General features: G+C 55.4%; 52 protein-coding genes and 1 other RNA gene (1 of these 53 running past the window's edge). 26 read left to right on the top strand and 27 right to left on the bottom strand.

The window, feature by feature from the left end; genetic code table 11:
- Nucleotides 1-137: 137 nt before the first annotated feature.
- The 5 genes from ACXAIA_RS17600 to ACXAIA_RS17620 form a co-directional block, all read right to left on the bottom strand.
- Nucleotides 138-2,153 (bottom strand): TRAP transporter permease, encoded by a 2,016-nt coding sequence (locus ACXAIA_RS17600; RefSeq protein ID WP_475350493.1) that lies wholly within the window; start codon nt 2,151-2,153, stop codon nt 138-140.
- Nucleotides 2,154-2,158: 5 nt separating this feature from the next.
- On the bottom strand, nt 2,159-2,665 hold the full coding sequence (locus tag ACXAIA_RS17605; RefSeq protein ID WP_475350494.1) for a DUF1850 domain-containing protein: 507 nt from the start codon (nt 2,663-2,665) through the stop codon (nt 2,159-2,161).
- Nucleotides 2,662-3,627 (bottom strand): TAXI family TRAP transporter solute-binding subunit, encoded by a 966-nt coding sequence (locus tag ACXAIA_RS17610; RefSeq protein WP_475350495.1) that lies wholly within the window; start codon nt 3,625-3,627, stop codon nt 2,662-2,664. The genes ACXAIA_RS17605 and ACXAIA_RS17610 overlap by 4 nt, the downstream gene beginning before the upstream one ends.
- A 458-nt stretch (nt 3,628-4,085) precedes the next feature.
- Entirely contained in the window at nt 4,086-5,495 is a 1,410-nt protein-coding gene (locus tag ACXAIA_RS17615) for a sigma-54-dependent transcriptional regulator (RefSeq protein ID WP_475350496.1), read from the bottom strand.
- Entirely contained in the window at nt 5,492-7,192 is a 1,701-nt protein-coding gene (locus ACXAIA_RS17620; RefSeq protein WP_475350497.1) for a sensor histidine kinase, read from the bottom strand. Before ACXAIA_RS17620 ends, ACXAIA_RS17615 begins: the two co-directional genes overlap by 4 nt.
- Before the next feature lie 316 nt (nt 7,193-7,508).
- On the opposite strand from ACXAIA_RS17620, the gene ACXAIA_RS17625 reads away from it, so the two are divergent.
- The 9 genes from ACXAIA_RS17625 (at nt 7,509) to ACXAIA_RS17665 (ending at nt 16,244) form a co-directional block, all read left to right on the top strand.
- The gene (locus tag ACXAIA_RS17625; RefSeq protein ID WP_475350498.1) at nt 7,509-8,225 is read left to right on the top strand and encodes a response regulator transcription factor; all 717 of its coding nucleotides are present in this window, start codon (nt 7,509-7,511) and stop codon (nt 8,223-8,225) included.
- Between the two features lie 91 nt (nt 8,226-8,316).
- Nucleotides 8,317-9,966: a stimulus-sensing domain-containing protein gene (locus tag ACXAIA_RS17630; protein WP_475350499.1), complete on the top strand. Its 1,650-nt coding sequence runs from the start codon at nt 8,317-8,319 to the stop codon at nt 9,964-9,966.
- A gap of 110 nt (nt 9,967-10,076) precedes the next feature.
- The gene (locus ACXAIA_RS17635; RefSeq protein ID WP_475350500.1) at nt 10,077-10,517 is read left to right on the top strand and encodes an HPr kinase/phosphorylase; all 441 of its coding nucleotides are present in this window, start codon (nt 10,077-10,079) and stop codon (nt 10,515-10,517) included.
- Between the two features lie 16 nt (nt 10,518-10,533).
- Complete coding sequence (gene rapZ, locus ACXAIA_RS17640) at nt 10,534-11,466, top strand: RNase adapter RapZ (RefSeq protein ID WP_475350501.1); 933 nt, start codon at nt 10,534-10,536, stop codon at nt 11,464-11,466.
- Nucleotides 11,467-11,484: 18 nt separating this feature from the next.
- A complete protein-coding gene (locus ACXAIA_RS17645; RefSeq protein ID WP_101246919.1) occupies nt 11,485-11,889 on the top strand; it encodes a PTS sugar transporter subunit IIA in 405 nt (134 codons plus the stop codon).
- Nucleotides 11,890-11,953: 64 nt separating this feature from the next.
- A complete protein-coding gene (locus ACXAIA_RS17650; protein WP_062953640.1) occupies nt 11,954-12,229 on the top strand; it encodes an HPr family phosphocarrier protein in 276 nt (91 codons plus the stop codon).
- A 109-nt stretch (nt 12,230-12,338) separates the two neighbouring features.
- Nucleotides 12,339-14,135: a phosphoenolpyruvate--protein phosphotransferase gene (gene ptsP, locus ACXAIA_RS17655; RefSeq protein WP_475350502.1), complete on the top strand. Its 1,797-nt coding sequence runs from the start codon at nt 12,339-12,341 to the stop codon at nt 14,133-14,135.
- A gap of 316 nt (nt 14,136-14,451) precedes the next feature.
- Nucleotides 14,452-15,747, top strand: coding sequence for an adenosylhomocysteinase (ahcY, locus tag ACXAIA_RS17660; RefSeq protein ID WP_475350503.1), 1,296 nt, complete (start codon nt 14,452-14,454; stop codon nt 15,745-15,747).
- Between the two features lie 116 nt (nt 15,748-15,863).
- Nucleotides 15,864-16,244, top strand: a complete 381-nt coding sequence (locus ACXAIA_RS17665; RefSeq protein ID WP_475350504.1) for a 5-carboxymethyl-2-hydroxymuconate Delta-isomerase — start codon at nt 15,864-15,866, stop codon at nt 16,242-16,244.
- Nucleotides 16,245-16,273: 29 nt separating this feature from the next.
- Here ACXAIA_RS17665 and ACXAIA_RS17670 read toward each other — a convergent pair whose 3' ends face one another.
- Nucleotides 16,274-17,209, bottom strand: coding sequence for a DUF294 nucleotidyltransferase-like domain-containing protein (locus ACXAIA_RS17670; RefSeq protein ID WP_475350505.1), 936 nt, complete (start codon nt 17,207-17,209; stop codon nt 16,274-16,276).
- A gap of 169 nt (nt 17,210-17,378) precedes the next feature.
- Entirely contained in the window at nt 17,379-18,824 is a 1,446-nt protein-coding gene (locus ACXAIA_RS17675; protein WP_475350506.1) for an HD domain-containing protein, read from the bottom strand.
- Nucleotides 18,825-18,966: 142 nt separating this feature from the next.
- Between ACXAIA_RS17675 and ACXAIA_RS17680 the strand changes: the two genes are divergently transcribed.
- Nucleotides 18,967-21,465, top strand: coding sequence for a sensor histidine kinase (locus ACXAIA_RS17680; RefSeq protein ID WP_475350507.1), 2,499 nt, complete (start codon nt 18,967-18,969; stop codon nt 21,463-21,465).
- Between the two features lie 75 nt (nt 21,466-21,540).
- On the opposite strand, the gene ACXAIA_RS17685 is transcribed toward ACXAIA_RS17680, so the two are convergent.
- Nucleotides 21,541-22,497 (bottom strand): 2-hydroxyacid dehydrogenase, encoded by a 957-nt coding sequence (locus ACXAIA_RS17685; protein WP_475350508.1) that lies wholly within the window; start codon nt 22,495-22,497, stop codon nt 21,541-21,543.
- Between the two features lie 310 nt (nt 22,498-22,807).
- On the bottom strand, nt 22,808-23,383 hold the full coding sequence (locus ACXAIA_RS17690) for a hypothetical protein (RefSeq protein ID WP_475350509.1): 576 nt from the start codon (nt 23,381-23,383) through the stop codon (nt 22,808-22,810).
- 444 nt (nt 23,384-23,827) lie between these two features.
- Between ACXAIA_RS17690 and ACXAIA_RS17695 the strand changes: the two genes are divergently transcribed.
- On the top strand, nt 23,828-24,439 hold the full coding sequence (locus ACXAIA_RS17695) for a hypothetical protein (RefSeq protein WP_475350510.1): 612 nt from the start codon (nt 23,828-23,830) through the stop codon (nt 24,437-24,439).
- A 79-nt stretch (nt 24,440-24,518) separates the two neighbouring features.
- Here the strand turns inward: ACXAIA_RS17695 and ACXAIA_RS17700 are convergent, their stop codons facing one another.
- The 4 genes from ACXAIA_RS17700 to ACXAIA_RS17715 form a co-directional block, all read right to left on the bottom strand.
- Nucleotides 24,519-25,976 carry a DUF4139 domain-containing protein gene (locus tag ACXAIA_RS17700; RefSeq protein ID WP_475350511.1) on the bottom strand — a complete coding sequence of 486 codons (1,458 nt, stop codon included), beginning with the start codon at nt 25,974-25,976 and terminating at the stop codon, nt 24,519-24,521.
- A gap of 198 nt (nt 25,977-26,174) precedes the next feature.
- On the bottom strand, nt 26,175-26,660 hold the full coding sequence (fliW, locus tag ACXAIA_RS17705) for a flagellar assembly protein FliW (RefSeq protein ID WP_475350512.1): 486 nt from the start codon (nt 26,658-26,660) through the stop codon (nt 26,175-26,177).
- 117 nt (nt 26,661-26,777) lie between these two features.
- Nucleotides 26,778-28,142: an adenylate/guanylate cyclase domain-containing protein gene (locus ACXAIA_RS17710; protein ID WP_475350513.1), complete on the bottom strand. Its 1,365-nt coding sequence runs from the start codon at nt 28,140-28,142 to the stop codon at nt 26,778-26,780.
- On the bottom strand, nt 28,126-28,860 hold the full coding sequence (locus ACXAIA_RS17715) for a Crp/Fnr family transcriptional regulator (RefSeq protein WP_475350514.1): 735 nt from the start codon (nt 28,858-28,860) through the stop codon (nt 28,126-28,128). Before ACXAIA_RS17715 ends, ACXAIA_RS17710 begins: the two co-directional genes overlap by 17 nt.
- Nucleotides 28,861-28,870: 10 nt before the next feature.
- Between ACXAIA_RS17715 and ACXAIA_RS17720 the strand changes: the two genes are divergently transcribed.
- The 8 genes from ACXAIA_RS17720 to aroQ all read left to right on the top strand — a co-directional run bounded on the left by ACXAIA_RS17720 (nt 28,871) and on the right by aroQ (nt 36,174).
- Nucleotides 28,871-29,182 carry a hypothetical protein gene (locus ACXAIA_RS17720; RefSeq protein WP_475350515.1) on the top strand — a complete coding sequence of 104 codons (312 nt, stop codon included), beginning with the start codon at nt 28,871-28,873 and terminating at the stop codon, nt 29,180-29,182.
- A 128-nt stretch (nt 29,183-29,310) separates the two neighbouring features.
- Complete coding sequence (locus ACXAIA_RS17725; protein ID WP_475350516.1) at nt 29,311-30,336, top strand: DctP family TRAP transporter solute-binding subunit; 1,026 nt, start codon at nt 29,311-29,313, stop codon at nt 30,334-30,336.
- Nucleotides 30,337-30,460: 124 nt separating this feature from the next.
- Nucleotides 30,461-30,943, top strand: coding sequence for a TRAP transporter small permease (locus ACXAIA_RS17730; RefSeq protein WP_475350517.1), 483 nt, complete (start codon nt 30,461-30,463; stop codon nt 30,941-30,943).
- On the top strand, nt 30,940-32,208 hold the full coding sequence (locus ACXAIA_RS17735; protein ID WP_475350518.1) for a TRAP transporter large permease: 1,269 nt from the start codon (nt 30,940-30,942) through the stop codon (nt 32,206-32,208). Before ACXAIA_RS17730 ends, ACXAIA_RS17735 begins: the two co-directional genes overlap by 4 nt.
- A gap of 11 nt (nt 32,209-32,219) precedes the next feature.
- The gene (locus tag ACXAIA_RS17740; RefSeq protein WP_475350519.1) at nt 32,220-33,068 is read left to right on the top strand and encodes a shikimate dehydrogenase family protein; all 849 of its coding nucleotides are present in this window, start codon (nt 32,220-32,222) and stop codon (nt 33,066-33,068) included.
- A gap of 10 nt (nt 33,069-33,078) precedes the next feature.
- A complete protein-coding gene (locus ACXAIA_RS17745; protein WP_475350520.1) occupies nt 33,079-33,732 on the top strand; it encodes a GntR family transcriptional regulator in 654 nt (217 codons plus the stop codon).
- A 78-nt stretch (nt 33,733-33,810) separates the two neighbouring features.
- Complete coding sequence (locus tag ACXAIA_RS17750; protein ID WP_475350521.1) at nt 33,811-35,676, top strand: bifunctional sugar phosphate isomerase/epimerase/4-hydroxyphenylpyruvate dioxygenase family protein; 1,866 nt, start codon at nt 33,811-33,813, stop codon at nt 35,674-35,676.
- 51 nt (nt 35,677-35,727) lie between these two features.
- On the top strand, nt 35,728-36,174 hold the full coding sequence (gene aroQ, locus ACXAIA_RS17755; RefSeq protein WP_475350522.1) for a type II 3-dehydroquinate dehydratase: 447 nt from the start codon (nt 35,728-35,730) through the stop codon (nt 36,172-36,174).
- Nucleotides 36,175-36,319: 145 nt separating this feature from the next.
- Here aroQ and recR read toward each other — a convergent pair whose 3' ends face one another.
- The 5 genes from recR to ffs form a co-directional block, all read right to left on the bottom strand.
- Nucleotides 36,320-36,913, bottom strand: coding sequence for a recombination mediator RecR (recR, locus tag ACXAIA_RS17760; protein WP_475350523.1), 594 nt, complete (start codon nt 36,911-36,913; stop codon nt 36,320-36,322).
- A 32-nt stretch (nt 36,914-36,945) separates the two neighbouring features.
- Complete coding sequence (locus ACXAIA_RS17765) at nt 36,946-37,581, bottom strand: DUF4760 domain-containing protein (RefSeq protein ID WP_475350524.1); 636 nt, start codon at nt 37,579-37,581, stop codon at nt 36,946-36,948.
- Between the two features lie 107 nt (nt 37,582-37,688).
- Nucleotides 37,689-38,012 (bottom strand): YbaB/EbfC family nucleoid-associated protein, encoded by a 324-nt coding sequence (locus tag ACXAIA_RS17770; RefSeq protein ID WP_475350525.1) that lies wholly within the window; start codon nt 38,010-38,012, stop codon nt 37,689-37,691.
- Nucleotides 38,009-39,910, bottom strand: a complete 1,902-nt coding sequence (locus tag ACXAIA_RS17775; RefSeq protein ID WP_475350526.1) for a DNA polymerase III subunit gamma/tau — start codon at nt 39,908-39,910, stop codon at nt 38,009-38,011. Before ACXAIA_RS17775 ends, ACXAIA_RS17770 begins: the two co-directional genes overlap by 4 nt.
- 157 nt (nt 39,911-40,067) lie before the next feature.
- An RNA gene (gene ffs / locus ACXAIA_RS17780) (signal recognition particle sRNA small type) lies at nt 40,068-40,162 on the bottom strand.
- Nucleotides 40,163-40,351: 189 nt separating this feature from the next.
- Here ffs and nudC point away from each other — a divergent pair.
- Together nudC and ACXAIA_RS17790 are read left to right on the top strand one after the other, a co-directional pair.
- Nucleotides 40,352-41,278, top strand: a complete 927-nt coding sequence (gene nudC, locus ACXAIA_RS17785) for an NAD(+) diphosphatase (RefSeq protein ID WP_475350527.1) — start codon at nt 40,352-40,354, stop codon at nt 41,276-41,278.
- Between the two features lie 60 nt (nt 41,279-41,338).
- Nucleotides 41,339-42,154, top strand: a complete 816-nt coding sequence (locus ACXAIA_RS17790) for a hypothetical protein (protein WP_475350528.1) — start codon at nt 41,339-41,341, stop codon at nt 42,152-42,154.
- A gap of 18 nt (nt 42,155-42,172) precedes the next feature.
- Here the strand turns inward: ACXAIA_RS17790 and ACXAIA_RS17795 are convergent, their stop codons facing one another.
- Nucleotides 42,173-42,541, bottom strand: coding sequence for a DUF1636 family protein (locus ACXAIA_RS17795; RefSeq protein ID WP_475350529.1), 369 nt, complete (start codon nt 42,539-42,541; stop codon nt 42,173-42,175).
- A gap of 57 nt (nt 42,542-42,598) precedes the next feature.
- The gene (locus tag ACXAIA_RS17800; RefSeq protein ID WP_475350530.1) at nt 42,599-43,477 is read right to left on the bottom strand and encodes a LysR family transcriptional regulator; all 879 of its coding nucleotides are present in this window, start codon (nt 43,475-43,477) and stop codon (nt 42,599-42,601) included.
- Between the two features lie 156 nt (nt 43,478-43,633).
- Here ACXAIA_RS17800 and ACXAIA_RS17805 point away from each other — a divergent pair, with 156 nt between their 5' ends.
- Nucleotides 43,634-44,242, top strand: coding sequence for a glutathione S-transferase family protein (locus ACXAIA_RS17805; protein ID WP_475350531.1), 609 nt, complete (start codon nt 43,634-43,636; stop codon nt 44,240-44,242).
- A 131-nt stretch (nt 44,243-44,373) separates the two neighbouring features.
- Here ACXAIA_RS17805 and ACXAIA_RS17810 read toward each other — a convergent pair whose 3' ends face one another.
- Nucleotides 44,374-45,042, bottom strand: a complete 669-nt coding sequence (locus ACXAIA_RS17810) for a glutathione S-transferase family protein (RefSeq protein WP_475350532.1) — start codon at nt 45,040-45,042, stop codon at nt 44,374-44,376.
- Nucleotides 45,043-45,128: 86 nt separating this feature from the next.
- Between ACXAIA_RS17810 and ACXAIA_RS17815 the strand changes: the two genes are divergently transcribed.
- A complete protein-coding gene (locus ACXAIA_RS17815) occupies nt 45,129-45,854 on the top strand; it encodes a TetR/AcrR family transcriptional regulator (RefSeq protein ID WP_475350533.1) in 726 nt (241 codons plus the stop codon).
- On the opposite strand, the gene dapE is transcribed toward ACXAIA_RS17815, so the two are convergent.
- From dapE to ACXAIA_RS17830, 3 genes are all read right to left on the bottom strand, one after another.
- Complete coding sequence (gene dapE / locus ACXAIA_RS17820; RefSeq protein ID WP_475350534.1) at nt 45,855-46,994, bottom strand: succinyl-diaminopimelate desuccinylase; 1,140 nt, start codon at nt 46,992-46,994, stop codon at nt 45,855-45,857.
- A gap of 101 nt (nt 46,995-47,095) precedes the next feature.
- A complete protein-coding gene (gene dapD / locus ACXAIA_RS17825) occupies nt 47,096-47,941 on the bottom strand; it encodes a 2,3,4,5-tetrahydropyridine-2,6-dicarboxylate N-succinyltransferase (protein ID WP_475350535.1) in 846 nt (281 codons plus the stop codon).
- 228 nt (nt 47,942-48,169) lie between these two features.
- Nucleotides 48,170-48,865 (bottom strand): pyrimidine 5'-nucleotidase, encoded by a 696-nt coding sequence (locus tag ACXAIA_RS17830; RefSeq protein ID WP_475350536.1) that lies wholly within the window; start codon nt 48,863-48,865, stop codon nt 48,170-48,172.
- A gap of 404 nt (nt 48,866-49,269) precedes the next feature.
- Here ACXAIA_RS17830 and ACXAIA_RS17835 point away from each other — a divergent pair, with 404 nt between their 5' ends.
- Nucleotides 49,270-50,880 (top strand): EAL domain-containing protein, encoded by a 1,611-nt coding sequence (locus tag ACXAIA_RS17835; RefSeq protein ID WP_475350537.1) that lies wholly within the window; start codon nt 49,270-49,272, stop codon nt 50,878-50,880.
- 72 nt (nt 50,881-50,952) lie between these two features.
- On the opposite strand, the gene ACXAIA_RS17840 is transcribed toward ACXAIA_RS17835, so the two are convergent.
- The 3 genes from ACXAIA_RS17840 to ACXAIA_RS17850 form a co-directional block, all read right to left on the bottom strand.
- Nucleotides 50,953-51,834 (bottom strand): substrate-binding periplasmic protein, encoded by an 882-nt coding sequence (locus ACXAIA_RS17840; RefSeq protein ID WP_475350538.1) that lies wholly within the window; start codon nt 51,832-51,834, stop codon nt 50,953-50,955.
- A 176-nt stretch (nt 51,835-52,010) separates the two neighbouring features.
- Entirely contained in the window at nt 52,011-53,636 is a 1,626-nt protein-coding gene (locus tag ACXAIA_RS17845) for a phosphoenolpyruvate carboxykinase (RefSeq protein WP_475350539.1), read from the bottom strand.
- 221 nt (nt 53,637-53,857) lie between these two features.
- On the bottom strand, nt 53,858-54,628 hold the full coding sequence (locus ACXAIA_RS17850) for a HugZ family pyridoxamine 5'-phosphate oxidase (protein ID WP_475350540.1): 771 nt from the start codon (nt 54,626-54,628) through the stop codon (nt 53,858-53,860).
- A 399-nt stretch (nt 54,629-55,027) separates the two neighbouring features.
- Between ACXAIA_RS17850 and ACXAIA_RS17855 the strand changes: the two genes are divergently transcribed.
- Together ACXAIA_RS17855 and ACXAIA_RS17860 are read left to right on the top strand one after the other, a co-directional pair.
- Entirely contained in the window at nt 55,028-57,280 is a 2,253-nt protein-coding gene (locus ACXAIA_RS17855; RefSeq protein ID WP_475350541.1) for an EAL domain-containing protein, read from the top strand.
- On the top strand, nt 57,267-57,671 hold the beginning of the coding sequence (locus ACXAIA_RS17860; RefSeq protein ID WP_475350542.1) for a sensor histidine kinase. 1,557 nt of this gene lie beyond the right edge of the window; the window shows 405 of its 1,962 coding nt (coding positions 1-405); its start codon is at nt 57,267-57,269; the stop codon falls past the right edge of the window. The genes ACXAIA_RS17855 and ACXAIA_RS17860 overlap by 14 nt, the downstream gene beginning before the upstream one ends.

The raw sequence follows: 57,671 nt of genomic DNA on the forward strand, positions 1-57,671 counted from the left end.
CACCGTGAACGGGTGGTGGCCACCACCCGTTCAAACAAAAGAGGCAGAAGGATCATAACAAATCCTTCTGCCTCTCAAAGTATAAGCCCGCAAGCATGAAGCTTGCGGGCCAGTAGTTTCCTTGAGGTAGGAATGATTTAGCTTGCGGCGACCGCCGGGGTCGGGCCGTTCTTTTTGCCTTGCCACCAGTTAAAGGCGAGAACCGCAAGAAGGACGACGGTGCCTGCGACTTCCGCGCGGAAGTCCGGATAGAAGACACCGATGGTCGCCGGCACGACGATGATCCGCGAGAACAGATCCATCGGCGCAAACAGATAGCCTTCAAGGGCGGAGGCAAAGGAAGCCAGACACAGGATGGCGGTAAAGCCGGTCCACAGAACGATCTGGATCGAACCGCCTTCGATGATTTCCGGGTTGAAGACCATGAAGGCCGGGATCAGATAGAGACCCTTGGCAAACTTCCAGGCCTGCACACTGGTTTCCATGGGACTGGCGTTGGCAATCGCTGCCCCCGCAAAGCCCGCCAATGCAATGGGCGGTGTGACGTTACTATCCTGCGAGTACCAGAAGACCACAAGATGGGCGATCAGCAGCGGAATGCCGAACTCGTTGGAAAGGGCCGGACCGACCAGCACGATGAGAACGATATAGGATGCCGTGACCGGCAGACCCATGCCGAGGATCAGGCTGGCGATCAGTACCAGAACAAGGGCCAGAACGATGTTGCCGCCCGAGAACGCAATCATCATGGACGAGAATTTCAGGCCCAGACCGGTCAGGCCGACCACACCAACAATGATGCCAGCAACCGCACAGGCCATCGAAACGGCAACGGCGTTTTTCGCACCCAGTTCAAGGGCGGCAAGCGTGATGGCAATGCCCTTGCGGATGGCGGCAATCAGTTTGTCGTGGCTTGGCTTTTCGCCCTGTTGCGGGGCGACAAAGAAGAACCACAGCGCATAGCGCAGGGCGGCAACCGCCATGACCGACAGAATGGCCCAGAAGCCCACGCGCATTGGCGAGATGTTGAGCACCAGAAGGTAAATCAGCACCCCAAGTGGCAAGATGAACTGCCAGCCTTCCTTGAGCACCTGTTTCCAATCGGGAAGTTCTTCGACCGGCATGCCGCGCATGCCCTGTTTCAGCGCAACGATGTGCACGAACAGGTATACGGTGCCGAGATAGAGAATGGCCGGGAAAATCGAAACCAGCACGATTTCGAGATACGGCACCTGGGTATATTCGGAAATCAGAAACGCACCCGCCCCCATCAGCGGCGGGGTGATCTGACCACCGGTCGAAGCAGCCGCTTCGACGCCGCCCGCCTGTGCGGGGCGATAGCCCAGACGCTTCATCAGCGGAATCGTGAAGGCGCCGGTGGTAACCACGTTGGCAATGGCCGACCCACTGATCGAACCCATGCCAGCCGATGCCAGAACGGCGGCCTTGGCCGGGCCGCCGGGTTTTTTACCCGTGGCGGCATAGGCCATGTCGATAAAGAATTTGCCCGCACCGGTGACTTCAAGGAAGGCGCCAAACAGCACGAACATGAAGATATAGGTCGCAGCAACCCCCATCGGCAGGCCATAGATGCCTTCCTGACCGAGATAGAGCTGACCGACAAGGCGATCAATGCTGGCACCACGGTGTGACAGAATACCCGGCAGCCATTCGCCAACCCAGGGAAGGGCGCCACGCGGACCCGACAAAGCGTAAATGATCGCGACAATACCGATCACGGTCATGCCAAGGCCGACAGCACGGCGGCTGGCTTCGAGCACGGTGACAGTGGCGATCACGCCAATGATCAGATCGGTGTCGCTCCAGAAACCGGCACGATTGATGATCTCGTCGAGATAAAAGGACAGGTAGAAGCCCGTGGTGAAGGCACCGGCCAGGAAGGCGATATCAATCAGCCAGCCGAGCGCGCCGCGCTTTTTGTTGCTGCCAAATGCCGGGAACATCAGGAACGTGAGGAACATCACGAACGCAAGGTGGATGCTGCGTTGATAGAACAGGCCAAGCGGTTCGATCCCTGCGCCATACATCTGGAAGAGAGAGAGCGCGACGGCAATAATCGAAATCGCCATCAAGACCATCTTGGGCTGTGGCAATCGATCCGTCATGGAAGGCAGCGGTGCCTGTTCGGACATGGGACTTATTCCTCGGTATCAAGGCGGATGGTGACACGGGTGTGTTCAGCCATCTTTGAAAGGTTGATTTCGTCACTGTTGGTGACGATGCGGTGATTAACCGCCAGTGAGCCCACACGTAACACATAGGCGTTGTTGCGCACAGGCTCGTCGATATCTTCGATCCAGTATCCGCCGCCTTCGGCGCTGGTCAGAATACCGCGACCGGGATAGTGACCAAGTCCTGCCGCGAAGTCGGGCTGATAGGCGCGATGGAGAACCATCTTGCCCAGATCGTCGACATAACAATCAATCACGCCATCCCCGGTGACAGAATGGTTCCAATACAGGCACCAACCGGTTTGACGCGGAATTTCGGTTCTGGCCAGAAGCGACCCGTCCTCACCAATCACTTCAAGATGATCAATGACGGTGCCGGGTTTGACATGGTCCTGATAGGTCGGACCCGCACATGCTGCTGTCAGGAGAAGAAGGGCGGCCAAAACTGGCCGCCCCAACATATTCAAGATCATGGATAGAGCTGCGGCGGAACCGGGTTACCGGTTTCTTCGTAGTAACGCAGCGCGCCCGGATGCATCGGGATCGGGGTTGAGTTCAGAGCGAAATCAACCGTGGTGTCGTTTGCGGCCGGGTGGATGGCGATCAGCTCGTCGACGTTTTCGAACAGCGTCTTGGTGATCTGATAAGCCAGTTCTTCATCCATTTCTTCGTTCACGAACAGAACGTTCGGGGTTGAAACGGTGTTTACCGGTGCGTCAACGCCTTCATAGATGCCGGTACGCAGGGCGTAGGCAGCGAAGGTCGGCTCTGCATCGAGGGCAGCAACGATTTCTTCGTCGGTCAGCGCGATCAGCTTGATGTCACGCGTGGTTGCGAGGTTGAGGATCGAGCTGGTGGGCGGACCAACACTCCAGAAACCGGCATCGATGTCGCCGTCACGCAGCGCATCAGCGGTTTCGTTGAAGTTCAGGCGCTGTTCTTCGATGTCATCATAGGTGATGCCATTGGCGGTCAGCACGGTCTGGGCCGAAACTTCGGTACCCGAACCCGGTGCGCCAACAGAAACGCGCTTGCCTTTAAGGTCGGCAAGGCCGTTGATGCCGCTGTCAGCCATGGTGACGATCTGAACCGCGTTCGGATAGATCGATGCCAGGGCGCGAACGTTATCAAGGGTACGGCCTTCGAATTTGCCGGTGCCGGTGAAGCCGGCATAGACGGTGTCAGCCAGACCGATTGCGATGTCACTGTCGCCACGGGCAATCAGGCCCATGTTTTCAACAGATGCGCCGGTAACTTCGGCAACGGCGCTGGAGCCATCAACGTATTTGGTGATCAGTTCCGCAAGGCCACCGCCATACGGATAATAGGTGCCACCGGTACCACCGGTCGCGATTGACAGTTGCTGTGCCGACGCAGGTGCGGCGGTCAGCATCATGGCTGCGGCTGCTGCAGTAAGCAGAGTACGGAGCTTCATGAGTAGTCCTCCCTTGGGTTAACACTCTTAACGACGAATAGATCCAAAAGATCTTTTCAGAATATGGCTCTTAACGTTCAGTCATGACCCGTTATCCGGGCCTGTTGTTTTTGGGTCCTTGCGGGCACCTGATCAGGATCGAGCCAATCGGTGCCGATCAGATGCAGGGCGCAGTTCAGAACCATGTTTGAGAGATGATTTTAGACAGCCGTTTGTTCCGTCCGACTGGGACCGGCTGCTTGATCTCCTCCCTCGAGGTTTTTCTCAGTTTATCATTTTGGGGCTCATATTTGCAATGAGTATGCCAAAAGGTGAATAAAAATCACAATTACAAATCAATGACTTAGAGGTGTTCAATTCCACAATTCGGCATAATCTTGCCGATTTACCGAAATCGATCGGCGGAATCTTGCCGATTTATTGCAGGTGCGAATGAAATATTGCATCGCAACAATGGCTTAGGCGAATTTGTCGCGCCGGATGTTTAGCTTTTTCATTTTCTCATTGAGTGTTCGGCGCGGGATATCGAGTTCTTCCATCACCGCCTTGACGTTGCCGTCATGACGATCCAGCGCATCGCGAATGACACGTTCTTCAAACTCGCGCAGCTGTTCGGCGAGCGCCAGATCCGTTGATTGCGGGGTCGAGGATTCAAAGCCGCCCTTGAATAGGCGTTTGAAGCGTTCTTCGGGACTGCCGACCAGAAGTACATAGCGTTCGGCCAAGTTTTTAAGTTCGCGTACATTGCCCGACCAGTCATGGGCCCGAAGCTGGGCGATCAGGACCGGTGTGACCCGCTCATAGGGGCGTTCAAACCGCTCGGCGGCGCGTTCGGCGAAGATATCAAACAGAAGCGCAACATCGTCTTGGCGTTCGCGCAGTGGTGCGATCGACAGTTCAAAGGTGTTGATGCGAAACAGAAGGTCCTCGCGGAAATTGCGTTCGGCAACGGCGGCAACCAGATCCTCGTTGGTGGCGCAGATCAGGCGAAAATTGACTTTGACTGGCGCGTTCGAGCCCATCCGCACGACTTCGCGCTGTTCAATGACGCGCAGCAATTTGGCCTGAAGGGCCAGTGGCATGCTTGAGATTTCATCCAGAAACAGGGTGCCGCCAATCGCATGTTCGATCCAGCCGATCCGTTGGCTGGCTGCCCCGGTAAAGGCGCCCTTTTCATGACCGAACAGTTCGCTTTCGGCCGTGCTTTCAGGGATGGCTGCACAGTTCACCGCGACGAATTTTTCATCATGCCGGTCGCTCAGATCATGGATGGCGCGTGCAACCAGTTCCTTGCCGGTGCCGGTTTCACCCGAAATCAATACAGGGACTTCGGTGGGGGCGATATTGGCAATTTCATCCTTGAGATTGCGCATGGCAACGGAATTGCCGATCAGGCGCGAATCAAGACTGCCGCGGCTTGCGATCTGACGGCGCAGATTGCGGTTTTCAATGACCAGACGGCGCTTTTCAATGGCGCGTTCCAGGCTTTCGACGATGTCTTTGGGCTCGAACGGTTTTTCGACGAAATCATAGGCACCGCTTTTCATCGCCTCGACCGCCATGGGGACATCGCCATGACCGGTCATCAGGATAATGGGAATGTCCGGATCGGCGGCCAGTACAGAGCGGGTAAAGGTAATGCCATCGAGCTTGGGCATTTTGACATCGGTCAGGATCACCCCGGCAAAATCGGGATTGATGTCATGGAGCGCTTCGCGGGCGTCCTCATAGACCGTGACATCGAAATCAGACAGTTCCAGCCATTGGGCAAGGGAGACACGCATGGCTTCGTCATCATCGACAATGATGATGTGTGGCGTGATCTGTGGTGCGGCGTCACTGTCTTGCGCGCGGTCTTTGGTGGTCACGATGTTTTACCCTTGAGTAACGGCAGGCGGACTTCGAAGCAGGCCCCGGCGGTTTCGGTGTTATAGGCTTTTATGCTGCCGCCGAAGTCCCGCACAATGCCATAAGTTACCGAAAGCCCCAATCCCACACCCTGACCGGGATCCTTGGTGGTAAAGAACGGGTCAAACAAAAGCGATAATGTTTCATCATTCATGCCAGGCCCGGTATCGGTAATGCGCATGATGACATCGGTTTCGGTTTCCGACAGATCAATATAGATGCGCTTGGGTGCGCTTCCGGCCATGGCATCCAGTGCATTGCGGATGATGTTCACGCAAATCTGTTCGATGCGCACAAGGTCGGCCCGGATGACAAGCGGGGTTTCGGGTTCATTGCGCTCAAGGATGCATTCTTCCTGCTGTAACTGGGGGCTTAGCAATTGCAGCGTGTTATCGAGTGCGACCTTGAGGTCGACCGGTTCCAGAACGCCGGTGGATTTGCGCGAGAATGTTTTCAGCTGACCGGTGATCGACCCCATGCGTTCGGTCAGGGCCGAAATCTGGTTGATATTCTGATCAAGCTTTTCGGTTTTGCCGCGTTCGATCATCAGTTTGGCGCTGGCGCAGAAGGTGCGGATGGCGGCAATCGGCTGATTGATTTCGTGCGCGATGGCGGCTGACATCTGACCCAGGGCTGCGAGCTTTCCGGCCTGGACCAGTTCGTTTTGGGTGCCACGCAGTTCTTCTTCGGTTTTACGCCGTTCGGTGATTTCTTCTTCGAGGCGCGTGTTGAGCGCCTGAATGCGTTCGAATTCAAGCGCCTCGCGCTGGGAAGCCAGTTTGAGTTCGCGTTCGCGCAGGAACAGGATGACCAGAATGATCATGCCCCCGGCAATCACCGCGATCAGCATCACCGCCCCCTGGCGATCAGTGACCTGATCCATCGATGTCAGATAGAAAATCCGCCAGGCGCTGCCGCGGATCGGTTTGCTGTCAAACAGATAGCGCTGCCCATCAATGGTCACGATGCCCGATCCCTTTGCCAGCTGCTGCCCGACATTAAGTGAGGGCAGGTCGCGGCCGGGATATTGCCGGTTGCTTTCGATGCGGGCGCGGTCAAAGGGCGAGAGCGGCGACAGGGTTTTGTATTTCCAGTCGCCCTGACTGGTCAGCGTAATAACGCCATCAGCATCGGCGACAAAAACGGTTTCGCCCGCGTCCTGCCAGTTCTGTTCGACTTCTTCGAGTTCGAGTTTGACGACCACCACCCCGATGATCTCGTCATTTTCGCGGATCGGGTTGGAAATAAACAGGCCAGCACGCCCGGTGGTTACCCCGATGCCAAAGAAAAAGCCTTCCTTGCCTGAAAGCGACGTATTGAAATAGGGCCGGAAGGAATAGTCTTCGCCGACAAAGCTGTCGGGGGTGTTCCAGTTGCTTGAGGCGACGGTTTCACCACTGCGATCAAGAACATAAAGGGCGGCGGCCCCGGACTGGTCATTGACCTGTTGCAGATACAGGTTGGCGGTTTGCGCGGTGCGGCGATCCTGGATCGCGCGGGTGACCTGATGGTGGCGGGCCACGACATAGGGCAGATAGCGATAACGATCAATTGCCGCACGTAACGAGCTGTCATAAAGCGTCAGGCGGGCTTCGCCGGTGCTTTCCAGTTCGCGAATGGTCAAATTCCCGGTCGAGCTGACAGCCGCCCAGATCACAATTGCCGAAATAAACGTCCCGGCAAAGATCAGGGTTCCGCGGCTGAAATTGCTTAACCAGTAGAAAATCGCGATCTACTCCGTGAACAGGGATCAATTTTGGTTGCCGGGCGTTCGGCCTTGGATGACATGTTTACGCCAATTAGGGAGCGTGGCGATATAAAGTCAACAAATACAGGCCGCCACAGGCATTCTGTGAGCGTGTATTTGAATGGCCTTATTTATGCCGCAAGCGGTTATTTTTTCGCCACATTGGAATGTAAATTGTATAGTTACCATAAGAGTGAAATGTATCTGTCCAGTAGATGAGGTCCAGGTGAGTAAGATCGCACTTGTTGATGACGACCGGAATATCCTGACGTCTGTGTCGATGGCGTTGGAAGAGGAAGGATATGAGGTCCTGACATATTCTGATGGTTCGGAGGCACTTCATGCCATCACGAAAGAAGAGCCTGATCTGGCGGTGCTTGATATCAAGATGCCGCGTATGGACGGACTGGAGCTTCTGACCCATTTGCGCAAGAAAACCGAAATGCCGGTGATCTTCCTGACATCGAAAGATGACGAGGTCGATGAGCTGACCGGCCTGCGCATGGGGGCAGATGATTACATCAAGAAACCGTTTTCCCAGCGTTTGCTGATTGAACGTATTCGCACCCTTCTGCGCCGTGCCGAAATCATGCGCGCTGGCGGTGTCCGCCCGAACGGATCGGATGATGTTATCCAGCGCGGTGACCTAGTGCTTGATCCGTCGCGCCACATGTGCAGCTGGAAAGGTCAGCATGTGAACCTGACCGTGACCGAGTTCCTGCTTATTCAGGCGCTGGCGAAGCATCCGGGCCATGTGAAAAACCGCGACCAGCTGATCGACGCGGCGTATGGCGAGCATATCTATGTTGATGACCGCACGATCGACAGCCACATTAAGCGTCTGCGCAAGAAATTCCGCGAGACCGACAAGGAATTCAAGGAAATCGAAACGCTGTATGGTGTGGGATATCGCTATCGCGATACCGCCACGGTGGCGAGCTGATCAGAGATTTTCTGACGCGCCGAAGCAATGGGCTTCGGCGCGCATTCTTTTGCGGGCCCGATCCATTCCGGGCCGGTTATTGCAGGTTTGAATGAGCGATCTTGGGACTGGTGATCACGACCAGAACGCAGGTCCGTCCGAAACCCGGACGACACGGATAGAGGAACGCCACGGGCTGTTTTCGCCTTTGACCTGGCGGATTCTGGCTGTGAATGCGCTGGCACTTTTTGTGCTGGTGGCGGGTATTTTGTATCTGGGCCGCTATAAACAGGAACTTATTCATTCCGAACTTGAAGCCATGGCGGTGCAGGCGGAAATGTATGCCGCCGCCCTTTCGACATCGGCGGTCAGTTCCGGCGATGATGCGACCAACCGGGTGAAAATCGAAGTGGCACGTGAAATGGTGCGCCGACTTGTCGGCATTACCGGGGCACGTACACGCCTGTTTGCCACCAATGGCAGTCTTCTGGCCGATAGCCGCAATATCCAATCGCTTGGTGCGGGCACCATTCAGGCCGAAGAACTCCCGGCACCTGGCGAAGAAGATGCCTTTGCCGATATCATGCGCAAACTGACTGACGGTGTCCTGACCCTGTTTGAGGGTGAGCAGCCCTTGCCGCTTTATGTTGATCCGCCTGTGGCCAGTGCCGCCGACTACCCCGAAGTGCGCGCCGCATTGGCGGGCTATTCACGCGGGGTGGTGCGTGTGGACAGTCAGGGGCGTCGGGTTTTGTCGGTCTCAGTGCCGGTTGCACGTTTCAAGCAGGTTCTGGCATCGGTGATGCTGACCAAAAGCGGTGAGCCGATTGAAAATGCCCTGCATGCGGTGCGGCTTGATATCCTGAAAATCTTTGTTTTTGCCTTTGGCATCACGGTGTTGTTGTCGATCTATCTGGCGGGCGTGATTACGCGGCCGCTTAACCGGTTGGCGCGCGCGGCCGAGCGGGTTCGGCGCAGCAAGAACCGCCAGTTTGCCATTCCCGATCTGTCGGGGCGGCGTGATGAAATCGGCGATCTGTCGACAACCCTGCGCGACATGACCGAAACGCTGTGGGATCGTATGGATGCGATTGAACGGTTTGCGGCCGATGTGGCGCATGAGATCAAAAACCCGCTGACCTCGCTGCGCTCGGCGGTGGAAACAGCCACCCGCCTTAAGGATCCGGAACGCCAGCGTCGCCTGATGGAAATCATTGCCGAGGATGTGCAGCGCCTTGATCGCCTGATCAGTGATATTTCCGATTATTCGCGCATGGATGCCGAACTGTCGCGCGCCGAAAGCGAGGAAGTTGATCTGGGTGTGCTGCTTCATACGCTGGGTGAGCTTTATAACGCCGATGTCGATGGTCCGCCGATCAAGGTTTCGGTGCCTGAAAACCTGAATGTGCCGGCCCTTGAAAGCCGTCTGACGCAGGTCTTCAGGAACCTGATTTCCAATGCGATCACCTTTACCCCGGAAGGCGGCGAAGTCCGCGTGCGGGCATGGCGTGACAAGAACTGGGCGGTGATCACGATTGACGATGATGGTCCGGGCATTCCGCCGGGCAAGGAAGAGGCGATCTTTAACCGGTTCTATACCGAGCGCCCGTCGACCGAGAAATTCGGTCAGCATTCGGGACTTGGTTTGTCGATTTCCAAGCGAATCATTGCTGCCCATAATGGGGAGCTGAGCGCACAGAATCGCGTGGTTGATGAGACCGTCAAAGGTGCGACCTTTACCATTCGCCTACCGCTTGACTAAGATTTTTGCCGCCCAAATGCGCGATTTGCCTATGCGGGAGGTTAAGTCGATCACGCTTGCGACGTTTGGGGTTTGACAACCCAACCTCTGCCAAGCATCGTTTTTCCATTATGTCCCAGCTTCATGCAAATTGTGTCCGGATCGGCGCCCATGCGGTGCTGTTGCGTGGACCATCCGGGTCGGGAAAATCCGGGCTTTCGCTGCGTCTGATACAGACGGGCGGCTTTCTTGTTTCCGATGATCGAACGGACCTGACGGCGCGCGATGGACGATTGATCGCCAGTGCGCCCGAACCGATTGCCGGAATGTGTGAAGTGCGCGGTATCGGGATCGTGCGCGGTTTGCCCCAGAAATCTGAGGGTGACGTGCGGGTTTTGGTTGATCTGACCGATGATCCAACCGAGGTCGACCGCATGCCTGACCCATCAATCGAAGAGTTTTGTGGCATTGCGATCCCGCGTTGGACATTATGTGCATCCGATCTGGCTATTGAGGCAAAGATTGGGGTAGCTTTGGCGCTCGCGACCGGTGAGATGACCCTTGAACCGTAATCCACAGGACCCTGTTTTGCAGAAAACGTCACAGAATTCTTCTGACAGTCAGAATACGGCCCTTGGCGCCTTTGATGGCAGAAGCGGACTGGTTCTTGTGACCGGGGTGTCGGGGGCTGGGCGTACGACGACTCTTAAAATTCTGGAAGATTTCGGTTTTGATGCGGTGGACAACCTGCCGCTTCGCATGCTGTCGGCACTCGTGCCCAGTGATTGTCGCCCGGAACAGCCGATTGCCATTGGCCTTGATATCCGTTCACGTGATTTCGGCGTTGATCAGTTTGTCGAGATTGTTGGCAAATTGCGCAATCAGACAGGCATGGACCCGCTGATGATCTATGTCGATGCCGACACGGCCGTGTTGCAGCGCCGCTTTACCGAAACCAGACGCCCGCATCCATTGAGCCACGACCGGCCGCTGGTGGATGCGATCGAGCATGAAAAACGCCTGATGGCGCCGATTGCGGCCACGGCGGATATGCGGATCGATACATCGCGCCTGAAATCGGCCGAGCTTCGCAAGATCCTGCAAGACCAGTTTGATATTGGCGAAACCGAAGGCATGGCGATCTTTGTGCGCAGCTTTTCGTTCCGTCAGGGCGTGCCGGCAGAAGCCGACCTTGTTTTTGACGTTCGCTTTCTGCGCAACCCGCATTATGATCCCGAGCTTCGCCTGATGACCGGGATGAATGCGGCTGTTGGGCACTATATAGAAGAAGACCCGGACTTCGCCGGGTTTGTAAGCCGCCTGAAGGCAATGCTGGAGCCGATTTTGCCGCGTTATGCGCAGGAAGGTAAAAGCTATCTGACCATTGCGGTCGGGTGCACAGGCGGTCAACATCGTTCGGTTTATATCGCGCGGTTACTCAATGACTGGATTGCTGATCTGGGGTATGACACACATCTCAGTCATCGGGACAAACCGGACGAGCCGACCTCGGGGGAGTGATAAAATGGAGAAAACTGCATGATCGGGATGGTGCTGGTCACCCACGGCGATCTCGCGAAAGAGTTCGTATCTGCCTTGCAGCATGTTGTTGGCGAACAGGAAAATGTCGAAGCGGTCTGTATCGGACCGGATGACGACATGGAACAACGCCGTTCGGACATTCTCGCCAGTGTCGAAAAGGTCGACAGTGGCAAAGGTGTGGTCCTTTTGACCGACATGTTTGGCGGTACCCCGTCCAATCTGGCGATTTCCATTATGGAACAGGCAAATGTCGAAGTGATCGCAGGGGTTAATTTACCTTTGTTGATTAAACTCGCATCTGTTCGCATCGACGGCACCTTGGCCGAAACGGTCAACGCGGCCCAGGATGCGGGGCGTAAATATATCAACGTTGCGTCGCGTCTGCTGAGCGGCGAGGAATAAGTCGGCAACAAAAAGAACAGGGCCGGGTGCACGGGGACAGCGCATCTGGCTTGCGGGGACATAGATGGCGCAGAAGGAAAAACGCACTTTAACAATCAGCAACCAGCGCGGATTGCACGCGCGGGCGGCTGCGAAATTTGTTAAACTGGCAGGCGAATTCAAGTCGAGCATCATGGTGCGCAACCGCGGCACCGAAGTATCGGGTGTGTCGATCATGGGGTTGATGATGCTAGCCGCATCCATCGGCACCGAGATCGAGGTTGAGGCCACCGGCCCTGACGCCACGCAAGCGATTGATGCGCTTAATGAACTGGTGGATGCCAAGTTCGACGAAGAATAAGACCCGTCCGGCCGCGATTTAAGCAAGGCTGCTGGCATCTGACTTTCGGGACAACCGCAAGAACGCGTTGTCGGGTTAACAATAAAAGCGAGTTGGTAGCTAAGAAGACTTGCAAGTTCCTCCAACAGACCAAACCGTTTCAGATGAAAACACCACGGGCGTCCGGCGGGTCATCACCGGGTTGGGCGCATCGGGCGGGATCGTTATCGGTCGTGCCTTTGTGTTGGACCGCCAGATCATTCAGGTCAATCGCAAGCCGATTTCCGAGGACGGGGTCGAGGCCGAATGCAAACGCCTTCATGATGGTGTTGCCGAAAGTATTGATCAGCTCAAACGGCTGAAATCGCAATCATCGACCAAAGAAAGTGCAGCATCTGAGGAACTTGGGTTCCTGCTGGATGCCTATATCCACATGTTGACGCAATCGCGCCTTGTGCGCGGGGCCGAAGAACTGATCGTTTCAAAACATCTTAATGCCGTGCATGCGGTCAGTGACGTGATCGATGCGATTGCCGATCAGTTTTCCGGTATGGAAGACAGTTATATCGCCGCACGCGCGACCGATATCCGCGAGGTCGGCCTGCGTTTGATGCGCTGCCTGATGGGGGAAACCGACCGGGCAATGGACAAGGCGCCTAAGGGGTCGGTCCTCATTGCCGAGGATGTCAGTCCGGCCGATATGGCCCGCTTTGAGCCGGGGCAATTGACCGCCTTTGTCACCGCCCTTGGCGGGGCCGAGGGCCATACAGCGATTATGGCGCGTTCGCTTGGTATCCCGGCGGTTTTGGGTGCGGCGGACATCATTCGCGGTGTGCGCGGTGGTGATCAGATCATTGTCGATGGCGGGCGTGGTGAAGTGATCATTTCACCGTCGGACGCCGATATCAAACATTACACCCAGCGCCGGGCGGATTGGCTGGCGGCGCGTGAAAAGCTGGCAAGCTTGCGCGATGTGCCGTCGGCCACGCGCGACGGGATTGATATCGACCTGCATGCCAATATCGAATTGCCGATCGAGCTTTCTGCCGCCCTTGAAAACGGGGCGAGCGGTATTGGCCTTCTGCGCAGCGAGTTCATGTTCATGAACAAGGACTATCTGCCAGACGAGGAGGAGCAATACGAAGAGCTCGCCGATATCGTCAAACGCATGGATGGCAAGCCGGTCACCATCCGTACCCTTGATGTCGGGGGTGAAAAGCTGGCCGTTGCCCTTCAAAGCGAAATCGGGTCTGGCCCGAACCCGGCACTTGGATTGCGCGGGGTGCGGTTGTCACTTCGCAAGACCGAATTGCTTGAAGCCCAGTTTGCCGCCATCCTGCGTGCGTCCCTGCACGGGCCGGTTCGGGTTCTGATCCCGATGGTGGTCGGGGTGCATGAAATGACCCGGGCGCGACAGATCTATGAGTCTGTGGCCAAACGCCTGCGCAAGGAAGGTCATCCGATTCCCGAGACCCTGCCGCCCCTCGGTGCGATGATCGAAATTCCTGCGGCGGCACTGGCGGTTGACACATTGGCGCGCGACAGCGATTTCTTTGCTATCGGCACCAATGATCTGACGCAATACACGCTTGCGATTGACCGTACCGATGATCAGGTGGCGGGACTGTTTGATCCGCTGCATCCGGCGGTATTGCGTTTGATCCGGGATGTTATCCGGGTTGCCGGGGAACGTGATATTCCGGTCAGTGTGTGCGGCGAGATGGCCGGTGATCCACGCTATGTGCCGCTGTTTATCGGGTTTGGCTTGCGCAATCTTTCGATGTCGCCGGTCAATCTGTTGCTGGTCAAGCAGCGCTTGCGCCGCCTGGATAGCCGCAATTCCGAACATCAGGCCAACCGCGTCATGGAGCAATGGGATTCTGCGCGCATTGCCATGATGCTCGATGATTTTAACGATCTCGCCTGACCATTCCCGTCTTTCATAGCGCGTCATAGCTTGTCGTGATCGCAACGCATCCCAACATAGGGGGCAGTTTTGTGCCTGCTCTGTGTTGGGTTGTGCGTGGGCGGAATGCCCCGGATTCCAGGGCATGGCGGCGTGCGGATCGGTTCATTTTTGTGCGGGATGCAAATTCACACAAAAAAGGACTTGAAAACAATATAAAGATATCTTTATATGTGACCTATCGCGGTCAGGGATAAGACCGCAACAGAATTCTTCGGCGTATCGGTGGGGTCAAAATCCCAGGCGGATGCGCCATTCCTGTTTGATTGGAGACAACATGTCGAACTTTACCGATTACAAGGTCGCGGACATCTCGCTGGCCGGTTGGGGCCGCAAGGAAATCGCGATTGCCGAAACCGAAATGCCGGGCCTGATGGCGCTGCGCGAAGAATATGGCAATGCAAAGCCGCTTGCTGGCGCACGCATCGTTGGCTGCCTGCACATGACCATTCAGACCGCAGTTCTGATTGAGACCCTGACGGCACTCGGCGCGGAAGTTCGCTGGTCTTCATGCAACATCTTCTCGACCCAGGACCAGGCTGCTGCGGCGATCGCGGCTGCTGAAATCCCGGTCTTCGCATGGAAAGGCGAGACCGAGGAAGAATTCTGGTGGTGCATCGAGCAGACCATCGCGGGTCCGGACGGCTGGAAGCCGAACCTGATTCTTGATGATGGCGGCGACGTTACCCAGCTGATCCACGAAAAGTATCCGGAACTTCTCGAAGACATCAAAGGTCTGTCGGAAGAAACCACCACCGGTGTGCATCGCCTGTATGAAATGGCGAAAAAAGGTACGCTCAAGGTCCCGGCGATCAACGTCAATGACTCGGTCACCAAGTCGAAATTCGACAACCTGTATGGCTGCCGTGAGTCCCTTGTTGATGGCATCAAGCGCGCAACCGACGTGATGGTTGCCGGTAAGATCGCCGTTGTTGCCGGTTTCGGTGACGTTGGTAAAGGTTCGGCTGCATCCATGCGCAGCCAGGGTGCACGTGTTCTTGTCACCGAAATCGATCCGATCTGCGCCCTACAGGCCGCGATGGAAGGTTACGAAGTCACCACCATGGAAGACGCAGCCCCGATCGGCGACATCTTTGTCACCACCACGGGTAACATCGACATCATCACGCTTGACCACATGCGTGCGATGAAAGACCGCGCAATTGTTTGCAACATCGGTCACTTCGATTCTGAAATTCAGATTGGTTCGCTCAAGAACTACAAGTGGGACAACGTCAAGCCGCAGGTCGACGAAGTCGAATTCCCGGATGGCAAGCGCCTGATCGTTCTGGCCGAAGGTCGTCTGGTCAACCTTGGTTGCGCAACCGGTCACCCGAGCTTCGTGATGTCGGCATCCTTCACCAACCAGGTGCTGGCCCAGATCGAGCTGTGGAAAAACCACGCGAATTACGAAAACAAGGTCTATGTCCTGCCCAAACACCTTGATGAGAAAGTTGCAGCCCTGCATCTGGAACGTCTTGGCGTGAAGCTGACCCAGCTGTCTTCCGAGCAGGCCGAATATATCGGCGTGCCGCAGGCGGGTCCGTACAAGCCGGATCATTACCGCTACTAATTGGCAGCTGCCCAATTGCATCAAAGCCGGTCTGTTCATTCAGACCGGCTTTTTTGGTGTCCAGATACAAGGCAAGTTGTTAGAAAGATTTTATTCCAGTCAGACGGATGGCGTTCATGCCCCAGCTTGAAATCGAATATTCTGCCCAACTGCCGATCAAGGACGAATTGCCCAAGCTGGCAATTGATCTGCATTATGTGATTGCCCGCGAAACCGATGCGGAACTGGATGCGTTCAAGACCAGGATTACCCCATTGGAAAATGTCGTGATCGGGGATGGCGATGCCAAGAACGCCATGGTCCATCTTGATATCCGGTTGCTGTCGGGTCGGATCAATGCGGTGAAATTTGCCACCGGCGAGGCGGCGCTGGCAGCCCTGATTGATCGGCTGGAATGGCTGGTGGGCGATTATCAGGTGCAGTTCACCGTCGAGGTCCATGACCTGGACCGGGAAAACTATTTCAAGCACATCACCGAAGGCCCGCGTTCTTGGTGATCAAGCCTCCAAACGCAGAAACGCAGGGCTTACATCAGAAGCGCCTCGTGGATCGGATGATCCGGGCCATAGCGGTCATTGAGCAATTTGATCAGTTCGCGCGAGAAGCCCTTACCAGCATCAAGCAGCGATCGCAGTTCAGCATCATTGCGATCATTCGGCCCGACCCCATCAAGGCGCGCGCGGACGGCCGGATCAGACAGTTCGCTTAAGAAGCGGTCATACAATTCCAAAGCGGGCAAGCTTTTCTCCCCGAACACGGTTTGCAGGCGTGTGATGGGGGGTAGCTGTAAAAGTTCCGAGAGCTTTTCGCGTTTACCGGCGTAATCGCGGCCCGCGGTTTCGGCTGCTGCGATAATGCCGCCGAAATAAAGCATCTTGCGCGAGAAAACCAGTTTCAGGCGCCGGGGTGCCCAGGCCTTGCTGGCATCGCCTTCGCGGGTCTTGATTTCAAAATCGACACTGATCGTGCGGTAATAGCGGATGACGTCATTAACCAGAAAACGCGCAATGGAATCACGTGTGACGGAACTTGTGACGTAATTGGCGATCAGATCGTCAAAGAATTTGCGTTTGCCCGCCTCGTTATAAAGCCATTCACATTCGAGCAAAAACAGCAGGCGGCGGGTGGTGATCGAATTGGTGTCGCCATCAAGGCCAATGCGATTAACCAGTTCCTCGGCGGTGATATAGGATGAAAACGGGCCGTTTACCGCCGGCTTCTTGGTAACCATCTTGCCCAGGATATCGGCGACCTGTTGGTGTGGGGCCTGACTGCGTTCGGCTTCGCGGCCAATGATGAAGTAGTCCAGATCGGATTGATCGGATGCCTCATGCCGGCCATAGGACCCGGTCACCACCACGCAAAATGTATCGCCCGACAGGCTTTTACCCAACGCGTCGCGCATCTCGGCCAGACGGGTGGCCGAGTAGTGCTGATTGGTTGCGATGGTTTGCGGTAACAAGATCGGAATTGTTCCTTGCTGCGACTCGTTGAAAACGGCCTGAACTGTCCCTTATGCAATAGGCTTTAAAGATTAAAAGGGCGTTTATCAGGATCTGTTTGAGTATCGCTGTAATCCGGGCATTTGCGCCATCCGGACCATAGTTGCACCGATTGATGGTGCTATATCGTCAATCAAAAAGGCTGGCGGCGGCGGCCTGTTGGGCCGGGTCGGTCAGGCTGCCGACACGCCTGAGGAAGGAATGCTTTTCCTCGTAATAGCGTTTTGACAGATCGGCAAAGCAGCGGACTTCGACATCCTTGTTGATGTGAAATTCGCGCCTTGGCACCTTGGCCTCGTGCAAATCAAGGGTGCTGGCCGATGCGCTGATCTGATGGTCGACCGCGTCGGCAACGCCATCAAGTTCGATGCGGTTTTTCAGGCTGTGCAGGAATTTCTTGAAGGCCGGGTGGCTGTTCAAGAATGCCTTTTCGGTCAGCAGGAAATCATCGGCGGCAAAGTCCGGCGCATTTTTAACGACAAATTCGCGGCACAGATGGTCGGTGGCAAAGCACATCGGACCAAAGATGAAGTTGCGATAGATGTCTTCCTTGAGCTGCCAGAACTTGTCCAGGCGTTTAAGCGATTCCGCATCCAGTTTAACGGCTGCTTCGAGCAACAGGCGCGGATGGCAATGCACATGATTGGGATGGACATAGGTCTTGGTGCGACTGATGCCCTCAAGCGTGTCGATATTGACCGGACCGGAAAACAGTGCGGCGTGCGGGTGATCGGACTTTTTCGACAAAAGGGCGATGACCGCGTCCGGATCAACGCCATGTTTGACCAGCAAATGATTGACCGACAGATCAAGCTCGACCTCGCCGGTGATGATCTGATTGGTCAGTTGATGGTGGTTGCGGTCAAAGCGCCGGGCAAATTCCGGTTCCAGCGTATGGGAAAACGGTCCATGGCCGATATCGTGCAGCAGGGCGGCCGCGCCCAGCAGATCACAATCAGCATCCGACAAGCCCATCAGGCGGCAATAGCGTTGCGAAAGAAGGGCCACGCCAATTGTGTGGTCATAGCGTGAGTGACGGATATTGGCCGGACGCCCATTGGGGTGGAACAGATAGTCGATGGCGCCCAAAAATGAGATTTCGCGCAGGCGTTCAAACGCAGGCGATGCGATCAGCTTTTTGTGCAGTGGCCGATCAAAGGCCGAGGCGATCTGGGCACGCTTGAAATGGTAGTTATATTGCGGCACATCGCGAAACAGCAGTTCCCATTCGGCGATGTCATCGGCATTGAAATTGGTATCAAACAGATCGCCGATTTCCGGGGCCGGTTTTGCAGCGCCCTTGAGCGTGGCAGAGTCCTTTTGTGGCGCGGCGGGCTTGGGCTCCGCGCGCGGGGCAAAAAGATCTAGCTGCGGTTTTGGGCTCATCTTGGAAATGACGGATACGCTTAATCTGTTACGAATGTCGGTTCCGCAGACATAAACGGAATCATCGATCATGTCATCGCGGTTTTTCCACAGGTGACACCCGTGAAACACGGCCCCAGACAAGGCTGTTGCCGAGATGATGCGAAACGGTGGTAAAAGCACATCGTTTTCACCATAATAATAGCTCATAAACACAAACGGTTAACAACACGTGACACGGCAAGCATCCGAGCAAGCTTCCAGACAGATTGGAGCAGACAAAAAGGCGGGCGCGATTTGGCGCAGACTGCCTGATTTGTCTCGTCCGGCCTTCTGGCAGGGGGCCGGGGCGATGGCTGCCACGTTGATTCTTCCCATTACAGTACAGGCGCAGGAAAAATTCCGTCTTAATAATGCTGCCAATCCCGGGGCGGATGCCAACCAGCCGGACGGCATCGGTGCGACGATTTTTGGAAGCCTTGCGGGGCTGAGTGACCATGACTGGCTGGTGGTTGGACTGGCAGCTGTTGGTGGAGCGGCGATTGCCGGGTGGGTTGGCTGGCGGTTGTCGCTACGCATGCGTCGCCATCTGGAAGAAGTCGAAGATCACGAACATGAACTGGCCGGCGAGACCGAGCTTTTCACCCAGCTTCTGTTTGCCGGACCCGACCCGGTTTATTACTGGAGCCGCCATGGCTTTGCCGAGGGGGCCAGTCCGTCGCTTAAACGCGCCTTTCAGCTGGGGCAGGATGGGCGTTTTCCCGACCTGCTGGATCTGTTGCGCGATGAGGATGCGGATGCGCTGAAGGAACGGGTGCGTAACCTTAAATCCGGGCATGACCGGTTTGAGCTTTGGGTGACGACGCTTGATGAGCGCAAATTCCATGTGACGGGCATGGCCGCGCGCAAGGATCGCTCATCGGATGTGCTGGCCCATGGTTTGTGGTTCCGCGATGAAACCCGCCATTCGCGTGAACGCGAAAGCCAGTTTGGCGATTTCCAGCTGCTGAAACATGAAGTATCGGGCCTGCGGCAGTTGCTTGATAGCCTGCCTTTCCCGGTCTGGCGTCGTGACGCGGAGCTACGCCTGATTGATTGCAACATGGCCTATGCCGATGCGGTCGAACATGAAAGCATCGAAGATGCGCTGGCGGCGCAATCGGAAATCGGTGCAGGGGTGATCCCCGATCACGGGCGGTCGCTTGCGGCATCGGTTCAGCGCAACAATGAAAGCCTGACGCGCGATTTTCACGTTGTCATTCGCGGTGATCGCAAATTGCTGCGCATTACCGAAATGCCGGCCGGTCTCGGGGAAGGTGATGAGGACGTCGATGCTGGTGGCCTAATCGGGTTTGCGATTGATTGCACCCCGGTCGAGGAATTGCAGTCCGATCTGTCACGCCATATTCGCGCCCATGCCGAGGTGCTTGAAAATCTTGGAACGGCGATTGCGGTGTATGGCGGGGACAAGGGGCTTATCTTCTTTAACACTGCCTTCACCAAGCTTTGGGATCTCGATGACGAGTGGCTCTGGACCGAGCCGACCCATGATGATGTGCTCAGACGCCTGCGTGATGATCGCAAGCTGCCCGAAGTTGCCGACTTCACCCAGTTCCGCAATACCGAGAACCAGCGCTTTACGGATCTTTTGAAGCCCGAAGAAGATTTGATGCATCTGCCCAATGGCATGACGTTGCGTCGCTTTATCTCGCCGCATCCGTTTGGCGGGCTGATGTTTGTCTATGAAGATGTCACCGACAAGCTGGTTCTGGAAAGTTCATACAACACCCTGATTGCGGTGCAGCGCGAGACGCTTGAAAGCCTGCATGAAGCAGTTGGCGTGATCAGTGGCGATGGTCGTTTGCGGCTTTATAACCATGGCTTTGCCGATCTTTGGGGACTTGAAAGCATGTTTCTGGATGCCTCCCCGCATCTGGGCGATGTGGTCGAGAAATCCAAGGAGTATTGGCGCGAACGTGATGACTGGGACAAGTTCAAAAGTCGTATGGTCGCGCGCATCACCAACCATGAACCGATGAATGGTCGCCTGGAGCGATCCGATAATTCGATCGTTGATTTTGCCATCGTGCCGCTGCCCGACGGGGCGGTGATGATGTCCTATATCGATGTGACCGATACCATCCGGGTCGAACGCGCGCTTCGTGAACGCAACGAGGCGCTTCGCACCGCCGATCAGATGAAGTCGGACTTCATTTCGACGGTATCGCGTGAACTGACCAAACCGCTTGATCATATCAATGGCGAGTCAGATCGCCTGATCCCGCATTTGACGGGTAATGTGGCGCGGTCGGTCGAAACCATCCGCACTGAAGCGCAAAGCATGCTGGCGCTTGTCGATGACATGCGCGATCTGGCAACGCTTGGATCGGGGCAGGTGGCCCTTGAACTGGATACCGTTGATCCAAGACGTTTGCTGCGCTCGCTTGAGGCGCTGACGCGTGCGCGGCTGGCGGAACTCAATGTGTCGCTGCGTCTTTATTGTTCGCGCCAGATTGGCTGGATGGTGGCTGATGAGCGCCGCCTGAAACAGGCCTTGTTCATTCTGGTGACCAATGTGCTGCGCACCGCCCCCGAGGGCAGTGAAGTTTCGGTAATTGCGCGCCGTCGTGGCGAGGATATCGAAATTTCCATCTCGCTGTCGGACGAGGCGCCGCAGCCGATGCTGTTTGAAGGCCTGCGCGACGGCGAATCCCCATCCGCCCGTCGTGCGCTTGGCATGGCGATGGTCCGTGCCGTGGTCGAAATCCATGGTGGGCGCGTCAAGATCAGCCGAGATGGCCGCGAGATTGCCTGCATCCTGCCTGCGGGTGAGGAAAGCGATCTTGGCTAAGGCCAAGCCCGATCCATCCGAATACGAAAAAGGCGCCTTGCGGCGCCTTTTGTTTTGCCTGTCTGGTTGTGTGCATCAGACCGTAAATGGCACGTCTTTGCCGGCGATAAAGGCATCGATGTTATCGAGCGCGCGGAAGCCCATGGCGTTGCGGGTCTCAACCGTGGCCGATCCCAGATGCGGCAGCAGGAAGGTGTTTGCAAGGTCGCGATAAGCCGGTTCGATATTCGGTTCACCGGCGAATACATCAAGGCCCGCCGCGGTCAGTTTGCCCGATTTCAGGGCGACAATCAGATCCTGATCATTAACCACATCGCCGCGCGCGGTGTTCACGATGATTGCACCATCAGGCAGCTTTGAAATGAAGTCTGTATTGACCATGCCGCGCGTTTCCGGGGTGGATGGGCAGTGCAGCGACAGGAAATCACAATGGGGCAAAAGACCCTCGATACTGTCGTGATAGGTCGCCCCCAGTTCCTGGTCGGCTGGCAATTGACGGCGGTTGTAATAATGGATGTCCATATCAAAGCCGCGCGCGCGTTTGGCAACCGCCTGTCCGATACGGCCCATGCCAACGATGCCAAGTTTCTTGCCCGTGACTTGCGTTCCCATCAGATGGGTCGGGCGCCAGCTTGACCAGGTGGCGTTGCGGACTTCGGCCTCGCCCTCGCTGGCGCGGCGGGCGGCACCCAGGATCAGAAGCCAGGCGATATCAGCGGTGGCATCGGTCAGAACGCCCGGCGTGTTGCCGATAATGACCCCCTTTTTCTTGGCAGCGGCCAGATCGATATGATCGGTCCCGACCGAGAAGGTGGCGACGATTTTCACGCTATCGGAGAGATGTTCGAAAAACTCGGCATCGATCGGATCGCCGACCGAAACAAGGGCAGCATCCGCGCCATGACAAAGGGCCAGGATTTCAGCCCGCGTCAGGGGATCGTCATCTTCCTGGGTTCGGATGTCGTAACTTTCGGCCGCACGTTTTGCGACGGCGTCAGGCAATCGGCGGGTTACGGCAAGAACGGGTTTCATTGTGTTTCTCCCTGATGCGGTTTTGTTTTTAAGCTTTCAATGACCCTAGGGTCCGGACCTATTAATTTGGTGTGAATGGTTCACCGGATTTGTGCGGATACGCGAAGCAAAACCGCCGGAAGATATGCATCTTTCAAGGCTTTGCGACAAAGTAGCCCGTGCAAATCCGGTTAATCCGAAGGACAGACGTTATATTTGCAAACTCCTGCGTCAAATCCCTTGGCCGGGATACCGACCCGCCCGGCGGGCTTTTCCTTGGATTTCACAAATATAACGTCTGCCATTCAAATCAAATTAATAGGTCCGGACCCTAGAATAACTGCCCGACGGCCAGGCGGATACCGATAGATGTGATCACCAGCGACAGCAGGAAATCGGCCAGCACGATGGTGCTGGCGGTCGGGATCGACACCGACAGGGTCAGTTTGGCGATATAGACGCCATAAACCAGTGTCGCGATCACCGCGATAAAGACAAAGCCACCGGCCCCAAGTGACGGAAATAAAACACCAAGCAACAAGGCCGCCAGATAAAGCCCCATCTGAAGCACGCTTGCCCAGTTATAGACCGTGATAAACGCGATATAGCGTTCGGCACGGCCCAGCATCGGAATGACGTGGAACATGATCAGCGGGAAGGCGACCCATTTGATGACATAGGCGATGCTTTCAACCAGCATATAACGCATGGCCGGGAAGCCGTCGGGTGCATCAAAAATATCGTTCCAGCGCAACAGGGCAAAGGCCGGGAACACAATCGCGGCCGCAAGGAACGAGCGCCAGAATCCCTCAATCGAAAAGTTAAAAAATCCAAGACCTTGCTCGTCGCCACGGGCAAGACGCCATGTGCCATAAAGGGCGCGCAAGGTTTCGCTGGAGGTGCTCATTTGGGGCTTGTTTCCGCACTTTGGGACAAATCTTATCTCGATTGTCTAGCAGTCTGTCAGACAGAGGGAAACAGCTTATCGCTGATTGCCGGTCCTTCACAAGGTGGGCTTGCCAAACGTCTTTTTTCTGCACGGCCAGTCGGGCCTTTAGAGTCTGTTCTGTTTAGCTTGAACCGTTTTGCCGAGGGTATTCCTCTGTTCGGCAAGGAAAGGACCGCAGAGCGTAGCGGCGCTACGGTCGAGATCCTTGACGCTGCAGAGCTGAGGAATAGCCCGGCCCGCAGGGTTCTGTTTGGCGAGGTTTCGCTTCGTTACACCGCTTGAACGATGCACCACATCGTCCTGCGCGCTGTGCCTAGCCAAACGGCACGCCAAACAGGAACAAAAGCGATGCAAGCTAAACAGAACAGACTCTAGCGTTGAAAAAAAAGGTGGCGGATCAGGATGACGGACAATACGGACGAATATGCGTTGCGCTTGTCCTATCTTGAACAGACCGATCCCAACTCGCTTGCGGTCGCGCGGCTTTATCTTGAAATGGCCAGCAATCATTCCCCCGAAGAACGCGTAGCGGCATTGAGATATTTTGATGCTGCCGATGCGATTTTTTCCCTGCATCTGCCAACCGCGCGCGATGCGGCGGTGGCGGGCCTTGCGCTTAGCCTCAATAACCGCGCAGCGCTTGAGATCGAAGCCTGTGAATGGGACTGGGCGGTGGATGCCGCCTGTCAGGCGGTGGCACTGCGCGAGGATCGGTTGCGCAATTGTGTCGGGCGCAAGGATGACAGCGAACGGCTTGATCTGGGCTATTCGCTGGCGGCACTTGTTCTGGCCTTGCAAGGGGCGGGCAAGCTTGAACTGGCATGTGATGCGGCGCGCGACGGGGTCGAGGTGCTTGGTGCCTTTGCCGGCAAGCGCAATCAGGATGCGTTCGTTTTATTGACCAAGCTGATCTGTATCTATGCCGATCTTTGTAGCCGGACCGATCAGTTACCCGATGCCGGGGTGCTTTTGCCATTGGCCAAGGCGTTTTACAGCACGCGCGGCAAGGATTAGGGCAGTAATTCCGGCAAAACAAAACGGCCACAAGGGCGGTACCCGTGTGGCCGTTGGTATTTTGGTCTGATGAAGATGATCAGCGGGTGCTGGCCACCGACCAGGTCAGGGTGACATCGCCATTGGCCGGGACGTCGATTTCCCAGCTGATCTGGTTGGGTTGGTCACGTTCGTGCTTTTGGCTTTCGGCGGTGACTTTCCAATCAACGGGGATGTCTTCGCGGATGGTGACGGTTTCGACCCGGTCACTGGTATTGCGGATCGTCCATTTGAGATCCGCACTGACCGCGTCTGGCAGGTTTGCGCGTGCCTTGCGATCAACCGCGACCACATCGCGCGTTCCGTTCAGATTGCTGGCCCTGCCCAGGCGAAGGGTGGCATCCTGCCCGACCGGGGTCAGCGAAATCATGTCTTCTGACAGATAGCCGGTGTCGCCTGCGGGCGTCTTGGCATAGATGCGGACAATGCCATCGGGCCATGGACTTTTGGCGTCTTTGCCGCCCTCGTTGGTGATGTCGATTTCAAGTTCGGGGCGAACGAACTTCTGGCCGTTGCGCTGTTCCATATTATAGACGCTGCTTGCGGCGGTGAAGATCGCGCGGCGTTTGACCGGCAGAACCTGCGGATCGAGCAACGGCAAGATCACCGTATCGCCATCCTGCATCGAAAGTCCGTCAAATGGACCATAGACATGCAGGTTTTCAAAGCTTGCCCGGTCCGGCGCGCTGGCAGCCGATGCCGCGCCATCGGCAACAGCCGACATCATCATTTCGGTACGTGCGGCCTTTGCCATCGGGGGCTGCTGAACGCGGTTGGGATCGCCCGCCACCAGACGCAAGGATGCGTCGTCATAGTCGCTGCCCGATGCGTTCATCACCTTGGCGATGGCGGTCAGTTTCAGGCTGTTTTCCGCACGGTCATAATAGGCGGTATAGGACGTGTTCCAACCAATCCCGCCCAGAAGATAGGCCATCGAGAGGTGATCAAGCGGCGCGCTGGTCGTGATATCGGCATCAAGGGTGGGGCGGGTGGTAAAACCATCAGGCAGTTCGGAAATGATCACCTGATCAAGGGCGACGCGTTCAATCCCGGCATCGGTTTCGACCAGGGCCACATGGGTCACCGCAACAAGGGTACCTTCGATCAGGTCATCGTCACGGCGGATGGTGACGGTCTTTCCGATCTGATCGCGCAGCAGGTCATCAAGAATGTTGGAGCCGTTGCTGCGATTGCGCAGCGACGTCCAGACAAGATCGGCATCCTTGGCGGTGCCGAGCAGGAAGGAATCATTCATGATGGTGCGGGGCAGGCCATCAATGCGAAGGGTGCTTTGGCCTTCGGGGATGGCGACGTCACGTTGTTCGGCGATCAGGGACAGATTGCCCGGATAGACGGTGAGTTGCAGGTTGGTGCGGTCATTTGCCGACAGATCAACGGCTTGGCTTTGAGCGCGGGCAGGGTTGATATCCTGCCCGAAAAATACCGCTGAGCCCAACAAAGCGGCCAGTGCGAAACGATTGCGCAATGCTGCAGACATTCCCGATCCCTCTATATGGTGGCGTATTAAGGTCCTGTTTCTACCCTGCTACCTTTGCTTGAAAAAGTGGCAGGATCAAGGACATGTGGGGACGATTTCAAGAATCAGGTCAGCGCAAAGGGCGCCATGCACATAGTACTGGTGGCGTTTGTTGCGGACCAAGATGTTCTGAAACGACGATCGCAAAAGTGCGGGCGATCAGCCCAGTTCGTGATGGAATGAATAACCGCCAGCTTCTGGCAGGTGATGCTGATAGGCGGCCTGACGGGCCGTATCGATAATGATCGGGGCACGCAGATTGACCGACATGCTGACCGGGCCATCATCGGGTTTGTGCAGGGTGACAATGAGCAAGACCGCGCCATCATTTTTCTTGATGCCATGAATGCCAAAGGCCTGTTCAAGATGTTCGGGGCGAATGGTGTCGCTTTCAAGGTTATAGGGCGCGACGATAAAGGCCAGTTCCGGCTCGGTCAGGCATTGCATGAGAAGAAAGGCACTGCCGCCTTCGCCCGGGAAGCTTGCAAGGGCAAAGACGTTATGATCTGGAAAGCCCTTGAGCCCGGCGGGGAAATAGATCGCCTTGTCCCAGGCGAATTCGCGTTCACCAAACAGGGTGGTCAGTTTTACCGCGGACGGGACGGCATCTGTGGCCGTTGGGTTCGCGCCTTTCGTGGTCGCCATCGCGTCCTCCTGAAGATCCGGTTTCAAGCTTAAGCAAGAACTGTCCAAGCATTTTGGATTGGTATGCCCAAGATTCAAGGGTTTGGCAGACCGGGAGGCATTCTATCAGGCGTTTATTTAGCAGGCGTTAAAGAGAACCCCCACGGGTTCGCTAAATCCTTTGACCTGAATGGTTTGCGTCTGGCTATAGCGGGCGAGCAGGATCGGAGCCGCAATCGGGGCTTCGCTGCGCAGGCGATCGGCGAATTGTTTGCTCATGACTGTATCGCTGCCCAGTTCGCGGGTGGCTTTTTCAAGGCGGGCGGCCAGATTGACCGTGGCGCCGATCACAGCGGGCGTCACCGCTTCGCGCTGGCCGATATCGCCGACAACCGCCGGACCAAAATTAAGCCCCACGCCGATTTCAAGCGGCGCGCCGCCGTTTGCCGGGTCTTTTGCCTGCCATTCAGCGACCTGGGTGATGATGGCCTGTGCAGCGCAAAGTGCATTGGCGGCGGGGTGTTCAAGATCATCGAAGGCGGCGAAACTCGCCATCACGGCATCGCCGATATATTTTTCAACAATGCCGCCATAGGCGCCGATTTGGGATGTGGCGATCTGGTGGAACTGGTTGAGAAAGCGCATGACTTCCTGCGGGTCACGCTTTTCGGCAAAGCGCGAAAAGCCGATGACATCGGCAAACAGAATAACGCATTCGCGCCGCTCGCCGACACGCACCGGTTCATCACGATCAGCCAACTGATCAGCAAGGGCCGTTGGGAAATAGCGCGCCAAATTGCCATGCGCGCGTTCGGATGCGGCCGATTGATTGATCAGAACCCGCAAACGCGAAACCATCACCGCGCAGGCCAGCGTAAAGACGATGACAATGATGACCTGTTCGGCCAGGGCGGAAATATCGACAAATTCCGGCAGGTTATAGGTATCGATAATTTCCTGCTGGGTCGGGTTCCATTCATCGCCGAAATGCTGCGATACGATGACGCCGGGGCGCGTCATCAGCCACCAGATCGCCCCGCACCAGGACACAAACAACCAGAAGCCGAACCACAAGATCAGGCGCGGTGAAAAGGTCATGATGATGATCGCCATCATGATCATGGAAAAGACCACGCCACGGTCACGCACGACAAAGCCATACAGCCAGGCCGGTTGTTCGAGCAACGGATTGAGCGGGTCGGGAACGACGGAGACATAGACGATCAGTACGGCGTCAATCACGGCCAGCACATAGATCATCCAGTAGGCCTTATCGCCGCGAAAGGCGACATAGAGCTGTACAAACACGCCGGGAATAAACCAGGCGAGGACTTCAAGCAGGGTATAGAGCTTGCCGGTTGGCGAATCAGGTTTGCTAAACAGCAACAGGATGAATGCGAGCAGACAAATGCGCAGAAAGGCGACAAGCATCAGCCCGCGCTTTTCTTCGCGGGCGACCAGGCGTTCAAACAGTGAGTCTGATGGTTCAGTTTTTGACGGCATCAGCAAGAAGTTGTTTCAGCCCTTCGCTGTCCTTGATGACCAGACGACCGTCACGGCGTGTGATCATCCCCTGTTTTTCAAGTTCACGCAGTTTCTTGTTCACCGCTTCACGGGTCACGCCAAGCATCAGCCCCAGTTCCTGCTGGGAAAGCGGCAGGGCAATGCGGATGCCTTCGGGGTCCGGGCCGCCATGACGTTCGGCCAGCCACAGGATGCGTTTGATCAGGCGCGCGGTGAGGTCCAGGAAGTTGGCATCTTCAAGAAGATCACTGACCCAGCGCAGGCGACGGCACAGAAGGGCCGTGATGTGACGGCGCAGCGGTGCTTCGCGATCAAAGATTTCAAAGAAATCATCGCGTGAAATAAACAGGGTCCGGGTCGGGCCGACCGCCCGGGCGGTCGCCGTGCGCGGTTCGCCGTCAAGCAAGGCGATTTCGCCAAACACCGCACCGGGTGCGAGAACGTTCAGCACGATCTCCTTGCCGGTTTCCGAAACCGAGGAAATGCGAACCTTGCCCGCCTCGACCGCATACAGGCCGTCAGCCGGTGCCCCTTTTTCAAACAGCAACTGGCCATCATCCAGTCGGCGCACAGTGGCCTGGTTGGAAAGCTGTTCGAGCAGTTCGGGATCAAGATCCTCAAACAGGAAGCTGCCTGCCAGAATGCGCGAAGCGACTTTCGCAAGTTGCGGGGATTTGGGACCGGTTACACTGTTCACGGGGTTCACTTTGAAAAAGGTTTCGTTTCAGGGGCGAATCGAAAGATTTGATTGCCAAAGTAGCACAATTACCCTGTTTTACAGCAAGCTGTTTTGCAATGTGCCTTTGACGGGTTCACCTGTAGCCGCGCTGTTTAAACGCGCGGCATTTGGCAATATTTTCGATCTTTGCGGTTTGAAATTCAGGCAGCCCTCCCCCAAGCTTATAGATGTTAAATCATCGCTTTTTGTCAGGAATTTGACGGAAAATCAGGGGTCGGTTCCCTTTTTTCGGGCGATTGCGATTGGGCGCAAAGCGTTGGTATGTGCGACTTTTGGCTAAAACATAGAACGTTTGACAAAATCTCCTATGTTTTTTAAATTATCCTAATTCCGAACAAAGACCGCGAAAGAACAAGAGTGTCAAAAGCAACCTCGGTCTGCGGATGTCGTTTTAATCGGGAGGAAGTAATGAAGATGATTTCCAAAGGTGCCCTGTTTGGCGCCGTATCCATTGCTGCTGCGTCATTCGGATTTTCCGCGCAGGCAGCCGACGTCACCCTGAACTTTGCCCATGTAGACCCGGCAGAGTGGACCACCTCGAAAAAAGGTGCGGCGTCACAGGTCTTTAAAAACATTGTCGAAGCAGAATCCGGTGGCCGTATTGAGGTCGGACTGTTCCCGGCTGGTGCGCTGGGCGGTGAAACTGATCTGCTGCAGAACACTCAGGACGGTACCCTTGCCATATCGATGGTTTCCGGTCCGTTCTCCAAGGTCTGCCCTGAGGCAGCCGTTCTCGATATTCCTTATGTTTTCCCGAATGCCAACGTTGCCTGGAAAGTTCTGGATGGCGGCTTCGGTGAAGAGCTTGCAGCACACTGCCTGGAAAAAACCGGCCTGCGTACGCTGGCTTATGGTGAAACCGGTTTCCGTAACTTCACCAACTCCCAGCGCGCTGTTGCCGAGCCGAAGGACATGGAAGGTCTGAAAATCCGTGTCATGACCGTTCCGCTGTTCGTGGAAATGGTCAAGGCCCTTGGTGGTGATCCGACCCCGATTCCGTGGCCGGAAGTTCCGACTGCACTGACCACCGGTACGGTCGACGGTCAGGAAAACCCGATCAGCGTGATCTATGCCAACAAGTTCTATGAAATGCAGAAATACCTGACGCTTGACCGTCACGTATATGGCACCGACTTCATCGTGATCAACGAAGACACCTATCAGAGCCTTTCGGAAGCTGATCAGGCCCTTCTGCGTCGCGCAGCTGGTGTTGCATCGAATGTTGGTCGTTCGATCCAGCAGTTCAACTCTGCCGAAGGTGTTGCCAAGCTGGCCGAGGAAGGCATGGAAGTGACCACGCCGACCGCCGAGCAGCTCAAGGCATTCCGTGACGCGGCACAGCCGGCTGTCATCGAATGGCTGTCGGGTCAGATCGACGCCGAATGGATTGAAAAACTGCAGACTGCGGTTTCTGAAGCTGAAGCTTCGATGTAATCGGTCTTTGGTGGGTCGGGTGCTCCTCCTTGCACCGGACCTGCCCTTTTTTCCCGCCACCGTGCTTTTGGCCACCGTGCTTCAATAAGCATAATAATAAATTTTGAGTGATCCGGGGGAACCCATGCAACGCACCGAGAATGCGTTTAAGCGTTTGCTCGCCGGGCTTTCGGGGCTAAGTATCCTCGTTGTCTTCGGTGTTGTTTTTGCTGGCAGTGTCAGCCGCTATCTGTTTTCTTCCCCGCTGCAATGGAGCGAAGAAGTCGCGAAATACGCGATGATCTATGGCTGCATGTTCGGTGTGGCTTATGCCTATCTGCAGGGTACCCAGATCACCTTCAGTATTGTTGTCGACACCATTCCCAGACGGTTTCGTCGCGGGCTCGCACTTGTTGTTGATGCCGCGACCCTGATTCTGGGCGGTGTTCTTGCCTATGCCGGTTATATCTTTGCCGCCAAACGCGGCGGCATCGTTGCATCGGGCATCGGCATCCAGATGTATTGGGCGCAAATCGCGATCACGGTTGGGGGTGTATGCCTCGTGATTGCAGCCATTCTGCGACTTGCATCCTACCTTAATCAGAATTCCACAGGGGGTGAGGCATGATTACCGGCGTTACCCTTCTGGCCCTGCTTGCGATTGGTGCGCCGGTTGCCTTTGCGATTGCGCTTGGTCTTGTGGCCTATATCAGCACCGGCACATTTGGCCTCGATCTTTTGCCGCAGCGTATTTTTGCGGGCCTCGACAGCTTTACGATCCTGGCGATCCCGCTGTTTGTTCTGGCTGGAGAGTTGATGAATGCCAGCGGCATTACATCGCGCGTGATCAATCTGGCCAATGCGCTTGTCGGGCATGCCAAGGCCGGTCTGGCGCAGGTCAATATCTGGTCATCGGTGATCTTTGCTGGTCTTTCGGGGTCTGCGGTTGCCGATACCTCGGCGATTGGGCGTATCTTTATTCCGTCGATGGAAAAAGAAGGCTATCCGCGTGACTTTGCTGCAGCCCTGACAGCAGCATCATCGGTTATTGGCCCGATCATTCCGCCGAGCATTCCGGTGATTATCTATGCGCTGATCACGACCAATGTCTCGGTTCCGGCCCTGTTCCTTGCCGGGATTGTGCCGGGTGTTTTGCTTGCGCTGGCACTCTCGGTTTATGTGCGCTTCTTTGTGAAAACACATGCCAAGCCGCGCGAACGCATGAATATGGGCGAGAAGCTCAAGGCCGTCTGGAATGGTCTTATTCCGCTGTTCATGCCGGTCTTTGTGATTGGCTCGATCCTGGCGGGGATTGTCACCCCGACCGAGGCAGCGAGCTTTGCGGTGTTTTATGCGCTGATCGTCGGTCTGTTCGTGTTCCGCGAACTCAAACCGGGTGATTTGCCGGGCATCTTTTCGGGCGCGATGCGCGATTCATCGAGCATCCTGATCATTATGGCGACGGTTGCCGCGGCAAACTGGTTCATGACCTTTGCCGGTATTCCGCAGGCCATCAGCCAGTTTGTTCTGGGCTATGTCGATAGTCCTGCGACCTTCCTGATTTTGATCAACCTGATGCTTCTGGCGGTTGGTCTGGTGCTTGAAGGGATTGCCGCCATGCTGGTGCTGGTGCCGATCCTGCATCCGATTGCGCTTAGCCTTGGCATCGACCCGACCCATTTCGGGATCATCGTGATCTTTAACCTGATGATCGGCCTGATTACGCCGCCGATGGGGCTGTGTCTGTTTGTTGCAGATGCGGTGGCCGGTGTCGGCATGGCACGGATGATCCGCGCCATCATGCCGTTCTTTATCGTCGAACTGATGGTGCTGCTGATCATCACCTTTGTTCCGGGCATTGTTACGTTCCTGCCCGATCTGTTTGGATTTTAGGATACCTGTCCATGTTGAAACTCGGTCTTATCGGTAAAGGCATTTCGCGGAGCCAGTCGGCGCGACTGCACGTGTTGCTGGGCCGTATGTGCGGTATGGATGTCACGTACGACTACCTCGACAGCGATGTGATCAAGGATTTCGATCTGATCAAGCAGCTGACCACCTGTGCGGAAACCGGCTATGCCGGGGTCAATGTGACCCACCCGTACAAAACAAGCGCGCGCAAACTGATTACACCGCGCAAACGCCTGCCCGAAGCTTTGGGGTCGGTGAACACCGTCGTCTTCCGTGAAGACGGCTGGCGCGGTGATAACACCGACTTTGTCGGTTTTATGCGCGGTTATCGTGGTCAGTTCGGCGATGCCAAGCCGGGCACGGTTTTGCAGATGGGGGCTGGTGGTGTCGGTCTGGCAACGGCGTTTGGCCTGCGCGGGCTTGGTGCGGACAAGATCCTGATTCATGACAAGGATGCGGCGCGGGGTGAGGAGCTGGTTGCGACGCTTGTTGCGGCTGATGCCAATGCGGCGTTTGTGGGGGAAGATGACCTGTCTGACGCGGTGCGGTCAGCTGATGGTTTGATCAACTGCACGCCAGTTGGCATGAACCAGTATCCGGGCTGCCCGTTTGATACCGATTTGTTTGGTGGCCAGAAATGGGCATTTGATGCGGTCTATACCCCGGTTGAAACCGCGTTCCTGCGCGCAGCGGCCAAATCAGGGATCGAAGTCATGACCGGCTTTGAACTCTTCTTCTTTCAGGGTATTGAAGCATTTGAAGTTTTCAGCGGGGCCGAAATTGATGCCGACGCTGCGAGGGACGAATACTTCAATGCCTATCCCGAGGCATTGACAGGCTAGGGGAAAGCACATGAGCAGCAACACAGTTGCCGAGACAGTTTATAACGAAATTCGCGACGACATTCTGTATGGCGAATTGCAGCCGGGCGTGAAGCTTAAGCTTGAGGCGCTGCGCCAACGTTATAGCGTCGGGGTCAACACGCTGCGCGAAGTGCTGAACCGGCTTGTGGCGTCGGGCTTTGTCTTTGTCGAGGGCCAGAAGGGCTTCCGCGTTGTGGAAACATCGCCGTCCAATTTCATGGAATTGACCGCGATGCGCCTGCTGCTTGAGCGCGATGGTCTGGCGGCCTCGATCAAGCATGGTGATGTGGAATGGGAGGCCCGTGTGGCCGCCGCCCATCACAAGCTGGCCGCTGTGGAAAAGCAGATGCTGCACGAAGACAATCGTGAACTGACCGTGCGCTGGAGCCAGTATGACCGGGAATTCCATCAGGCACTGATTTCGGCTTGTGGATCGAACCTGCATATGCGCCTGCATCACGAAATTTTCGATCAATTCCGCCGTTACGTGGTGATCGAACTCAAGACCCATGGTTTCCGTGCCCAGGAAATCATCGATGAGCATCGCGAAATTTGTGAGCTGTCCCTTGCACGGGACCTCGATGGCGCGATTGCCAAACTGACTGACCATATCGAAACCTATCGGCGGCGTTCACAGCATTGATCGGCGCGCGGGAACCCCGCGATTGCTGCATCCTTCTGTGAATGTCCCGGTGCCCCACATGCATCCCGGAGGGATAAAATGCTGACCTCAATTGCTACAGTTTCACTGTCGGGCGATCTTCAGGAAAAACTCGATGCCATTGCCGCCGCCGGCTTTGACGGGGTCGAGATTTTTGAAAATGACCTTCTGTCCTTTGACGGATCGCCAGAAGATGTTGGCAAAACAATCCGTGACCTCGGTCTGAAACTGGTCACCTTCCAGCCGTTCCGCGATTTCGAAGGGATGCCCGAACCCCAGCGTACCCGTGCGTTTGAGCGGGCCGAGCGCAAGTTTGACCTGATGGAAGAACTGGGCACCGACCTTTTGATGGTTTGCTCAAACGTATCGCCGCATTCCTTGGGCGGGCTTGATCGTGCGGCAAAGGATCTGGCGGAGCTTGGTGATCGTGCGGCCAAACGGGGGCTTCGCGTGGCGTTTGAGGCGCTGTCATGGGGCAAGCATATCAGCGACTACCGCGACAGTTGGGAAGTGGTACGTCGTGCCAATCACCCGAATGTGGGCTTGGTGCTTGATACCTTCCACATTATGGCGCGCAAGGTGCCGCTGGATGCGATTTCATCCATCCCGGGGGATAAGATTTTCCTGGTGCAGGTGGCTGATGCCCCGATCCTTGAAATGGATGCCCTTTCCTGGAGCCGCCATTTCCGCTGCTTCCCGGGGCAAGGGGATTTCCCGCTTGATGAGTTCATGCGCAACCTTGCCATGACCGGCTATGACGGGCCGCTGTCGCTTGAGATTTTCAACGACCAGTTCCGGTCAAGCTCGACCAAAAGCGTTGCCAAGGATGGCTTGCGCTCCCTGATCTATCTTGGGGACGGGGTTGAAGGCGTGAAGGTCGGCGAAAAAGCCACCGAACTGCCGCCCAAGGCCCATGCCAAGGAAGTCGGCTTTGTCGAGTTCGCGGTTGAAGAAGAAAATGCCGAGAAGCTTGCGACGCTTTTTGCAGCCCTTGGCTTTGAAAAACGCGGCAGCCACAAATCCAAGGCGGTGACGTGGTGGAAGCAGGGTGACATCAACCTTGTGATCAATTGCGACAAGGATGGCTTTGCGCATTCCTATAACATCGTGCATGGCCCGTCGGTATGTGCGGTCGGCCTTAAGGTCGATGATGCCAAGGCGACCATGGATCGTGCGCAGTCGCTTCTGGCCGCACCGTTCAGTCAGGCGGTCGGCGAAGGCGAAATTGAAATGCCGGCCATTCGCGGCGTCGGGGGCAGCCTTGTTTACTTCCTTGATGATCATAGCGAGCTTTCGCGCATCTGGGATGTCGAGTTTGAACCCGAAAAGGGCGCGGATGCAGATAGCGGGAAGGCGAAACTGAGCAAGGTCGACCATGTTTCATACTCAATGCAGTATGAGGAAATGCTGACCTGGCTTTTGTATTTCACCTCGATCTTTGATCTGGGCAAAATGCCGACCCTTGATATTCCTGATCCGGGCGGACTGGTGCAAAGTCAGGTGGTGCAAAGCGATGCGGTGCGTTTGATCCTGAACGGTTCGCAAAGCCCGCATACCCAGCATTCCCAGTTTCTCAATGAATTCTTTGGCAGTGGGGTGCAGCATCTGGCCTTTGCCAGCGATAATATATTTGCATCCGTTGATTACTGCACGGCGCATGGGGTCGAAATCCTGCCGATTCCGGAAAACTATTATGACGATATCGAAGCGCGTTTCGGGCTGGAGCCGGAACTGCTTGATCGTTTGCGTGCGCGCAATATTCTCTATGATCGTGACGATGAAGGTGAATATTATCAGGCCTATACACGTACCTTCGCCAATCGATTCTTCTTTGAATTGGTGGAGCGTCGTGCGTATCGTGGCTTCGGGGCGGCAAATGCGCCGATCCGGCTGGCATCCCAGACGCGGATGAACCGCCGCAAGTAAAGCGGTGATGTGACCACAAGGCCCAAGCGCATAAAGGCGGGAAACAAGGAAATGAGCGTGCAGGAAATTCTTGTCATTAACGGACCGAACCTGAACCTTTTGGGGCAGCGGCAGCCGGAAATCTATGGCTATGACACATTGGCCTCGATTGAGGAAAAGTGTGCGGCTCTTGCCAAGGAGCTCGGCGTTTCGGTAAGGTTTGGCCAGTCCAACCACGAAGGCGCGATCATCGATATGATTCACGAAGCGCGTGAGAAATCGGCCGCCCTGATCATTAATGCAGGCGCTTATACCCATACCTCGATCGCCATTCATGACGCGCTCAAGACCTTTGAGGGCTATATCATTGAGCTGCACATTTCCAACCCGCATGCCCGTGAGGAATTTCGCCATACCAGCTGGATCAGTTCGGTTGCGGATGCGGTGATGGCCGGTGCCGGTGCCTATGGGTATGAGCTGGCAACCCGCCTTGCGGCGGAGAAAATTAAGGCGGCCTGATCGGGCTGGTGTTTATTCAATCAAATCTCGATTGAAGGCGCCATTTTATCGATCTAAGCGGTTTGAATAATTGCAACGCGCGATTGTTCGGATCAAAAGAAAGGCGGCCATTGGCCGCCCTTTTTATTGGCTTGAATGTCCGGGGTCAGACCGAGCTTCGTGAGCGCAGGGCAGCGGCTAATGTGCCGTCATCCAGATAGTCCAGCTCACCGCCGACCGGCACGCCATGGGCAAGGCGGGTGACTTTGACGCCGGTCTCCATCAGCCGTTCGGTGATGTAATGTGCTGTGGTCTGGCCATCGACCGTGGCATTGGTAGCAAGGATCACCTCAGAGACGCTATTTTCGCGCACGCGGTTAACCAATTGATCGATTTTAAGGTCATCCGGCCCAATACCATCAAGTGGCGACAGGGTGCCGCCCAGCACATGATAGCGTCCCTTGAACGACGCGCCGCGTTCCAGGGCCCAAAGGTCCTGAACTTCCTCGACCACGCAGATGATGTCCGAGCTGCGGTTCTGATCGGCACAGATGTGGCAGGGATCGGTGACATCGATATTGCCGCAATTGGTACAGGTCGTCATGACCTCGGCCGTGGCATGCAGGGCATCGGCCAGCGGGATCATAAGCGTCTCGGGTTTCTTGAGCATCTGCAAAACCGCACGCCGAGCGGAGCGCGGCCCAAGGCCGGGCAGGCGTGAAAGCAGCTTGATCAGATTTTCAATTTCCCGTCCGGTCATATATCCAAATTCTTTATCAATAATAGTCTTCATTATTGAGGAGAGGTTTCCATCTTTCCATAGAATGGCTTGCCTCTTATAAACTCTATAAAGTGGACGAATTTATTAGGAGGCTTCACTTTCCATCGATTGTGGACCCATTCCAAATGCTCATAAATAGTCATGCGATGCCGTCCATCGCGGAGTTGCCAGATATATTTCTGACAGCAGGAATACAGTGCCAAGTATGTACCACGTTCACTGTCTTTGATTAATTTCTCGTCGAAATCACCATTTCGGAGTCCGGCACAAACAAACTCATAATGATTTAGGATATCTCTGAAATTTTTGCGCAAGTCTTCATCTTCGCCGTTCAGTATCTCTTCGGGACAAGATCCGGACTTAAGGTAAGGTGCAATTTTTGCTCGTGCTGCAAGAAAGTCTCTATTGAAATTGGCCTGTAACATTACATTTATAGTGTGCTGTTTCTTGGCAAGATTTCGAGATCTTCGCGCTGTGTACAGCCAGCCTGCTGTTGCACTGGCAGCACCGATCAGAATTGCAATCTCAGGCGGCATACGACGATTCCAGATTAAGGATACAAATAAAATTTGTGGAAATTTACGCTGTTTGGAGTATAGTAAGTAATCCTCATCAATTTCAACTAGAGGTGATTCCGAAATGTTCATTGAAACTGATCCTGGCTTCTAATCCAGAGAATTTGGACTAGATCGTAGAACCACCAGAAAGGGCGGCCAGTGCCGCCCTTTGTCGTATTTGTTGTTTGTTTAGTTGATCAGAACGGCAGTTTGAAGCCTTCTGGCAGGTCCATGCCGCCGGTGACGTCCTTCATCTTGTCCTGAACAGCGGCCTCGACCTTGACCTTGGCGTCGTTATAGGCGGCAACGATCAGGTCTTCGAGGACTTCGGTGTCTTCCGGGTCGACGATGCTTTTATCAAGCGAAAGGCCGCGCATTTCGCCTTTGCCATTGAGCATCACCTTGATCATGCCGGCACCGGACTGGCCTTCGATTTCAAGTTCAACCAGTCCTTCTTGCATTTCCTGCATTTTGGACTGCATCTGCTGGGCCTGTTTGAGCATCCCTGCAAGGTTCTTCATAGCTCGTCGTCTCCTTCGAGATAAAATGCGTCATCATATACGGAACCGCTTTCGTCCTCTTCACCTTCGGATACTTCCTGTCCGGGTGGCAGATGGACGGCCACGATTTTTGCTTTGGGTAAACCATCAAGAATGGCCCGGACCAGCGGATCTTGTGAGGCATCTGCCTTGCGCTGTTCCAGGGCTTCGAGTTCCTGTTCCTTAAGGGTTGGTGCGCCTTCTTCGCGCTCCGAGACGCTGACCAGCCAGCGATGACCCGTCAGGCCATTAAGCGCCTTGATCAGTTTGGGCGACAGGTCCGACCCCGCCCCGCGTGCCGGGCGAAATTCAATGCGACCCGGTTCATACTTCACCAGATGCATATAGTTTTTGACCTGCATGGCAAGACCGGTGGTTTCACGATCCTTGCCCAGCAGTTCCGCAACTTCTTCAAACGTTTCGGGCATCTTGGCATAGACAGGCTGTTCGACCTGTTCGGGTTCGCCAAGCGGGTCCGGGCGACGTTGTGCAACCGCAGATGCACCTCCGCCATTCACGACCTGCATGCGCGGGCCTGGCCCACCACTGCCGCCGTTGCCACCATTGCCGCCACCACCTTGGGGGGCGCCTCCGCCATTGCCGGCATTGTTCATGTCCTGACGGAGCTTCTTGATCAGATCGCCCGGCGGCGGCATTTCTGCGGCATACGCCAGACGGATCAGGATCATTTCAGCGGCCTGAATGGGGGATGGCGCAATGCGCGTTTCTTCAAGGCCCTTGAGCAACATCTGCCAGGCGCGGGTCAATTGCGGCATGGCAAGCTTGGCGGCGATTTCCTTGCCACGTTCGCGTTCGATCTGTGACACGCCCGGATCATTGGCGGCATCGGGTGAGAGCTTCACGCGGGTCAGCCAATGGGTCAGGTCGAGCATATCCTGCAGCATGACCGGCGGATCACCGCCAAGGGCATATTGCGCACCCAAAAGTTCAAGGGCCTCGTTGATTTCGCCCTTCATGGTGAAATCAAACAGATCGAAAATCCGCGAACGGTCCGAAAGACCGAGCATGTCACGCACTTGTTGCGTGGTGACCTTGCCAGCGCCATGCGAAATCGCCTGATCAAGCAGGCTCATGCCATCACGCACCGACCCATCGGCCGCACGGGCGATCAGGGTGACGGCTTCTTCTTCGATCTCGGCATTTTCAAGCCCGGCAATGCGGGTATAGTGGGCTGCCAGTTCATCGGTCTGAACACGGCGCAGGTCAAACCGCTGACAACGCGATAATACCGTGATCGGAATTTTGCGAATTTCGGTGGTGGCAAAGATGAACTTCACATGCTCTGGCGGTTCTTCCAGCGTTTTCAAAAGCGCGTTGAACGCACTTTTCGAGAGCATGTGCACTTCATCGATGATGTAGATCTTGTAGCGGGCCGAGGTCGGGCGATACCGCACTCCTTCGATCAGCTCGCGAATGTCATCAACACCGGTGCGTGACGCGGCATCCATTTCCAGCACATCAACATGGCGGTCTTCGGCAATCGCACGGCAATGCTCGCAGACACCGCATGGCTCGATCGTCGGGCCGCCATTGCCATCTGCGCCAATACAGTTCAGCGCACGGGCAATGATACGCGCCGTCGTGGTTTTACCGATCCCGCGCACCCCGGTCAGGATAAAGGCATGCGCCAGTCGCCCACTTTCAAGCGCGTTTGACAGCGTCTTGACCATCGGCCCATGGCCGATCAGTTCATCAAAGGATTTCGGGCGGTATTTGCGCGCAAGAACCTGATATTCGTTTTTGGCTTCTGGTTCGGCCACAGCAGCGGGCGCGGTTGTTTGCGCACCATCAACTGACTCGGTTGACGTCGGTTCACCTTCTGTCGCTGTTTCGCTCGCGGTCTCGATCTGATCGCTCATTCATCCGGTCCGGACTGTTTTAATTCTCAGTTGGTTTTAGCAGCTTCGAAGCCCGATGGGAAAGGCCAAGTGGGAAATTTCCCATACAAAAACCCATCTGCCGGTGAATGTCAGGGGCATGGCAATTATCAGCGATTTCAAAGGGAGAAATGAAAGGGTGAGAGACTGAACAGCGACCCGGAAAAACTCGTTACGGCTGCTACCTTCCGGTCCTGACCGGGTTGGCGAGCGGTCCGTCCACTGCCAGCCTCTCGCCCCCTATATCGCGCAAAGATCGGTAGAACGCAAGCGTTGGCTGGGATTTTTTCTGTGTTCAAGCAATCGTGGCTTTTGGCAGGCCGTTGCGCACGTTAATGTCGTCATCCGTCACCACAGGAAATATCGGCGATCCCATGGGTTTGGTCGATATTTGCCAAAAAGAATTTTGGGAAAACCACTGCCATGAACAGGCTTTTTTATGAATCTGTCGATCTTGATCGCGATGCCGTGTTGCGCAAGCGCGATGACTGGCAACAGGTTCTGTTGGCCGAGGAGTCGTTGCGTATCCTGATCTGTCATGCGGGCGATCCGCTCTTTGCATGGCCCGAAGACATGGATGCCCATGAACTGGTGGTGCTCGGCGCCCCGGCGGTTCCGCATCTCGATGTTGATCTGCATGGTGGGCAGTGGATTTACCTTGGCCGCGATGAAAGTGGGCCGGTGATTGCGGTCGATATCGCGCCGGTGGTTTCTGATCGCGACGAAGCGGTGCGGAAACTGGGCGGCGGGTTTGGTGACATGCGCACCCGTATGGCCAATCTTTCCATTGATGAGGCGGGCCTTGCCGCGCAGGCGCGCGCCATTTTCCACTGGCATCAGGGCCATCAGTTTTGCGGGGCGTGCGGCCATCCCAACCTGGTGGCAGAGGCGGGATATCGTTTGCAATGCAGTAATCCCGATTGTGGCAAATCGCATTTCCCGCGCACCGATCCGGCCGTCATCATGCTGATCCATCATCAGGATCATGTGTTGCTGGCCCGGTCGCCACAATTCCTGCCCGGGATGGTGTCGGTGCTGGCGGGCTTTGTTGAACCGGGTGAAACCCTTGAACAGGCGGTCGCCCGTGAGGTGTTCGAGGAAGTCGGGATCAAGATCAAGCGACCACAATATGTCGCATCCCAGCCCTGGCCATTTCCGGGATCGTTGATGCTGGGCTTCGTGGCTGAGGCCGAAACGACCGAGCTTGTGCTCGACAATGACGAGATCGAATTTGCCATGTGGGTGCATCGCGATGATGTGCCGAGCCTTCCCGAAAAAGGCATTAATTTGCCACGACCGATATCAATTGCCCGCTTCCTTCTGGAAAACTGGTGCGCACGACGCATATAGTTCTAAAGATTACTTTGTCATCGTCCTATTGCGATGGCGCCGCTGTTGTGGATGAGGTTGATGTTTGGGAAAACTTTGGTAGCGATACGTTTTCTGTGCCACGTGGCTTTAACAGGCTTCGTCGCAGGTATGGCTATAATTTTGTTCGGCGTACTGTCGGCAAAGGCTAACGAGCCTGTTCGGATCAAGGTCGGAGCCTATGAATATAGCGATGTGTTTTTCTATGAAAATGGCCAGCCAAGAGGAATTGCCCCGCAACTTATTGATATTATTAACGAGTTTCAGAAAGACTACGAATTCAGACTCGTAGAAACGTCATCCCGTCGGCGTTATGAAGACCTTATGAGTGGCGAGTTTGATCTTATTCTCCTAGATAGTGAGAAATGGGAATGGCATTCATTTGATGTCCAGTTTTCAGATACGCTTTTGATCGAAAGCGATCTGTATGTCGCCCTTGCCGGTGGAGAGGACCCACAGGTTCTGTTCTCCGATGTGCTTCGCTATCCAATATTGTGTGTGCTTGGTTTTCATTACAGTTTTGCTGATTTTAATGCCGATCCGGCATTTCTTGAGGCAAACTATGATGTCTTGCTGCGCTATAATGAACAGGATGTTCTAAACGGACTGCTGGCCGGTGAAGCACCGATCGGCGTCATCTCTGCCGGATTCCTGACTACAAAGTTCAATGAACACCCCGAACTGATTGACAAGTTGGTGTTCAGTGTGATGCCAGATGCGCGATATGATCTTGTGTCTGTGCTGTCCGGTAAATCGGCAATATCGCCTGAAACATTCAATCAATTGATTGCTAAGCTAAAGGACAGTGGGGTTGCAGATCATCTATGGCAACACCACCATTCCGATTTGCCCGGATAGGGGGGACGCCAAGTGCATTTAGTCTAGTGGCGGAATGCGGGCGACGACATTACGGCGCAGGGCGTCTGGGCGTTCACGCCAGGCAACAATCCCCTTTTCGCTTTCGGCATATTTTGACGCCAGTTCGCACAGGTCATCAATCATGCTGTCGGGGTCGACATTGCCATAAACATATCCCCATTTGCCCGATCCATTCAGCGCAACCGAACAGCCCGACTTGCAATTGGTCAGGCATTCAACCGGTTTGAGATCAAATGGCAAATCACGCGTCGCACAAAGTTCCTGTATGCGATCAAACAGTGTCTGACCATGCCGCGGGTTGCTTGGTGCATCGGCGTTTGAAGCGGTGCAGGTCGTGCAGATATTCAGGCGTGGTTTGGTCGTCATGCGCGTGGGTCTATCCGGGATATGTTGATTTTGAGACGGTGCAGGGCGCGCATCCAATCAGCTTGCTGCGGGTTTGGTCAAGTCATCTTCAAACTGATGGGCGACATATTTCTGAATGGCACTGGCAAGCTGACGATTAACCAGCGGATGGGCATCATCGGCCAGCATCACGGCAACCCCGACTGCCGGAAGCGGCGGGAAGCCATCACGGGCATCGAGGATTTTAAATTCGTCCGTCACGCTGGCCGCGGCAAGGGCGGCAACCCCGAGGCCATCGCGCACCAGATGAAGCATCGATGCCGCCTGACGCGAGGTGGCATAAAGGTTGAACGCGCGATTGGATTTCGAAAAGGCATCAATCGCCCAAGCATGGAATTTGCAGTCCTCAGCCGGAAGCACAAGCGGCAGGGGATCAAGATGATGCTGATTATGGACCGGCGAGGTTACCCAGACACCCGGTTCGTGGCGCAGGAAATAACCTTCTTCGCCTTTTTCCGACCGGCTGATGATCGACAGATCAAGTTCGCCCTGATCAAGCATCCGGCGCAGAAGGATTGTCGGATTGACCGATACAAAAAAGCGCGCGCTGGGATGCACGGCACTGATGGCGCGCAGAACAATTGGCAAAATCTTTTGCGCGTAATCATCCGGGCAGCCGATGCGGATCGGGCGGGTGGCTTCCTGGGAGCGCAACTGTCCCATCGCCTCGTCCGTCAGGCTGAGGATCCGACGGGCATAGCCGACAAAGGTGATGCCTTCGTGGGTCAGTTGCACATTGCGTCCGTCACGTTCGAACAGCTTGTTCTCAACCAGTTCTTCCAGACGTTTCATCTGCATGGAAAAGGCCGACGGCGTGCGACCAATGCGGTCGGCCGCCCGGTTAAAGCTGCCGCATTCGGCAAAGGCGACAAAGCTTCTGAGCAGGTCGGAATCCATGGGGTCTCCTTTGATCAGAAAATTTGATCAAGAATGTTGAACAATAAGGTCAAAACTATTCGATTGTCGGATCGCGATCCAGCGGCAAATATCAAACCCGGCCGGCCAATGCAGTTATCGAGTGTTCTCAACGCATGTGCCACAAGGATTATCACAATGATTTTGAATGACTATTTGATGTCGGGGAACGGCTATAAAGTCCGTTTGATGCTTTCGATACTGGGTCAAAAGTTCGAATATATCGAACGCGACATCATGAAAGGCGAAACCCGCACACCGGAATACCTGGAAAAGGTCAATCCGAACGGCAAAATTCCCGCACTTGTCCTTGATGACGGCCGGAGTTTGGCCGAAAGCAACGCGATCCTGATCTATCTGGCTGAGGGGACCAATTTCATCCCCGAGGACGCCTATGAGCGGGCGGATATGATGAGCTGGCTGTTCTTTGAACAGTATGACCATGAACCAAATGTCGCTGTTCTGATTTCCTGGTATGAAATCAAGGGCCTGCCGGACCATGCCGACATTCTCGAGCCGATGAAGCAGGCCGGGGCCAGGCGTGCGCTTGATTTGATGGAAAAACGTCTTTCAGGTCATAACTGGCTGGTGGGTGAGTCGCTGACCATTGCCGATATCTCGCTTTATGCCTACACGCATCGGGCAGAGCTTGGCAAAATCAGCCTTGAACCGTATCCCGGCATCCGTGCGTGGCTTGATCGCATGGCGGCCGTTCCGGGCTATGTGCCGATTACCTGGACGCCGTAAATCCAAAAAAGCAGCCACCACAAACAGGAATTTCGCCCAAGGTCGGGGGAAGTCGGGGAAGGGTTTCCCTGCCTGTGGTGGCTGAGTACCCTGACGTGACTAAGGGGAACGTCAGGGTGGCGGTACGCGGACTAGGCCGTTTTCAGAAGCTTTTCGGGTAAAAGCGGATCGGTCTGGGCGGCGGAACTGCGCGCTTTGAAACGCGCAAAGGCATTTTCGACATGGGGCGCATCACCCAGCATTTCCGGTCCCCCGGGCATCGCCATCAGATAATGGATCATCGGCATGATCATCATGTCGGGGATGGTGAAACGGTCGCCAAAAAGCCAGCCATCGGCGTAGGCCGCGTTCAAGACCTGCAAGTCATAGCGGATGTGATCGGCCATCTTGTTCATCTGGATGGCAAAGCCCGGATCATGACGTTTGGCGTCCTCGGCAAAGACCATCGGAATGACGAAGTTGCGGATGATGTCCTGATCCAGCCGGGTCATGGCAAGGCTGATCCACTGATTCATGCGCGCAATCTTTTGGGCACTTACCGGGCGCAGAAGCGGTCCCGGAAAGTTATCGTCGATATAGCGGCAAATGGCCGCAGTTTCATACAGAACAAAAGACCCATGAGTCAGGACCGGCACCTTGCCAAACGGGTTGTTTTGCAAAAGCTCGGACGTTGGCGGATGGCCGGGCGTCTGGACGTTGCGACTGCTGAACTCAAAGGCGATTTCCTTTTCAAGGCAGGCGATACGCACAGTTCGGGTCAGGCTGCTGCGCGGCATTCCGATGATTGTGATATCCGACATGACAAGCTCCAAGGGTGACGACATGAACTTGCAGACAGGATTACGTTGCTCATAATATGTTCAAGAACATATTATCTGGGTGTGTCATGGTGGCGCTGTTGACCAACCAGACATCCGATGACGTGATGGAGTTCGAAATGCCCTATGCGCCGACACACAAAGCCAAAACCCGCATTCGCATCGTCAATGCGGCGAGTGCGCTTTTTAAAAAATACGGCTTTGAAAACATCACGATTGATCAGGTGATGGCGGGGGCGGGACTGACACGCGGCGGGTTTTATGCGCATTTCAAGAACAAGGAAGACTTGTTTGTTGCCTGTGTTGAAAATGGCATGTCGCTTTTGTCATCGCCGGTGCTGGCAAAATTGCGCAAGGCCGAGTTGTCGGGCAGTGACTGGGTGACGTCCTTTGCCGAGCTTTATCTGTCGCGGGTGCATATTGACAACCCGGACCTTGGCTGTGCCTTGCCGACATTATCGACAGAGGTCTCGCGGTCCGGTGACCCGGCACGTGCCGCGTTCTCAAAACTGATTGATCAGGCGTCAGGAAAGCTTGCCTGGAAACTGGCAAAGGAAGATGGCGTGCCGGGCATGGATAAACCCGTGCCGGTGGATGGTGAAACAAGGCTTCCCGATGTTCCGGAAGACTATCGCACAGAAGCCACATCCATGTTGGCGATGATGGTCGGCGCGGTTGTGTTAAGCCGTGCTGTCGATCACGACACGTCCGAAGATATCCTGAGCGCGACGCGCAATACGATCCTGCAATCGCGCGACCGGTTGCCAGCAAAGGCCGATCAGAAAACCGGCTGATCAGTCGTAAAAACCTGACAGGATTTCGCCGTAGATTTTCACAAGGTTTTCGATGTCATCGACCATGGCGTGCTCATCGACCTTGTGCATGCTTTGCCCGACCAGGCCGAATTCTGCGACCTCGGTGTATTTCTGAATAAATCGCGCATCGGATGTGCCGCCGGTCGTGCTCATTTCCGGGCGCTTGCCGGTGACTTTTTCCGAGGCATCGGCAATCAGGTTGGCGAGCTTGCCTGGATTGGACAGGAATGCTTCGCCGGAAACCTTGACCTTGAGGTCATGCGCGCCGGCATGCTCGGCACAGACATCCTCAATCCATTTTTTAAGATCCGCACCCTTGTGCTGATCATTAAAGCGGATGTTGAACGCCGCACTGACCTTGGCGGGAACGACATTGGTTGCGGCATTTCCGGCATCAACCGTTGTAATTTCAAGGTTGCTGGGCTGGAAATGTTCGGTGCCCTGATCGAGTTCGCGGGAATTCAGGACGTCAAGCGTCTTGATCATGCGCGGGACCGGGTTGTCGGCCAGATGCGGATAGGCGACGTGGCCCTGTGCGCCATAAACCGTCAGCCAGCCGGTGATCGATCCGCGGCGGCCGACCTTCATCATCTCGCCAAGATATTTCGGGTTGGTCGGTTCGCCCACCAGACAGGCATCGAATTTCTCGCCTTTCTGATCGCACCATTCGACCAGTTTGACCGTGCCGTTGATCGCATCGGCTTCTTCATCGCCGGTGATCAGGAACGAGATGCTTTCATCAAAATCCGGATGGGCGGCAAGGAATGCATCCACGCCGCCAACAAAGCAGGCGATGCCGGTTTTCATATCCACCGCACCACGGCCAAACAGACGACCATCAATGACTTCGCCTCCGAACGGATCGACCGTCCAGGCAGCACTGTCGCCAGCAGGCACAACATCGGTGTGACCGGCAAAGCAGAAATTGCGGCCCTTGGTACCAAGGCGGGCATAGAGATTGTCGATGGCGTCACTGCCATCACCCTCAAAAACCTTGCGCTTGCACTCAAAGCCGCGTGCCTCCAGCGCCTTTTGCAGCACATCAAGCGCGCCTTCATCAGCCGGGGTGACCGACGGGCAGCGGATCAGGGATTGTGCAAGTTCAAGCGCGGTGGACATTGGCAGTCTCATCTTTGTGGGCGGTCGGAAAATGCGGAAAAGGGCAAAACGGACTGGCCGTTTTGCCCCTTATAAATCATTGCGAAGTGCGGTGACAGAAATCAGTCGCGCAGCAGTTCGTTGATCGAGGTTTTCGAGCGGGTCTTTTCATCAACGCGTTTGATGATGACCGCGCAATACAGGCTCGGTCCCGGGGTTCCATCCGGAAGCGGCTTGCCCGGAATGCTACCCGGAACGACGACCGAGTAGGCCGGAACACGACCAACAAAGGTCTCGCCGGTGGTGCGGTCGATGATTTTGGTCGATGCGCCGATGAAGACACCCATCGAAATGACGGCCCCTTCTTCGACAATCACGCCTTCAACGATTTCCGAACGTGCGCCGATAAACGCATTGTCTTCGATGATGACCGGGCCGGCCTGAAGCGGCTCAAGCACGCCGCCGATGCCCGCACCACCCGAAAGGTGAACGTTCTTGCCAATCTGGGCGCAGGAACCAACGGTTGCCCAGGTATCAACCATGACGCCGGTATCAACATAGGCGCCAAGGTTTACGAAGGACGGCATCAAAACGGTGCCCGGTGCAACATAGGCCGAACGGCGCACGATGCTGCCCGGAACGGCGCGGAAGCCGGCTTCCTTGAATTCGGCGTCGCTCCAACCTTCGAATTTGGACGGGACCTTGTCCCACCAGTTGGTATTTCCGCCCGGACCACCTGCGATGGTGGTCATGTCATTGAGACGGAAAGACAGCAGGACCGCCTTTTTGGCCCACTGATTGACAACCCATTTGCCGTCAATCTTTTCGGCAACGCGCAGTTTGCCGGAATCCATGGCGCCAAGCGCCTGTTCAACAGCCTTGCGGATTTCGCCCTGGGTGGCGGAATTGATTTCGTCGCGGTTTTCCCATGCGACGTTGATCACGCCTTCAAGCTCGGTTGTGTTCATTTTTCGAAGGTCCTTGCGGTCAGCCAAAATTGCGTCGGCGGAGAATGGTCAAACCCGGCCATGAAGTCAACTCCGCCAGTTTACGTAGAAATGCCTGTTTCAGGCAGATTTCCGTCCCTGATCCCTTTCGCCCATCTATCCCGTTTGGGCGCGCGATAGAAATAGCCGATCACAGGGCCAAGCTCAATCCTGGAACGATGACAAATTGGCCTTTTGCGCCGGGTTTGCCTACACCCCGTTGGAAAGACCGCGCAAGAAGCCGACAAGGTCATCGGTTTCATGGTCGATGCGCGGATCATCGCGCCCATCCTGTGCCCATTCGATATCGGTATGCACCCAGACCGTGGTCATGCCCATATCCTTGGCCGGCAGAAGGTTCTTGGCCATGTCTTCGAAATAGACAGCCCGGGTCGGGTCAATGCCATCGCGCGCCAAAAGCAGGTCATAGGGTTCCTGCTTGGGCTTGGGGATGTAATCGGCATCGACAATGTCAAAGATGGTTTCGAAATGATCGGAAATGCCCAAGCGATCCATCACCCGTTCGGCATGGCCGCGCGATGCATTGGTGAAAATCAGTTTGCGTCCGGGAAGCTCATCAAGCGCGCTGGCAAGATCCGGGGACGGAGCCACGACCGACAGATCAATGTCATGGACCTTGGCCAGATAATCCGCCGGGTCGATTTCATGTTCGGTCATCAACCCACGCAAGGTGGTGCCATAACGATGGAAATAGTCCTTTTGCACACGATAGGCTTCCTTGGCTTCAAGCTTTAGCGCATCGCGAACATATTGCCCGATCAGATCGGAAACCTGCGAAAACAGGTTGCACGCCGCCGGATACAGCGTGTTGTCGAGATCAAAGATCAGCACGCTGTCATCATCAACGCGGGGCAATGCGGATGTACGTTTCGGGGCGGTGGTCATGAGCAGGGGCCTTCCGGAATGTGCATGGGGGGTCGTGCGCGCGAGCGCGCCGACCTTTGTAAGCGATCCTTACGGTCTTGCAAACCATCAGGATCACCCGGTGGTCTTTGCGCGGTCATTTGATCTTTGAGGATGCAAAAGGGCGTTGGGATTTGGCCTTTGACGTCTGGTCTAGGCGCGATTATCCGTTCGCATAGGAAATTGCGGTTTGTAAAACCCTTGTTAAGCAGAAGCGGCGAAAATGACCGAAAGCCATTAAGGCAATCAGGGTGGTTTCCATGTTCGGGGGAAGGGGAAATCGCTTTTAGATCCGGGCAGCGTGAGAGGGTGCATTGGAGAAAGTTTTAAAGGCTCGAACAACCGAACTGCGGAACGAGCGAAACCGTTTTGCCGCATTGGCGTTTGTGTGGGGGGATCTTCTTCTTGAGCTGGATGGGGATCTTCGCATTGTTTTTGCATCCGGCGCGTCAGACGGAATTCTGGGCCATCGCCCACAAGACCTTGCAGGGACATCTTTCACCCAGTTTCTGGCAAAGCAGTATCGTCCGCTTGTAACCGAGATGTTGCAGGTTGCGCGTCGGCGCGGGCGGATGGACAATATTCAGGTCCGCTTTGACCAGAAGGGCGACATGCTAAGCCCGCCGGTTTCCATGAGCGGCTATTTTCTGCCTGATCTTGGCGATCATTTCTTTGTCGCCCTTCGTGTGGCGGTCAATAGCCTGTCACCTGATGTTGCGGCCGCCCTTCAGCGCGATAATGCAACCGGACTTCTTGATGAGGAAAGCCTTTCAAAGGTCGTGACCGAACGCCTTGTTGCCCAACGTGAAACCGGGGCGGAGCATAAATTCACCCTGATGACGCTCGATGCCTTTGATCCGCTGTGTGAGCGGATGAAGCAGGTTGAACGGGCCGAGCTTATGGCAAGTGTCGGGGCGTTTTTGCGTGCCCATTCGGTGGCCGGTGATACGGCCGGACGCTTGGGCAAAGAGCAATTTGGCATGTTGCACCGCCCGGATGTTCCGATTGGCGAACTTGAAAACCGCATTTCCGAATGCGTGCGCGATGCCGATCCGGCTGGGGTCGGCACCAAGGTCAGTTCCACCGTGACCGATTTTACCGCCGAACTTATTCCGCCGGGTGATCTGGCGCGCGGGGTTTTGTATTCCATCCGGCGTTTCTGTGATCGTCAGGAACACAGTTTTACCTTTTCGCGCCTGTTGGGGCAGGCCGACAATCTGGTCAATAGTACCTTTTCGGCGATGCAGGATTTCGGCACGCGGATCGATCAATTGAAATTTGATACGGTCTATCAGCCGATCGTGCGTCTGCCGACAGCCGAAATCCACCATTTCGAGGTCCTTGTCCGGTTCTATGATGATGACGGCAAACTGATCCCGACCCAGGAACTGGTCAATTTCGCCGAGCAGGTCAATCTGGTGCACCGGCTTGATCTGGCCATGCTGCGCCGGAACCTGAAATGGATCAGATCGCAGCTTGATCTGGGGATTACGGCCCGCGTAGCGGTCAATGTTTCCGGACATTCATTGGAAAACCCGGATTTCTGCCGGTCGGTGATTGCGTTGTTTGAGCGCAATCGCGATACCCTTGGTCAATTGATGCTTGAGATCACCGAAACCGCGGAAATCACCGATATTGATACGGCAGCCAAATGGATTGCCCAGTTCCGCGAATTCGGGATCGAGATCTGCCTTGATGATTTCGGTACTGGCGCGTCGAATTTCCGATATCTGAGTGCAATGGACATTGATTATGTCAAGATTGACGGGGAATCGATCCGGCAATCCACCAAAACGGCCAAGGGATTGGCCTTCCTGCGTTCGCTGGTTGATCTGTGCCACGATATCGATGTCGAGGTTGTTGCCGAAATGATTGAAACCGATAAGATGCGCGACCTCGTCACCAAGGCGGGGTTTGATTTCGCGCAAGGCTATCTGTTCGGAAAGCCTGAAACCGATATCACGCTTTATTGGCGCGATGCGATTTTCAGGCGCTAGGCCAGCATCGTCCAAGAGCGTCATCCATGATGAGTGTCCCGGCCGTCTGGACGTGATGATGATTGCGCGCGGTCAGTCCTGTAAGGGATCAATCTCTTCGTTGAAGACACCGTATCTTGCGAGAATGCGGTCATAAATGCCGTTTTCGCGAATTGCGACAAGACCGGCATTAAGTTCGCGCATCAGGGCTTTCGGGTTTTTGGCCTTGCGCGAGATGCAGGAAAAATACGGATTGTTGGAAATCACTTTGGACCGGATCAGCTCACGATCGCCAATTTTGCGATCTGCCTTGTGGAGCTGGAAATCCATTGGCGCCTTATAGGACAGCGCGACATCCAGTCGCCGTGACAAAAGCATATCAAGCAATGTAGCCTCGCCGTTCACAACCAGGACATCCAGTCCGGCTTCGCGTGCGCTGGCCTCAAGGCTATAGCCATTGACGACGCCGATGGTCATGTTTTTGGCATCTGCAATTTTTTCAAGCCCGCCAAGGGCGCTGTCACCGATGGCATAAAACGCGACGCGGACATGGCCGAGCAGATAGGAATAAAAAAGGTCTTCCTCGCGTTCAGGCAGGTAGCTACATGAACAAAGCCCATCGACCTGCCCGGTGCGGGCCAGGAAATAGGCGCGCTGCCACGGATAGAACGGGGTGATCAGGGTGATATGGCGGGTGGCAAATGCTGCGCGCAGCACTTCGATGTCATAACCGGGCAAGGGCGCGTTCGAGGCAATCTTTGATGGCGGGAAGGGATTGCAGGCCAATGTGACGGTCGGCTGGTTGCCAGCCGGCGGGATCAGGGAATTCTGGGCAGATGCCGGATTGGTCGTGCCAAACACGAACAGGGCGCAAACGATCAGTGCGATAAAGGTTGCCATTGCGCACAGCATTTGGCGCCGGTCAATCGCGCGGCGGTGCAAATGGCAATCCTGAGAACGTTCGGCCCAACTCATCGCGATCGTGTTTGAACTATTCCAAAAAAATCAACGAGATCAAAATGCTATCACGTTTTACGTGTGATGTAAGAGTTGAATCGTGTCAGGGTGGTCGTCAATCAAGGCGCGATAAATGAAAAGGCCGGTGATGAACACCGGCCTTTTGCAAGAAAAACGTTCGATATACGCGCCGATTATTCGGCGGCTTTGACTTCCGCGCTGTTGCGGATTGCCGCTTCGCGGACGTCGCCCGTGACATGTTCTTCGAACTTCGCGAAGTTCTTTTCGAACAGGCCGGTCAGGTTGGCAGCAGCCTTGTCATAGGCGGCCTTGTCGTTCCAGCTTTCACGCGGGTTCAACACTTCTGCCGGGATGTCGCCGCACGCGGTCGGGTAGGCCAGGCCGAAGAACGGATCGGTTGCGAAATCGGCATTTTCCAGATCGCCATTGAGCGCTGCATTGAGCAGACCACGGGTATAAGCAATCTTCATGCGCGAGCCAACGCCATAGCCGCCACCGGACCAGCCGGTATTGACCAGCCAGCAATTGGCTTCGTGTTTTTCCATCATCTCGCCAAGCAGCTTGGCATAGACCGACGGATGACGCGGCATGAACGGCGCACCAAAGCAGGCAGAGAACGCAGCGGTCGGTTCCTTGACACCTTTTTCGGTGCCGGCAACTTTCGCGGTGTAACCCGACAGGAAGTGGTACATCGCCTGTGCCGAGGACAGTTTTGCGATCGGCGGCAGAACGCCAAACGCATCACAGGTCAGCATGATGATGTTTTTCGGATGGTTGCCACGGCCGTCTTCCGATGCATTCGGAATGAATTCGATCGGATAGGATGACCGGGTGTTTTCGGTGTGACGGGCATCGTCGAGGTCAAGCTCGCGCGACTGCTTGTTCATCACAACGTTTTCCAGAACGGTCCCGAAACGCTCGGTCGTGGCGTGAATTTCCGGTTCTGCTTCTTTGGAAAGCTTGATGACTTTGGCGTAGCAGCCGCCTTCGAAGTTAAAGACGCCGTCTTCGCCCCAACCGTGTTCGTCATCACCGATCAGCGTGCGCGACGCATCAGCCGAAAGGGTGGTTTTACCCGTACCCGACAGGCCAAAGAAGATGGCGGTGTCGCCGTCCTTGCCCATGTTGGCCGAGCAATGCATCGGCATGACGCCCTTGGCCGGCAGGATGTGGTTGAGAACCGAGAAGATCGATTTCTTCATTTCGCCGGCATACCAGGTGCCGCCGATGATGACCATTTTGCGCTCAAAACTGACCATGACGAAGACTTCGGAGCGGGTGCCGTCGACTTCGGGGTCGGCCTGAAGGCCAGGTGCATGCAGAATGGTGAATTCCGGCGCGAAGTCGCGCAGTTCTTCTTTCTGCGGCTGGATGAACATGTTACGCGCAAACAGGTTATGCCATGCGTTTTCGTTGATCACACGCACCGGCAGGCGGAAACGCGGATCGGAACCGGCAAAGCAATCCTGAACGAACAGTTCGGTGCCCTGAAAATATGCGCGCACTTTCTGATACAGGCGCTCAAATACTTCCGGGCTGACCGGGCGGTTTACATCGCCCCAATCGATATCTGCCTTGGTGCTTTCTTCTTCGACGACAAAGCGGTCAAGCGGGGAACGGCCGGTATGTTCGCCAGTCAGGGCGACAAAGGCACCGCCTTTGGCGATTTTACCTTCGTTGCGACGGATCGCATGTTCATAAAGGCCTGCAGCGTCAAGGTTCCAGTGAACGGCGCCAAGGTTTTTAAGGCCATGAGTTTCAAGGCCTACACGGCTGACAACGGGTCCTGATTGCAGCACGAATCTCTCCTGGTGGGAATTAAAAGAGCTGGGGGTTAATGTCCTATTGCACACAACAAATTGTGGGTAATCCGTCGTGTTGAGACATATTGTTACAAAGGTGTCTTAAAAGCAACCGCTCCTTTTGCCTAATACCTAGGAAAACGTACGGTTTTTTGCGTTTGCGAAAATAACATTTTCAGGGTCGCGGCTTTAATGTTCGGAATGCAAATAGTCCGAATTTATGCGCGCGAAATTTTGCACATTTCGACCAAAATATCGCGTGCGTCACCCGGAGTCCCGATCGGTCTGGGAAAGTCGATTCTAAGTGGCGCAAGATCGGGGACATCTGCGGTCAAAACCATGCCGTCGCAGTCAATCGATTGCATCTGCCAACCAGCATCCGCATCGGCTGTGCTGTAGTGCCCGACGATATCACGCAGGGCGTCAAGGTGATCGGCGTTCATATGCGCGACAATGCCGTCATGACCATCGATCAGGGCGGAAACGTCGGCGGGAATGAATTTGTCGCCCGACAGTCGGCGCTGTTTGCCAAATCCCCCGACCCAATAGATCGCCGTGACATCGATCCGGTAAAACCCGAAATCGGCGAAATCGGCATATTGGGCTGCATCCGGATGGGCGTGCAGATAGCGCTGGCGAACCCGTTGTTCGACATCGGGATCGATCACACGGTGGGCCTCGCCAAATACGGTCAGTCGGGCCGTGTCGGTCTGGATGCCGGTATCTGGGGTGGCAGGGGCAACCAGATCGGCCTCAGTCACCAGCAGGGAAACACGGTTATCTGCCTTGATGTGACGGGTGTGATCAGCAAGCTCGGAAATCAGCAGGATGGGGCTGCCATCGATATCACAGGCCGGAACCACCATCGAGGCCGTTGGCCAGCCGTCATCAAGTTGCTTGTGGTCATGGGCGATGGTTGCAAGCACACCGCGCGCTGCACGCCGCAGCATCTGGCGCAGGGCGGATGAGGATGGAGCTGTGTCAGACATCTTTCGGGTCATCCATTTCGTTTCTCAAGAGATATCGCCAACCGCGCTGTCACGCAACCGAACGCCGACCAACTATTTTTATACGTGTAAATTCAACACAATCATTAATCCGAAGGTTGAAAATTGGCGCGTCGTTCGCACCTGTAAATGAAGGTAGATGTCCAAAGATCGCTTTGCGTTAGGAAAAGCTACAAAATTTGCGTGATGACGGTCTGGAACACCGGTTCAACTGATCCCATATCGAAAATTAGCAACCTCTATATAGACGTATAGTTTTATGGTGGAAAGTTCGTTTCGTGCCTGTGCAAGGGTGTTCTCTGTCCACGCCCCAATAACAATAAGCTTTTGGCCGAACGACTTTTCGGGCGTGCCACGGTGCATGAACAAGGGGAAAAACATTTGGTAGAGTCGGCAACGATTGAAACCTGGCCGTCCGAGACAGGTTCATATATCGAAAATGAGCCCAAGACAGATGCCCATACAGATGCGAAATGGCGCATCCTGGTTGTTGATGATGACACGGATGTGCATGAGGCAACCGATTATGCCCTTTCACGGGTCAAAATCCTTGGACGCCCCCTTGAACTGATTCACGCCTTTTCGGCCGCCGAAGCGTTGAAAATCCTGCATCAGGAAGCCGATATTGCGGTGATCCTTCTCGACGTTGTCATGGAACACCCCGATAGCGGATTGCGCCTGGTCGAGGCGATTCGTGCCGAGGGGTACCGGGAACAACGCATCATCCTGCGCACCGGGTATCCCGGTGCTGCCCCGGAAAAAGTGGTTATTCGCAATTACGAAATCGAAGATTACTGGTCCAAGGACGAGTTGACGCGCACGCGCCTTGTCACGTCGCTTACGACGGCGATCCGAACCGTTGATTATATCCGCGCGCTGAAGGGAACGCGCGCCGGTCTGGAAATGGTGATCGAAGGCACGCAGCATCTTTATCAGAACAAGAACCTTGATCTGTTTGCCGAAGGTGTCCTGACCCAGCTTGCCGCGATCTTGCGCGTCAGTCCCCAGGGTGGGATTTGTGCGTTGGCCGAACTGCCCGACAAGGAAGACGAACTGGTTGTTCTTTCGGGAACCGGCCGGTTTGCCCCGCATATCGGCAGAAAATTGTTGGACGTCGATGACATCGATAAGGATCTGGTTCTTGAAAGTTTGAAAAATGGTGAGGGACCGGTGGTTTCGGGCAACCAGATGGTGTTCAGCCATAAGAGCGAGACCGGTCGACGGTTGCTGATTTATTTTGTGCACGAGCAAAGCCTGAGCAAGCAGGACATCGTTCTGACAGAGCTTTTCGTTACAAATCTTGCGATCTGTTTTGATAACCTTGCCTTGATCACCGAGCTTGGTGAGTTGGCATTTGTTGATCAGCGGATCGGAATTCCCAACCAGAATGCCTTTGATCGGGAATTGATGAGCATCCCGCGCGATGACAGTAATCATGCCCTGGTTGCCATGGTTGCGGTCGAGGATGCCGCCGAACTTGTCGTTGCGTTTGGCGTCAATTATTTCGAAGAAATCATGAACGCCGTTTATCAGCGTTTGCACAGTATTGCCGGTCCAAACGTGCTGGTGGCGCGGGTTGCGGAATACACACTGGGACTTGTCGACAGTACGGGCGAATTCGAAGTCGCTGCTGCTGAGAAAATCTTTGACGAGCCGTTCGAGGTGGCCGGAAGCCCGGTGGTTGTTCAGGGTACCATCGGTGTGGTGCGTGGCAATCCGGAGGGGCGACTTTCAAGTGATATCCAGCGTGCAGCCCGGCTGACCGTGTTAAAGCAAAAACAGAAGGGCCCGGGTGGGACAGCCGAGTTCGAACCGTCCATGGCCGACGACGTACAGGATTCCCTGCGTCTGATTGGCAAGTTGCGCGAAGCGGTGCAGGATCGTGTGCTGAGCTTTGTTTTCCAGCCCAAGATCCGATTGGGTAGCGAACATGTTGTCGGCTACGAAGTTCTTTGCCGTTGGACGGATGACGGTGTTTCGGTTTCGCCCGGCCGGTTTATTCCGGTTGCCGAGCGGGCCGGACTAAGTGACGATATCACCTTCCAGTGTCTTGAGGCCGTCAGCGATCTGAACCGGTCCTTGCAACAGGAAAACCTTCCTGCGCTTAAGGCGGCGGTGAACCTTGCCGCGCAAGATATCGGTAATATGGACTTCGTCGAAAAGTTGCTTGAAGCCTGTCATGAGCTTGGGCTTGGTCCGGAATTGATATGCTTTGAAATCACCGAGACCCAGCATTTTACCAATGACGGTGATGCCACAGCATGTGTGCAGAAACTGGCCGAAGAAGGGTTTGAGCTTTGGCTTGATGATTTTGGCACCGGATATTCGTCCCTGACGCATCTTGATATTCTGCCGGTGTGCGGCATCAAGATCGACAAGTCCTTTATCAGCGTGCTGTCGGCGGAAAGTCATGCAACCCATGTGGCTGAAACAGCAGCAGGGATTGCGCAGACGCTTGGCATTGATTGCGTTGCAGAGGGCATAGAAACCCGCGAACAGCACAAGTTCTGCCAAAGCCTTGGTGTCGAGTTTGCCCAAGGGTTCCTTTATAGCGCCGGACTTGCCCCCGACGAGTTTGTTGCGTGGCTGAAAGACCGGAACCTGAATGGGCGGGCAAACGATGACAGAAACTGATCCGTGGGCCGTGACCGATCAAAATGCAGCCATCCCCCTTGTTGACGGGTGGGATTCCCGATGGTCTCAGAATGGCTATTTCTGGCGTATCACGGCGGGTGTGGCGTTGGCCGGGGCGCTGCTTTTCCTTGGCCTTATGGCGTTCTGGATTGAGGTGGAAAGCAGTCGCGAAGATGAACAGACCGTTCGCAGTCTTGTGGTCGATGTGACCCATCGTTCCGCAGACATTCGTCAGTGGTACGAAACGTCGATTCAGACCTTGCATACCTCGATGTTAAACCCGGCAATCCAGAACTTTGAGGCCCGCCCGGGTGACGCGATCAACTATTTTCGCCAGCTTGCCATGGAAGTCCAGCGGTTCAGTCAGCTTCGGATCCTGTTGCCAAGTGGC

The sequence above is a fragment of the Thalassospira sp. ABL2_045 genome (genome assembly GCF_056161285.1).

Bases quoted from the DNA above. Each gene is read 5' to 3' on its own strand.
- ACXAIA_RS17600 (WP_475350493.1), bottom strand. From the start codon at position 2,153: ATGTCCGAACAGGCACCGCTGCCTTCCATGACGGATCGATTGCCACAG.
- ACXAIA_RS17605 (WP_475350494.1), bottom strand. From the start codon at position 2,665: ATGATCTTGAATATGTTGGGGCGGCCAGTTTTGGCCGCCCTTCTTCTC.
- ACXAIA_RS17610 (WP_475350495.1), bottom strand. From the start codon at position 3,627: ATGAAGCTCCGTACTCTGCTTACTGCAGCAGCCGCAGCCATGATGCTG.
- ACXAIA_RS17630 (WP_475350499.1), top strand. From the start codon at position 8,317: ATGAGCGATCTTGGGACTGGTGATCACGACCAGAACGCAGGTCCGTCC.
- ACXAIA_RS17635 (WP_475350500.1), top strand. From the start codon at position 10,077: ATGTCCCAGCTTCATGCAAATTGTGTCCGGATCGGCGCCCATGCGGTG.
- ACXAIA_RS17645 (WP_101246919.1), top strand. From the start codon at position 11,485: ATGATCGGGATGGTGCTGGTCACCCACGGCGATCTCGCGAAAGAGTTC.
- ACXAIA_RS17650 (WP_062953640.1), top strand. From the start codon at position 11,954: ATGGCGCAGAAGGAAAAACGCACTTTAACAATCAGCAACCAGCGCGGA.
- ahcY (WP_475350503.1), top strand. From the start codon at position 14,452: ATGTCGAACTTTACCGATTACAAGGTCGCGGACATCTCGCTGGCCGGT.
- ACXAIA_RS17665 (WP_475350504.1), top strand. From the start codon at position 15,864: ATGCCCCAGCTTGAAATCGAATATTCTGCCCAACTGCCGATCAAGGAC.
- ACXAIA_RS17675 (WP_475350506.1), bottom strand. From the start codon at position 18,824: ATGAGCTATTATTATGGTGAAAACGATGTGCTTTTACCACCGTTTCGC.
- ACXAIA_RS17680 (WP_475350507.1), top strand. From the start codon at position 18,967: ATGGCTGCCACGTTGATTCTTCCCATTACAGTACAGGCGCAGGAAAAA.
- ACXAIA_RS17685 (WP_475350508.1), bottom strand. From the start codon at position 22,497: ATGAAACCCGTTCTTGCCGTAACCCGCCGATTGCCTGACGCCGTCGCA.
- ACXAIA_RS17690 (WP_475350509.1), bottom strand. From the start codon at position 23,383: ATGAGCACCTCCAGCGAAACCTTGCGCGCCCTTTATGGCACATGGCGT.
- ACXAIA_RS17695 (WP_475350510.1), top strand. From the start codon at position 23,828: ATGACGGACAATACGGACGAATATGCGTTGCGCTTGTCCTATCTTGAA.
- ACXAIA_RS17700 (WP_475350511.1), bottom strand. From the start codon at position 25,976: ATGTCTGCAGCATTGCGCAATCGTTTCGCACTGGCCGCTTTGTTGGGC.
- fliW (WP_475350512.1), bottom strand. From the start codon at position 26,660: ATGGCGACCACGAAAGGCGCGAACCCAACGGCCACAGATGCCGTCCCG.
- ACXAIA_RS17710 (WP_475350513.1), bottom strand. From the start codon at position 28,142: ATGCCGTCAAAAACTGAACCATCAGACTCACTGTTTGAACGCCTGGTC.
- ACXAIA_RS17725 (WP_475350516.1), top strand. From the start codon at position 29,311: ATGAAGATGATTTCCAAAGGTGCCCTGTTTGGCGCCGTATCCATTGCT.
- ACXAIA_RS17730 (WP_475350517.1), top strand. From the start codon at position 30,461: ATGCAACGCACCGAGAATGCGTTTAAGCGTTTGCTCGCCGGGCTTTCG.
- ACXAIA_RS17735 (WP_475350518.1), top strand. From the start codon at position 30,940: ATGATTACCGGCGTTACCCTTCTGGCCCTGCTTGCGATTGGTGCGCCG.
- ACXAIA_RS17740 (WP_475350519.1), top strand. From the start codon at position 32,220: ATGTTGAAACTCGGTCTTATCGGTAAAGGCATTTCGCGGAGCCAGTCG.
- ACXAIA_RS17745 (WP_475350520.1), top strand. From the start codon at position 33,079: ATGAGCAGCAACACAGTTGCCGAGACAGTTTATAACGAAATTCGCGAC.
- ACXAIA_RS17750 (WP_475350521.1), top strand. From the start codon at position 33,811: ATGCTGACCTCAATTGCTACAGTTTCACTGTCGGGCGATCTTCAGGAA.
- aroQ (WP_475350522.1), top strand. From the start codon at position 35,728: ATGAGCGTGCAGGAAATTCTTGTCATTAACGGACCGAACCTGAACCTT.
- recR (WP_475350523.1), bottom strand. From the start codon at position 36,913: ATGACCGGACGGGAAATTGAAAATCTGATCAAGCTGCTTTCACGCCTG.
- ACXAIA_RS17765 (WP_475350524.1), bottom strand. From the start codon at position 37,581: ATGAACATTTCGGAATCACCTCTAGTTGAAATTGATGAGGATTACTTA.
- ACXAIA_RS17770 (WP_475350525.1), bottom strand. From the start codon at position 38,012: ATGAAGAACCTTGCAGGGATGCTCAAACAGGCCCAGCAGATGCAGTCC.
- ACXAIA_RS17775 (WP_475350526.1), bottom strand. From the start codon at position 39,910: ATGAGCGATCAGATCGAGACCGCGAGCGAAACAGCGACAGAAGGTGAA.
- nudC (WP_475350527.1), top strand. From the start codon at position 40,352: ATGAACAGGCTTTTTTATGAATCTGTCGATCTTGATCGCGATGCCGTG.
- ACXAIA_RS17790 (WP_475350528.1), top strand. From the start codon at position 41,339: ATGTTTGGGAAAACTTTGGTAGCGATACGTTTTCTGTGCCACGTGGCT.
- ACXAIA_RS17795 (WP_475350529.1), bottom strand. From the start codon at position 42,541: ATGACGACCAAACCACGCCTGAATATCTGCACGACCTGCACCGCTTCA.
- ACXAIA_RS17800 (WP_475350530.1), bottom strand. From the start codon at position 43,477: ATGGATTCCGACCTGCTCAGAAGCTTTGTCGCCTTTGCCGAATGCGGC.
- ACXAIA_RS17805 (WP_475350531.1), top strand. From the start codon at position 43,634: ATGATTTTGAATGACTATTTGATGTCGGGGAACGGCTATAAAGTCCGT.
- ACXAIA_RS17810 (WP_475350532.1), bottom strand. From the start codon at position 45,042: ATGTCGGATATCACAATCATCGGAATGCCGCGCAGCAGCCTGACCCGA.
- ACXAIA_RS17815 (WP_475350533.1), top strand. From the start codon at position 45,129: ATGGTGGCGCTGTTGACCAACCAGACATCCGATGACGTGATGGAGTTC.
- dapE (WP_475350534.1), bottom strand. From the start codon at position 46,994: ATGTCCACCGCGCTTGAACTTGCACAATCCCTGATCCGCTGCCCGTCG.
- dapD (WP_475350535.1), bottom strand. From the start codon at position 47,941: ATGAACACAACCGAGCTTGAAGGCGTGATCAACGTCGCATGGGAAAAC.
- ACXAIA_RS17830 (WP_475350536.1), bottom strand. From the start codon at position 48,865: ATGACCACCGCCCCGAAACGTACATCCGCATTGCCCCGCGTTGATGAT.
- ACXAIA_RS17840 (WP_475350538.1), bottom strand. From the start codon at position 51,834: ATGAGTTGGGCCGAACGTTCTCAGGATTGCCATTTGCACCGCCGCGCG.
- ACXAIA_RS17850 (WP_475350540.1), bottom strand. From the start codon at position 54,628: ATGTCTGACACAGCTCCATCCTCATCCGCCCTGCGCCAGATGCTGCGG.